General features: G+C 33.4%; 53 protein-coding genes and 1 other RNA gene (1 of these 54 running past the window's edge). 26 read left to right on the forward strand and 28 right to left on the reverse strand.

Going from position 1 to position 57,671, the window contains the following annotated elements; genetic code table 11:
* The coding region (locus AABL85_RS09610; RefSeq protein ID WP_341309933.1) for a hypothetical protein at positions 1 to 2,231 on the forward strand (2,231 nt) is incomplete at its 5' end.
* A 103-nt stretch (positions 2,232 to 2,334) separates the two neighbouring features.
* On the opposite strand, the gene AABL85_RS09615 is transcribed toward AABL85_RS09610, so the two are convergent.
* Complete coding sequence (locus AABL85_RS09615; protein ID WP_341309934.1) at positions 2,335 to 2,757, reverse strand: hypothetical protein; 423 nt, start codon at positions 2,755 to 2,757, stop codon at positions 2,335 to 2,337.
* Positions 2,758 to 2,819: 62 nt separating this feature from the next.
* On the reverse strand, positions 2,820 to 3,512 hold the full coding sequence (locus AABL85_RS09620; RefSeq protein WP_341309935.1) for an NAD-dependent deacylase: 693 nt from the start codon (positions 3,510 to 3,512) through the stop codon (positions 2,820 to 2,822).
* A 41-nt stretch (positions 3,513 to 3,553) separates the two neighbouring features.
* Between AABL85_RS09620 and AABL85_RS09625 the strand changes: the two genes are divergently transcribed.
* Positions 3,554 to 4,234, forward strand: a complete 681-nt coding sequence (locus AABL85_RS09625; RefSeq protein ID WP_286395844.1) for a TrmH family RNA methyltransferase — start codon at positions 3,554 to 3,556, stop codon at positions 4,232 to 4,234.
* A gap of 58 nt (positions 4,235 to 4,292) precedes the next feature.
* On the opposite strand, the gene AABL85_RS09630 is transcribed toward AABL85_RS09625, so the two are convergent.
* From AABL85_RS09630 to murQ, 4 genes are read right to left on the reverse strand one after another with little or no spacing between them, the layout of a single operon-like run.
* Positions 4,293 to 5,090: a TerC family protein gene (locus AABL85_RS09630; protein WP_286395846.1), complete on the reverse strand. Its 798-nt coding sequence runs from the start codon at positions 5,088 to 5,090 to the stop codon at positions 4,293 to 4,295.
* A 21-nt stretch (positions 5,091 to 5,111) separates the two neighbouring features.
* The gene (locus tag AABL85_RS09635) at positions 5,112 to 5,495 is read right to left on the reverse strand and encodes a DNA topoisomerase IV (RefSeq protein ID WP_286395848.1); all 384 of its coding nucleotides are present in this window, start codon (positions 5,493 to 5,495) and stop codon (positions 5,112 to 5,114) included.
* Positions 5,496 to 5,499: 4 nt separating this feature from the next.
* A complete protein-coding gene (locus AABL85_RS09640; RefSeq protein ID WP_286395850.1) occupies positions 5,500 to 5,730 on the reverse strand; it encodes a DUF6095 family protein in 231 nt (76 codons plus the stop codon).
* Positions 5,730 to 6,548 (reverse strand): N-acetylmuramic acid 6-phosphate etherase, encoded by an 819-nt coding sequence (gene murQ / locus AABL85_RS09645; RefSeq protein ID WP_341309936.1) that lies wholly within the window; start codon positions 6,546 to 6,548, stop codon positions 5,730 to 5,732. The genes AABL85_RS09640 and murQ overlap by 1 nt, the downstream gene beginning before the upstream one ends.
* A gap of 275 nt (positions 6,549 to 6,823) precedes the next feature.
* On the opposite strand from murQ, the gene rnpB reads away from it, so the two are divergent.
* Positions 6,824 to 7,138: RNase P RNA component class A (gene rnpB / locus AABL85_RS09650), an RNA gene on the forward strand.
* A gap of 76 nt (positions 7,139 to 7,214) precedes the next feature.
* Here the strand turns inward: rnpB and AABL85_RS09655 are convergent.
* The gene (locus AABL85_RS09655; protein ID WP_006258489.1) at positions 7,215 to 7,787 is read right to left on the reverse strand and encodes an RsmD family RNA methyltransferase; all 573 of its coding nucleotides are present in this window, start codon (positions 7,785 to 7,787) and stop codon (positions 7,215 to 7,217) included.
* Positions 7,784 to 8,575, reverse strand: coding sequence for a DUF3822 family protein (locus AABL85_RS09660; RefSeq protein ID WP_341309937.1), 792 nt, complete (start codon positions 8,573 to 8,575; stop codon positions 7,784 to 7,786). Before AABL85_RS09660 ends, AABL85_RS09655 begins: the two co-directional genes overlap by 4 nt.
* Before the next feature lie 123 nt (positions 8,576 to 8,698).
* Between AABL85_RS09660 and AABL85_RS09665 the strand changes: the two genes are divergently transcribed.
* Positions 8,699 to 10,132, forward strand: coding sequence for an ATP-dependent DNA helicase (locus tag AABL85_RS09665; RefSeq protein WP_303261470.1), 1,434 nt, complete (start codon positions 8,699 to 8,701; stop codon positions 10,130 to 10,132).
* Positions 10,133 to 10,578: 446 nt separating this feature from the next.
* On the forward strand, positions 10,579 to 11,325 hold the full coding sequence (gene kdsB / locus AABL85_RS09670) for a 3-deoxy-manno-octulosonate cytidylyltransferase (protein ID WP_303261469.1): 747 nt from the start codon (positions 10,579 to 10,581) through the stop codon (positions 11,323 to 11,325).
* A gap of 43 nt (positions 11,326 to 11,368) precedes the next feature.
* Here the strand turns inward: kdsB and AABL85_RS09675 are convergent, their stop codons facing one another.
* The 3 genes from AABL85_RS09675 to AABL85_RS09685 form a co-directional block, all read right to left on the reverse strand.
* The gene (locus tag AABL85_RS09675; protein WP_341309938.1) at positions 11,369 to 12,454 is read right to left on the reverse strand and encodes a hypothetical protein; all 1,086 of its coding nucleotides are present in this window, start codon (positions 12,452 to 12,454) and stop codon (positions 11,369 to 11,371) included.
* A gap of 22 nt (positions 12,455 to 12,476) precedes the next feature.
* The gene (locus AABL85_RS09680; RefSeq protein WP_225600370.1) at positions 12,477 to 12,662 is read right to left on the reverse strand and encodes a hypothetical protein; all 186 of its coding nucleotides are present in this window, start codon (positions 12,660 to 12,662) and stop codon (positions 12,477 to 12,479) included.
* Positions 12,663 to 12,760: 98 nt separating this feature from the next.
* Entirely contained in the window at positions 12,761 to 13,834 is a 1,074-nt protein-coding gene (locus tag AABL85_RS09685; RefSeq protein WP_286395863.1) for a branched-chain amino acid aminotransferase, read from the reverse strand.
* 259 nt (positions 13,835 to 14,093) lie between these two features.
* Between AABL85_RS09685 and AABL85_RS09690 the strand changes: the two genes are divergently transcribed.
* The 6 genes from AABL85_RS09690 (at position 14,094) to AABL85_RS09715 (ending at position 17,289) form a co-directional block, all read left to right on the forward strand.
* Complete coding sequence (locus AABL85_RS09690; RefSeq protein WP_425355292.1) at positions 14,094 to 14,603, forward strand: DUF4920 domain-containing protein; 510 nt, start codon at positions 14,094 to 14,096, stop codon at positions 14,601 to 14,603.
* Between the two features lie 6 nt (positions 14,604 to 14,609).
* Positions 14,610 to 15,071, forward strand: coding sequence for a hypothetical protein (locus AABL85_RS09695; protein WP_303261464.1), 462 nt, complete (start codon positions 14,610 to 14,612; stop codon positions 15,069 to 15,071).
* On the forward strand, positions 15,068 to 15,733 hold the full coding sequence (gene mnmD, locus AABL85_RS09700) for a tRNA (5-methylaminomethyl-2-thiouridine)(34)-methyltransferase MnmD (RefSeq protein ID WP_341309939.1): 666 nt from the start codon (positions 15,068 to 15,070) through the stop codon (positions 15,731 to 15,733). The genes AABL85_RS09695 and mnmD overlap by 4 nt, the downstream gene beginning before the upstream one ends.
* 257 nt (positions 15,734 to 15,990) lie before the next feature.
* Positions 15,991 to 16,218 carry a hypothetical protein gene (locus AABL85_RS09705; RefSeq protein ID WP_341309940.1) on the forward strand — a complete coding sequence of 76 codons (228 nt, stop codon included), beginning with the start codon at positions 15,991 to 15,993 and terminating at the stop codon, positions 16,216 to 16,218.
* A 95-nt stretch (positions 16,219 to 16,313) separates the two neighbouring features.
* Positions 16,314 to 16,706 (forward strand): DUF4377 domain-containing protein, encoded by a 393-nt coding sequence (locus AABL85_RS09710; RefSeq protein WP_341309941.1) that lies wholly within the window; start codon positions 16,314 to 16,316, stop codon positions 16,704 to 16,706.
* Positions 16,707 to 16,710: 4 nt separating this feature from the next.
* A complete protein-coding gene (locus AABL85_RS09715) occupies positions 16,711 to 17,289 on the forward strand; it encodes a GNAT family protein (RefSeq protein WP_341309942.1) in 579 nt (192 codons plus the stop codon).
* A 39-nt stretch (positions 17,290 to 17,328) separates the two neighbouring features.
* Here AABL85_RS09715 and AABL85_RS09720 read toward each other — a convergent pair whose 3' ends face one another.
* The gene (locus tag AABL85_RS09720) at positions 17,329 to 17,889 is read right to left on the reverse strand and encodes a helix-turn-helix domain-containing protein (protein WP_303261458.1); all 561 of its coding nucleotides are present in this window, start codon (positions 17,887 to 17,889) and stop codon (positions 17,329 to 17,331) included.
* A gap of 289 nt (positions 17,890 to 18,178) precedes the next feature.
* Between AABL85_RS09720 and AABL85_RS09725 the strand changes: the two genes are divergently transcribed.
* Positions 18,179 to 19,690: an NAD(P)H-hydrate dehydratase gene (locus tag AABL85_RS09725; RefSeq protein ID WP_341309943.1), complete on the forward strand. Its 1,512-nt coding sequence runs from the start codon at positions 18,179 to 18,181 to the stop codon at positions 19,688 to 19,690.
* A gap of 42 nt (positions 19,691 to 19,732) precedes the next feature.
* On the opposite strand, the gene AABL85_RS09730 is transcribed toward AABL85_RS09725, so the two are convergent.
* The 5 genes from AABL85_RS09730 to AABL85_RS09750 all read right to left on the reverse strand — a co-directional run bounded on the left by AABL85_RS09730 (position 19,733) and on the right by AABL85_RS09750 (position 27,641).
* The gene (locus tag AABL85_RS09730; protein WP_341309944.1) at positions 19,733 to 20,281 is read right to left on the reverse strand and encodes a GNAT family N-acetyltransferase; all 549 of its coding nucleotides are present in this window, start codon (positions 20,279 to 20,281) and stop codon (positions 19,733 to 19,735) included.
* Between the two features lie 90 nt (positions 20,282 to 20,371).
* Positions 20,372 to 23,197 carry an FAD-binding and (Fe-S)-binding domain-containing protein gene (locus tag AABL85_RS09735; protein WP_341309945.1) on the reverse strand — a complete coding sequence of 942 codons (2,826 nt, stop codon included), beginning with the start codon at positions 23,195 to 23,197 and terminating at the stop codon, positions 20,372 to 20,374.
* Positions 23,198 to 23,888: 691 nt separating this feature from the next.
* The gene (locus AABL85_RS09740) at positions 23,889 to 25,472 is read right to left on the reverse strand and encodes a hypothetical protein (RefSeq protein WP_341309946.1); all 1,584 of its coding nucleotides are present in this window, start codon (positions 25,470 to 25,472) and stop codon (positions 23,889 to 23,891) included.
* Between the two features lie 156 nt (positions 25,473 to 25,628).
* Positions 25,629 to 27,215 (reverse strand): hypothetical protein, encoded by a 1,587-nt coding sequence (locus tag AABL85_RS09745; RefSeq protein ID WP_341309947.1) that lies wholly within the window; start codon positions 27,213 to 27,215, stop codon positions 25,629 to 25,631.
* 60 nt (positions 27,216 to 27,275) lie between these two features.
* Positions 27,276 to 27,641, reverse strand: coding sequence for a hypothetical protein (locus tag AABL85_RS09750; RefSeq protein WP_286395884.1), 366 nt, complete (start codon positions 27,639 to 27,641; stop codon positions 27,276 to 27,278).
* Between the two features lie 448 nt (positions 27,642 to 28,089).
* Here AABL85_RS09750 and AABL85_RS09755 point away from each other — a divergent pair, with 448 nt between their 5' ends.
* The 4 genes from AABL85_RS09755 (at position 28,090) to guaB (ending at position 32,302) form a co-directional block, all read left to right on the forward strand.
* Complete coding sequence (locus tag AABL85_RS09755) at positions 28,090 to 29,109, forward strand: quinone-dependent dihydroorotate dehydrogenase (protein WP_341309948.1); 1,020 nt, start codon at positions 28,090 to 28,092, stop codon at positions 29,107 to 29,109.
* An 8-nt stretch (positions 29,110 to 29,117) separates the two neighbouring features.
* Positions 29,118 to 29,744 carry a LysE family translocator gene (locus tag AABL85_RS09760; protein WP_006261704.1) on the forward strand — a complete coding sequence of 209 codons (627 nt, stop codon included), beginning with the start codon at positions 29,118 to 29,120 and terminating at the stop codon, positions 29,742 to 29,744.
* 162 nt (positions 29,745 to 29,906) lie between these two features.
* Entirely contained in the window at positions 29,907 to 30,773 is an 867-nt protein-coding gene (locus AABL85_RS09765; protein WP_341309949.1) for a hydroxymethylglutaryl-CoA lyase, read from the forward strand.
* 56 nt (positions 30,774 to 30,829) lie between these two features.
* Positions 30,830 to 32,302, forward strand: coding sequence for an IMP dehydrogenase (gene guaB, locus AABL85_RS09770; protein WP_006258466.1), 1,473 nt, complete (start codon positions 30,830 to 30,832; stop codon positions 32,300 to 32,302).
* Positions 32,303 to 32,450: 148 nt separating this feature from the next.
* Here guaB and nhaC read toward each other — a convergent pair whose 3' ends face one another.
* From nhaC to AABL85_RS09805, 7 genes are all read right to left on the reverse strand, one after another.
* On the reverse strand, positions 32,451 to 33,950 hold the full coding sequence (gene nhaC, locus AABL85_RS09775) for a Na+/H+ antiporter NhaC (RefSeq protein WP_341309950.1): 1,500 nt from the start codon (positions 33,948 to 33,950) through the stop codon (positions 32,451 to 32,453).
* A 179-nt stretch (positions 33,951 to 34,129) separates the two neighbouring features.
* Positions 34,130 to 34,579: a hypothetical protein gene (locus tag AABL85_RS09780; RefSeq protein ID WP_303261442.1), complete on the reverse strand. Its 450-nt coding sequence runs from the start codon at positions 34,577 to 34,579 to the stop codon at positions 34,130 to 34,132.
* Positions 34,580 to 34,607: 28 nt separating this feature from the next.
* Complete coding sequence (locus AABL85_RS09785; RefSeq protein ID WP_341309951.1) at positions 34,608 to 35,429, reverse strand: 5'-nucleotidase, lipoprotein e(P4) family; 822 nt, start codon at positions 35,427 to 35,429, stop codon at positions 34,608 to 34,610.
* 177 nt (positions 35,430 to 35,606) lie between these two features.
* Positions 35,607 to 36,542 carry a cysteine synthase A gene (gene cysK, locus AABL85_RS09790; protein ID WP_341309952.1) on the reverse strand — a complete coding sequence of 312 codons (936 nt, stop codon included), beginning with the start codon at positions 36,540 to 36,542 and terminating at the stop codon, positions 35,607 to 35,609.
* A 22-nt stretch (positions 36,543 to 36,564) separates the two neighbouring features.
* Positions 36,565 to 37,392, reverse strand: coding sequence for a serine O-acetyltransferase (locus tag AABL85_RS09795; RefSeq protein ID WP_303261439.1), 828 nt, complete (start codon positions 37,390 to 37,392; stop codon positions 36,565 to 36,567).
* 487 nt (positions 37,393 to 37,879) lie between these two features.
* Complete coding sequence (locus tag AABL85_RS09800; RefSeq protein ID WP_341309953.1) at positions 37,880 to 39,694, reverse strand: chloride channel protein; 1,815 nt, start codon at positions 39,692 to 39,694, stop codon at positions 37,880 to 37,882.
* An 88-nt stretch (positions 39,695 to 39,782) separates the two neighbouring features.
* Entirely contained in the window at positions 39,783 to 40,382 is a 600-nt protein-coding gene (locus AABL85_RS09805; protein ID WP_341310020.1) for an acyl carrier protein phosphodiesterase, read from the reverse strand.
* Between the two features lie 96 nt (positions 40,383 to 40,478).
* Here AABL85_RS09805 and glmM point away from each other — a divergent pair, with 96 nt between their 5' ends.
* Entirely contained in the window at positions 40,479 to 41,867 is a 1,389-nt protein-coding gene (gene glmM / locus AABL85_RS09810) for a phosphoglucosamine mutase (protein WP_341309954.1), read from the forward strand.
* A gap of 180 nt (positions 41,868 to 42,047) precedes the next feature.
* Here glmM and AABL85_RS09815 read toward each other — a convergent pair whose 3' ends face one another.
* Positions 42,048 to 42,734, reverse strand: coding sequence for a TIGR02117 family protein (locus tag AABL85_RS09815; RefSeq protein ID WP_341309955.1), 687 nt, complete (start codon positions 42,732 to 42,734; stop codon positions 42,048 to 42,050).
* A gap of 121 nt (positions 42,735 to 42,855) precedes the next feature.
* Positions 42,856 to 43,755, reverse strand: a complete 900-nt coding sequence (locus tag AABL85_RS09820; protein ID WP_341309956.1) for a lipid A biosynthesis acyltransferase — start codon at positions 43,753 to 43,755, stop codon at positions 42,856 to 42,858.
* 100 nt (positions 43,756 to 43,855) lie between these two features.
* Between AABL85_RS09820 and AABL85_RS09825 the strand changes: the two genes are divergently transcribed.
* Together AABL85_RS09825 and AABL85_RS09830 are read left to right on the forward strand one after the other, a co-directional pair.
* Complete coding sequence (locus tag AABL85_RS09825; RefSeq protein WP_341309957.1) at positions 43,856 to 44,506, forward strand: rhomboid family intramembrane serine protease; 651 nt, start codon at positions 43,856 to 43,858, stop codon at positions 44,504 to 44,506.
* Between the two features lie 93 nt (positions 44,507 to 44,599).
* Complete coding sequence (locus AABL85_RS09830) at positions 44,600 to 45,292, forward strand: SIMPL domain-containing protein (protein ID WP_225600350.1); 693 nt, start codon at positions 44,600 to 44,602, stop codon at positions 45,290 to 45,292.
* A gap of 61 nt (positions 45,293 to 45,353) precedes the next feature.
* On the opposite strand, the gene AABL85_RS09835 is transcribed toward AABL85_RS09830, so the two are convergent.
* Together AABL85_RS09835 and AABL85_RS09840 are read right to left on the reverse strand one after the other, a co-directional pair.
* Positions 45,354 to 47,045 carry an acyl-CoA synthetase gene (locus tag AABL85_RS09835; RefSeq protein WP_341309958.1) on the reverse strand — a complete coding sequence of 564 codons (1,692 nt, stop codon included), beginning with the start codon at positions 47,043 to 47,045 and terminating at the stop codon, positions 45,354 to 45,356.
* 269 nt (positions 47,046 to 47,314) lie between these two features.
* Positions 47,315 to 48,283 carry an aminodeoxychorismate synthase component I gene (locus AABL85_RS09840; protein ID WP_341309959.1) on the reverse strand — a complete coding sequence of 323 codons (969 nt, stop codon included), beginning with the start codon at positions 48,281 to 48,283 and terminating at the stop codon, positions 47,315 to 47,317.
* A gap of 40 nt (positions 48,284 to 48,323) precedes the next feature.
* Between AABL85_RS09840 and AABL85_RS09845 the strand changes: the two genes are divergently transcribed.
* The 7 genes from AABL85_RS09845 to AABL85_RS09875 form a co-directional block, all read left to right on the forward strand.
* Positions 48,324 to 48,908, forward strand: a complete 585-nt coding sequence (locus tag AABL85_RS09845; RefSeq protein ID WP_341309960.1) for an aminodeoxychorismate/anthranilate synthase component II — start codon at positions 48,324 to 48,326, stop codon at positions 48,906 to 48,908.
* Between the two features lie 309 nt (positions 48,909 to 49,217).
* Complete coding sequence (gene mdtD, locus AABL85_RS09850) at positions 49,218 to 50,639, forward strand: multidrug transporter subunit MdtD (protein WP_341309961.1); 1,422 nt, start codon at positions 49,218 to 49,220, stop codon at positions 50,637 to 50,639.
* A gap of 1,811 nt (positions 50,640 to 52,450) precedes the next feature.
* Positions 52,451 to 53,110, forward strand: a complete 660-nt coding sequence (locus AABL85_RS09855; protein WP_006258447.1) for a succinate dehydrogenase cytochrome b subunit — start codon at positions 52,451 to 52,453, stop codon at positions 53,108 to 53,110.
* Positions 53,111 to 53,112: 2 nt separating this feature from the next.
* Positions 53,113 to 55,032 carry a fumarate reductase/succinate dehydrogenase flavoprotein subunit gene (locus AABL85_RS09860; protein ID WP_341309962.1) on the forward strand — a complete coding sequence of 640 codons (1,920 nt, stop codon included), beginning with the start codon at positions 53,113 to 53,115 and terminating at the stop codon, positions 55,030 to 55,032.
* 12 nt (positions 55,033 to 55,044) lie between these two features.
* On the forward strand, positions 55,045 to 55,797 hold the full coding sequence (locus AABL85_RS09865; protein ID WP_041893038.1) for a succinate dehydrogenase/fumarate reductase iron-sulfur subunit: 753 nt from the start codon (positions 55,045 to 55,047) through the stop codon (positions 55,795 to 55,797).
* A gap of 18 nt (positions 55,798 to 55,815) precedes the next feature.
* Entirely contained in the window at positions 55,816 to 57,018 is a 1,203-nt protein-coding gene (locus AABL85_RS09870; RefSeq protein WP_341309963.1) for a porin, read from the forward strand.
* Between the two features lie 24 nt (positions 57,019 to 57,042).
* On the forward strand, positions 57,043 to 57,671 hold the start of the coding sequence (locus AABL85_RS09875; RefSeq protein ID WP_341309964.1) for an anion permease. 802 nt of this gene lie beyond the right edge of the window; only the first 629 of its 1,431 coding nucleotides appear in the window; the start codon lies at positions 57,043 to 57,045; its stop codon lies beyond the right edge, outside the window.

Consider the following 57,671-nt stretch of genomic DNA (forward strand, 5'->3'; position numbering starts at 1 on the left):
TAGGTTCTGATAATCAGCCTCATATTCTTGATTTAAGTTCTCAAGAGGTTGATACCTTTGTATTAGAAAATATTGATCCAGTTAGTAAGAATATAATTAATTATGTTTACTTCGGAGAAGCAGCTATTACTGAGTGGCAGAAAGCAAATCCTAAATTCGCTGATGAACCTAAGAAGTATATGAAGGCTACTGATGCTGGTGGTGTTGTTATCGATGTAGTAGGTGCTGTATCTCAAAATTTCGAAGAGATTATTAAGCATGGGGATAACATTAAAAACTTGACAGAAGTTATTCAAAAAACTGAAGGTAACGTAACTGTTAAGGAAGTAGATGGAAAAATGGTAATTGAGTATATAGGTTCTGATAATCAGCCTCATATTCTTGATTTAAGTTCTCAAGAGGTTGATACGTTTATCCAAGAAGTAAAAGATACTACTGGAAAAGTAACAAACTATATCTATTATGGTGAGGCAGCTATTGCAACTTGGAAAAAAGCAAATCCTAAAAAAGCAGAAGATTATAAAGAGTTAATGAAACTTGCTGACGGAGGTGTTCTTATTGATGTAGTAGGTACAGTGGCTAACAACTTTGAAGAAATTATCAACCAAGGAGATAATGTTAAAAATTTAACAAATATTATTAATAAAGAAGGCGGTAATGTATTTGTTGAAGTAGACGGTAATGGTAAAACATATTTAGTTTATAAGGATAAAAATGGTGATAACCAGAAAGTCGATCTTTCAACTGTTGAAACACTTACTTTCATTAGAGATGTTAAGAAAAAACAAATCGTTAACAATGTAGAGATTGAGAAAGTTGTTGGTTATGTTTATTTCAGCGAAGAGGCTATAGCAACTTGGCAAAAAGCAAATCCTAAAAAAGCTGAGGATTACCAAACTGAGATGAAAGATACTGATGGTAAGGTAATCGATGTAATCGGAGCTGTATCTCAAAACTTTGAAGAGATTATTAATCAAGGAGACAATATCTCTTATATTACTCAAGCTAAAGGCAATGTTACTGTTAAAGTTGAGGGAGATAAAACGTTCTTAGTTTATAAAGACGATAAAGATATAGAACAAAAAGTTGATTTAAGTTCTAATGAAACATTGACATTTATTAGAGATGTTAAGAAAACAGTAAAAGTTGATGGTAAGGATGTAGAGAAGGTTGTAGGTTATGTTTATTTCAGCGAAGAAGCTATAGCAATTTGGAAAAAAGATAATGCAGGCTTAGTTGATGTTAATAAGTATAAAGAGCTTATGAAAGATAGTGATGGTAAGGTGATCGATGTTGTAGGTGCTGTATCTCAAAACTTTGAAGAAATTATCAACCAAGGAGATAACATTACGCATTTAACTAAAGTAATTGAGAAAACTAAAGGAAGTGTTTCTGTAGAAGATAGAAAAGGTAAATTAGTTCTAGTTTATGTTGATGAGAATGGAAACAAAGAAGAGTTTGATTTAAGTACTCAAGAAACAGAGACTTTTGTGAGAGTTGTACCAGGAAAAGATAGTAAAGGAAATGCTATTAATCTTAAGTATGTTTATTTTAACGAAGCTAAGATAGCTGCATGGCTAAAAGCTAATCCAGGCAAGGATTATAAAGCAGATATGCCTGAATCAGAAGGTACTGTAATCGATGTATTAACTGATGTTACTAATAACTTAGGGGACATTATACAAAAAAGTGGGGATGTATTCAATAATATTTTGAATGAGCATTTAACTCAAGGTGGTACTGTTTACTACGGTAAAATTGATGGTAAAGCTGATGATGTTCTTTATTCAATTGTGAAAGATGCAAATGGAAAAGAAGAGAAGAAGTTGATTGATTTAAGTAAAACTATCAAAGAGATTCTTAGTACAGAGAATAATGAATTAATTACAGAACTTAAAGAAGCTGTTAGTTATGATATTACAAATGCTATAGCTGAAACAAATATTAAGTTTGGTGGTAAAGTCGTAAGCACTTTCTCTAGTATTGCTCAGGTTAAACTAAATGATGCTGAAATTCTTGGAGTTGAAGCTCCAGAAGGATTAGGTAGAGCAGATATTAATGTTTTTGACATTAAATTGTATACTAATGCAGGTAAATTAGTTACTGTAGGAATTACTGATATTAAGTATGATAACAGAAGTGGATTACTTGGTTTTACTTTAGGTAGTGGAGATATTTATACTCCAATAGCTGCAGGAGATTATAAAGTTGTAGTTTACTTTACTAAGTAATAACTTATAATAAAGAGTAGTAAAAAGCCTCTAGACAATGTCTAGAGGCTTTCTCTTTGAAAAGATAAAGGTCTTAAGAATGTTTCTTAAGACCTTTATTGTATTATTTAACTTGGTAAGTACCTATCGGAGTTGTGTAGTCTTTATAAATGAAATCTACTCTACCACTACCTGCATCTTTAGGAATTTCAAAGTGTACTTCTGTTGGTGTTACTTTAAAAATATAGGCTGGAGTAGGAGTGTCTGATGCTCCAGGTTGTAATGCACGAGTTCCTTTTTCAGCATTTGTTTTTTTACTTGGTAATTTTTTAGTAAAATTGATTGTGTATTCTCCAGTTTTACTTTCATCAAAACCTTTTCCTGTTAAAATAGCTGTACCGCCAGGTAGTTTATTAGAAAAGTCTACATTGTTTAGTTGCTCAGGGTATCCTGTAGGTTTTGGGTCATTCTTACTATTGTCATCACTAGAACAGCTTACAACGCTCAAAGAGATTGAGGTAATAAGGAATAAAAAAAGTTTTTTCATAAAATTGATTAGTTAATTGTTTAGTACTCTAAAGTAGTACCTTTTTTAATTCTAACAAATTATTATATATTTTTTATTAGTTCATTTAGGATTGAATTTAATCCTTCTGAAGCAGTGTTTTTAAGAACTGTTAGTTCACAAGGTGTATGTTGTACTAATGCAGGGTTAGTGTCTATATAATAAGCGTGAGCATCTGATCTAGCGTAAGATATTAGCGAGGCTGCAGGGTATACTTGCATGGAGGTGCCTATGATGATGATGATGTCTGCTTCTGCTACTAAAGGAATAGCTCTTTCTAACTCAGGAACCATTTCTCCAAACCAAACTATATGAGGCCTTAAGGAGTGGCCTAATTCGTTAGAATCATCTGCTAGGAGATCTTTTGTCCAAGGGTATATTAGCGTTTCGTCTTGTTCGCTACGCACTTTCAATAGCTCTCCATGTAAATGAATAATATTAGTAGATCCTGCACGTTCGTGAAGATCGTCTACATTCTGAGTGATGATACTTACATTATAGTATTGTTCTAATTGACTTAAAATATAGTGAGCTTTATTCGGTTGACAACTTAAGAGTTGGCGTCTTCTATCGTTATAGAATTGTAAGACGAGTTCTTTGTTTTGTTGCCACCCTTGTGGTGAGGCTACTTCCATGACATCATGTCCTTCCCATAAGCCATCCGCATCTCTGAATGTTTTAATACCACTCTCAGCACTCATTCCTGCGCCTGAAAGGATGACTAACTTTTTTTCCATAATATTCTTACCTTTGCAATTGTCTAAAAAATAAATATATAATGAATATTTCAAATAAGCTATTTCAGGACGTTGATTATTTAGAATACTTAGAGACTTTCTTGACAGAAAATAGAGTGGAACGTTTTAAAGAAGTTTTAAAGAATCGTACCAATCATTTTACGGTTGTAGCTGAAGATGTGTATCAATTACATAATACGAGTGCTGTAATGCGTAGTTGTGAAGTTTTTGGTATACAAGACTTGCATGTTATAGAACAAAAGTTTGGAAAGCGTATAGATAAAGAAATAGCGTTAGGTGCTGAGAAATGGGTAGATATTCACCGTTATGCTTCTATACCTACAGCCATTGAAGATATTAGAAAAAAAGGGTATCAGATTGTTGCAACTACTCCCCATGTAGAAGCAAATCATTTAGAGGACTTTGATATTAGTAAACCTTCTGCTATATTCTTTGGAACTGAAAAAAATGGATTGTCTCCTGAGATTATAGAACAAGCAGATGCTTATATTAAAATACCGATGGTCGGCTTTACTGAAAGTTTAAATATATCTGTATCAGCTGCGATTATTATTCAGAATTTGACAACTAGAGTGAGAAAATCTGATATAGATTGGAGATTAACTGAAGACGAAATTTTAGCAAAGAGAATAGATTGGGCTAGAAAATCTATAAAGGATATTGATTTTGTAACAGAACGTTATTTAGAATCTAAGCAATAATATAAAACAAAAAACTCCTTCAATTGAAGGAGTTTATGTTTTATACAAGTGATATTATTTAAGTACTAGGATTGCTCTTTTTGCGCAGCTTCATATTAATAAACTCTACAGCTAGCGAGAAAGCAATAGCAAAATATAAATAACCTTTCGGTACAGCTCCTATTTCTTGACCAGCTAGTACGGCATGTGAAATATGCATACTTTCTGTAGTAAGCATGAATCCAATAAGTATTAAGAATGAAAGAGCAAGAATCTGAATAGAAGGGTTCTTATTCACAAAGTTACCTACAGGTATAGCAAATAACATCATCACTCCAACAGAAACGATAACTGCAGCAATCATAATGTATAGCGCACCTTGTAAGCCATTAGTCATACCTACAGCTGTTAGAATACTATCAACAGAGAATATAATATCAATCATTAAGATTTGCATGATAATATTGCTAAATGATTTAGTAGCTATTTTTTTTGCACTAGGAGCCTCATCTATAGGGTGATGATCATGAACGTGAGCCACCTTTTCGTGTATCTCTTTGGTCGATTTATAAATCAAGAAGATTCCTCCTCCTAATAATATTAAAGCTTGCCCATTGAAGTCTGCGCTAAACCAACTCCAATTGATACTGAATAAAGGTTTTTTCATAGCGATAAGCCATGTAACACCAAATAGTAATGCAATACGCATAAACATGGCTAAAAACAGCCCTATTTTTGTTGCTTTTTTTCGTTGTTCTTCAGGTAATTTTCCTGTGACAATAGAAATGAAGATGACATTGTCTATTCCTAATACAATTTCTAAGAATGTCAATGTAATAAATGCTACTATAGCATCTGCAGTTAAAAATACTTCCATAGTATTTAGTTGTGGATTAGATTATAAATCAGCTATTTTTTTAATAGTTCCTCTTTCTCTTCTAGCATCTCCTACATATCCGTATTCGAAAGTACATAGATCTCCATCTGTAGTAATTATCTTAATACTAACAGGTTTTTTATCAGCCATGGTTTTAGGATTGAGCTTCTCTAAGATAAATTCACAATCGTTTACCCAGCGGATAGCTGCACTATCTGTTTTACCTTCGAATGTTTCTATCTCTAGTTCTTCTGTTCTTACGAAAGTAGAAACTTTCTTTTCACCATTAATTTCGGCAGTAAATTCAAATTTACCTGTTTTAAATTTAGCACAGTTTCTTTCTTGATTATAACAAGAGGCTAATAAAAATAAAAAAGGTAAAAAGTAAAGTAGTTTAGTTTTCATGATTTTAATTTCCAAAAAGTGATTTTATAATAGTTTTTAATCCTTTAAAAAACAATAGCATAGAGCTTAAGCATATCAAGCATCCTAATATAAGTATAGGATAGAACAAGGGATGGGCTTGATTTTTTAAAGAACTATGAATAACAATAGGTCCTAAAAACATAAGGGGTAAAGTAATCATTAAATATTTTACACCTTTGCTTAATAGTTTTCGATCAGTTTGTTGTTCTTCCATTATTTATTTGATTTAAAGCTTTCTATCGCTAGGCGTACATTCTGATGTTTGTCTAAAAGTTCTTTAGCGATAGTGTAGTCTATATTTAATTCATTTATAATCATTTGTATTCCTCTTTCTTGTAATTTAGCATTGGTCATTTTCATATCGACCATTTTATTGCCTTTTACTCGACCAATTTGTATCATGCTACTGGTTGAGATCATATTTAGAACTAGTTTTTGGGCAGTACCTGCTTTCATGCGTGAACTACCTGTTACAAATTCTGGACCTACGATTACCTCTATGGGATAATCAGCTACTTTAGAAAGAGGACTTAGAGGATTACAAGTTATACAGCTTGTAGTAATATTATTTTTTTGACATTGTTCTAATGCTTTAATTACATAGGGAGTAGTACCTGATGCAGCGATACCAATGACAATATCTTTTGGATTGACATTGTATTGTTGTAAATCTACCCAACCTTGTAAAGGATTGTCTTCTGCATTTTCTACAGCATGTCTAATGGCGTGATCTCCACCAGCTATGATTCCTATAACTAAATCAGGTGATACTCCATAAGTAGGGGGGCATTCTGAGGCATCCAAGATTCCTAACCGTCCTGAAGTACCAGCTCCAATATAAAATAACCTTCCTCCACTTTGTAATTTAGAAACAACTGCTGTAACTGTAACTTCTATTTGAGGGATTGCTTTTTCAACAGCTAAGGGAACAGAAATGTCTTCTTGATTGATATTAGACAATAATTCATGAATAGACATTTTGTCTAGGTTATCATAATTAGAAGATTGTTCTGTAATTTTTATAAAACTCACTTTGAATAGTTTTTAAAAAAAGTATGAACACAAAAGTAAACAAAATAGTTTACTAACCCTTATTTATGTAGTTGTACAACGGTATAATTTTATGCCAAAAAAGTAGATAATTAGAGAGGAATGATTTCTATAAAATTATATTTATGTTTTTATTAAGCTAGGTAAGTGTTTCTTTACTAAAGAATAAGGGATATTTTTATATTATTAGTTTTAAAATGATAAAAGAATACTGGTGAATAATTTTTTGTGTTGTAAGAAATGAATTACTTTTGCAGAGAGTAAACTGCCTTATCGCTACTTTCAGTAATGAAAATAGAGGAAAGTCTGGACACCATAGGGAGGCATAATGGGTAACGCCCATCCTTGGCTTGCCAAGAGGACAAGTGCAACAGAAAGTATGTACAGGTAATGCTGTAGTGAAACCAGGTAAACTCTATGCGGTGAAATGTCATGTATATTTAGCGTTTGAGGGTTCCCGCCCGATGCTTTAGGGGTAGGCAGATAGAGCTATCGAGTAATTGATAGCCGGGATAAATGATAAGGGGGTACTTCGGTACTTACAGAATCCGGCTTATAGGTTTACTCTTTATTTTTAGTATCTAATAGGTACTAAAAAAGGACTATTATCTTAGATAATAGTCCTTTTTTTATATGTTAGTATGATATTTATTCATCATCGTCTTCTTCATCCTCATCTTCTAGTTCGTATTCAAAGAAGGTAAATACAGATCCACCATAGTTTTTTTCGAAAGAGAAATGTTCTAAGTGATCCATTTTGGTGAACTTAGAGTGTTCTATAACAACCATACCTTGTTCATCTACAAGCCCTTTCTCAAAAATATCCTTAAGTATTTTCTCAAATTGTTCTTGGGTAAAATCATAAGGAGGATCAGCAAACACAATATCATAAGAAGCTTGATGCTTCTCTATAAATTTAAATACGTCTGACTTTAGTGGGATAATATTAAGGTCTAATTCTTTTGCAGTTTTTTTAATAAAGTTAACGCACCCCATATCACCATCTACACTTACGATAGATTCTGCTCCTCTAGAAGCAAATTCGTAACTGATATTTCCTGTACCTGCGAACAGGTCTAATATGGTTAGTTCACTAAAATTAAAGTGATTATTTAGAATGTTAAATAGAGATTCTTTACTCATATCCGTTGTAGGGCGGACAGGTAGATTTTTAGGGGGCGAAATACGTCTTCCTTTTAGTTTTCCTGATATAATTCTCATGAATGGAATAAAATGTAATATTGTTTAGGTACTTGATGATGTAATAATAAATCATCGCTAATAAAAAAATTATTATCTACTACATTGACTTCTCGAATGTAGGTATATGCTTGTTTGTAATAAGAGTCATCCGTATCTATTCTTCCCATCAAGTAGAGTGGAGTTGACTCTGTATTTAATTCTAATTGTTCATAAGTAAACAAGATGTAATAAATAAAATCTTGTGCTGTCTGATATTGAAATGAATTAAAGAATATCAATTCACCATTGCAAACGATTACTAATTCAAAATGATCTTTTTGTAAAAAAGCATAGACTTCTTTTTGAGTATTTTTACTTGACTTTTTAAGTAAAATCTCTACTAGTAATGTATTAATGTTGTGATAGGTAAAACTACCAAATTTATCAATTAAATAATTATTGATATTGACATAAGGAACATATACATTGTTAATAGGACTATTCTCTAATTCATCAAAAGCAAAGAAGTCTGTTGAGAATACCTTGGTTGAATATTGAAGGTAATGTCCCATAGAATCTTCATTAAAAAAATCTCTTGGAATAAATGTATTAAGTGTATTATCATGTAGTACAATTACTTCATTGTATTTTTCTGTTAATTCTATATGCTTTTGAAAAATTTTATCTAATTGTTCCTCTATAGATTTAGTTTGAGAGATAGCTTCAGATGCAAAGTGAGTAATCTCATGTGCTAATTTGTCTTTAATAGCAAAAGAGAATTTATTTAAAGAAACTTGTATTAAAAGTTTATGGTAATTCTTTGACATCGTGAGTTTAAAATATTATTTTATAATACATACAAAATTACACTTTTTTATTGCATTCTTCTAGTCAAGGGGTAAAAAGCTTAGTATCTTTGGAGCTAATATTAAAATTAAGGTTTCATAATTATGATAGACCAACAGTTTTACAAACTACTACGTCAAAAATTCCCATACGAATTAACATTAAAACAAGATGTTTTTCTTCAGAAGATTGCAGATTTTGTAACTAATGATCACCAAGATGAACTATTTGTGTTAAAGGGATATGCAGGTACAGGTAAAACTACTTTGTTGTCAACTGTGGTGAATGAATTAAGATGTGTTAACAAATTTTCTGTGATGCTTGCTCCTACAGGGCGTGCTGCTAAGGTGATTAGTAATTATTCCAATCGTTCTGCATTTACTATTCATAAAAATATATATTATCCAAAGCCAAGTAAAGCAGGAGGTACTTTTCAGTATACTATGCGACACAATAGAAATCGAAATACGATATTTATAGTAGATGAGGCTTCTATGATTGGAGATGCAAGTGCAGGGGATACCTCTATGTATCCACATGGTTCTTTATTAGATGATTTAGTTTATTACGTGTATTCTGGTTTTAATTGTAAGTTGATATTGATAGGAGATACCGCTCAGTTACCTCCAGTAGGAATGAGTATTAGCCCAGCATTAGACATAGAGCAATTACGATTTAATTACGATATGGATATCCAACATATAGAATTAGACGAAGTAATGCGACAAGAGGTCGATTCAGGTATTTTATATAATGCAACAGAGTTGCGCTTGGCTATAGGATCTTATTTTGCTGATACTTTTCAGTTTCAATTACAAGGATTTAAAGATATTATTCGTCTAGTAGATGGTTATGATATTCAAGATGCCATCTATTCATCATATTCAAATAGTGGACCGGAGGAGACTACTTTTATTGTTCGATCAAATAAGAGAGCAAATGCATATAATCAACAGATTAGAGCTCGTATTTTAGATAAGGATAGTGAGATATCTGCCGGTGATTTACTAATGGTAGTTAAGAATAATTACTTCTGGCTTAAAGATTCTACTGTTACTGATTTTATAGCCAATGGTGATATTATTGAAGTTTTACAGATCTATAGAACCATAGAGTTATATGGGTTTAGATTTGCTTCCGTACGAATTAGAATGATTGACTATCCTGATATGGCTCCTTTTGATACCATGATTTTTTTAGATACTCTAACTAGTGAATCTCCTGCTCTAACATATGATCAGATGAACAAACTGTATAATGAAGTACTATTAGATTATGAGGATGAGATAACTAAGTATCGAAAAATGCAAAAATTAAAAGAAAATGAGTATTTCAATGCTTTACAGGTTAAGTTTGCATATGCTATTACTTGTCATAAGTCTCAAGGTGGGCAATGGGAAACAGTGTTTATTGAACAACCCTACTTACCTGATGGAATAACTGAAGATTACGTAAAATGGTTATATACAGCGATAACGCGTGCTAAAGATAGATTGTATTTAATAGGTTTTCAAGATGAATATTTTCTTCAAGATTAATAGACAAGATGGTGTAGCGTAACACAATTATTATTAACTTTATTTCGATTAAAAAAAAATATACATTAGTTTAGAAAATCTTTACTTTAAAGAAATATAAGTAGGGGAATATAGGTTGTGTACAACAGGTATTAAAATCTTTAAAACTAATATATGAGTTTTGATTTTGTTTATATTTATGAATGAGATAATAGTGTTCTGCTTGCACTTCTTAGCGGATTACTAGGAGAATTCTAGGGCTTTCCTCGCCCAGACGGTGTCTTTCTCGAAGAAATGTGCAAGAAACCCTCTAGCAATCCTCTAGCTAATCAGTACATAACTGTCTTTAGTCACTTAATACATACTGATTAGAAAGAATTTTCTTATGTAATTGTAAAAAACTAATTGTTAATCGAACTCAGGTTATTAACAACAACATAGTATATTTGAATATTAAAAATATTAGAATGAAAGTTATAGCAGTAATACCAGCTCGATACGCGTCAACACGTTTTCCAGCAAAGTTAATGAAGGATTTGGCAGGGAAAACTATTATCCGTCGTACTTATGAAGCAACATTAGCAACAGGGCTTTTTGACAATGTATTTGTAGCTACAGACTCAGAATTGATTTACAATGAAATTATTAATCATGGAGGAAAAGCGGTGATGAGTGTTAAAGAGCACGAGAGTGGAAGTGATCGTATAGCTGAAGCTGTAAAAGATATAGAAGCAGATATCGTTATTAACGTACAAGGGGATGAACCTTTCGTAAGTAAAGAGAATTTAGTGAAGTTAATTGATATATTTCAAAAGGATCAGGACAAACAAGTAGACTTAGCTTCTTTAATGACACCAATTGATGAATGGAGTACGATAGAGAACCCTAATAATGTAAAAGTAGTTGTAGATGATACTAATACAGCATTATATTTTTCTCGTTCTGTAATTCCTTATCCTAGAGATAAAGAGGTGAAAGTACAGTACTATCAACATATAGGAGTATATGCTTTTAGAAAAGAAGCTTTGCTTGAGTTTACAACTTTGCCAATGAAGTTTTTAGAGGCTTCTGAGAAGTTAGAACAGTTGAGATACTTAGAGTATGGAAAACGTATTAAAATGGCAGAAACAAAACATCTAGGTATAGGAATAGATACGCCAGATGATCTAGAAAGAGCTAAGCAAATCATAGCGGATAACCCGGAATTGAGATAAAAGAAAGAGGCTTGAAAGTAATTTTATTTTCAAGCCTATTTTTTTATATGGTAGAATCGATTATTTCTTCTTTGTTTTTTGTTTCAGTATTTACTTCCTGAGTATGATTGCTGTTTACATTGTTTTGATAAACAGGAGCTGGGATAGTAACTTCTTTTTTCACAATAGGAACTTTGATTATAGTTTCCCATTCTGCTGCTAATCTAGAGTCAATAACAGACTTCTTTAACAGTAAGATAATAGGTTCTTCTGGTATAATGTTTAATTCCTTATCACTAATTTCTGTTCTTGTTTTACGCATTGCTTCTGGTAAGAATGTGTAATAACCGATTAGTGTTGATTCAAAATAACTTTGTTTATCGAGTTTGTCTATTTTATATTTTTCTTCTTCGTTTAAGTATATATTTCCTTTGATAGGTAAGGCAAATCGGTAAGTAAGTGTATTTTGTGCTTTCGAATTATTTAATATCAGATATGGGTCTCCTGCTATATCTATTTGATTAGTAGAGCAGAAATTAGTTAGATCATTATTTAGGGAAAGCAAGTCTTCGTTTAATGTACCTATAGAAGAAGAAGCTTCTAAATATAGATACTCAATGCTAGGAGTTGATTTGATAGTGTCTAATATTACTTCATATTCTTTATATTGTTTGATAAAATAAACAATGAATGCATCTATATTTTTGTTAATGCTATTAGTAGCCACTTGATTTGGTGTTCCTTTAAAAAAGGAAGTAAACTTAGTTTGTAAATCTAAGGTACCATTAAGCGTAAATGTGATTTGGGTCTTATTTTGTTGACCTTTTAATCTCCAGACAATATTTGAAATTTTGTTGTCATTTAAAATATCTTGAGACAAACTATCGTATGGGTGGCTATATTCAGCTCTTATATGATATGACCCTAAATTTTCTAACTCTATTTGATAAGTACCATTATTGGACTTTTGAGATTTCATCCAATCAGTCCAATTGTCTAAATCATTGATATAATTATAGACTATCTCCTTTGGAGCATCCACAGTGAAAGTTCTTTCTACTTTATATTCAGGACTTTGAGTAAGTATGAATACGAAAAGAGAAACCAGTGCTAATAGTAGTAAAAGAGAGAAATACTTTAGAATTTTCATAACAATTTAGAGCTATAATGATTTACTTCAAAAAGTTTTTTAAAATAAATAAAGAACCTATAAATGATAAAAAGGCAACTAGTACCCACAATCTATTTTTGTAATAGATACGATGTAGTTTTATATCTTTTCTGTACATAATAATCATTACAATGGTAAAAGTAATAATAAAGAATATAGCAAACTTAAGTTGTCCAGGTGTAAACATAATTAATTTTTAGCAAAAATAGTCAAAAGAGTTAGATTGTAGATAAAAAAAACGGCAGAATTACTGCCGTTTTTTAATAAGGTAAAAGAACTTTTAGATTAGATTTTTTCTGTCCATCCAAAAGTATCTTCAATATTCTTTTGTTGAATTCCTTGAAGAGCTGTTTTTAATTGGATTGCAAAAGAATTTTCATCTGATACTTCTGGTAATCCATAGTAGTTATCTTGGAAAGCAAATCCTTCGATTTGTCCTACTGTAACAGCAGTTCCTGCTCCGAAGATTTCTTTTAATTCTCCTTTAGCATGTGCATCTAATAAATCTTGAACAACGATAGATTTTACCTCTACGTTAATTCCTTTGCTTTTAGCGATGTCTAACAAACTTTTTCTAGTAACACCATCCAAGATTCTTTCACTAGTAGGAGCAGTGATTAAAGTATCTCCAATTCTGAAGAATACATTCATAGTACCCGCTTCTTCTAGTTTAGTATGAGTAGCATCATCTGTCCAGATTACTTGTTGGTATCCTGCTTCTTGAGCTAATTTAGTTGGGTAGAATTGTCCAGCATAGTTACCAGAACATTTAGTGTAACCAACACCACCATTAGCAGCACGGCTATAGTGTTCAGCGATTTGAACTTTTACTTTTCCTGAGTAGTAAGTACGTGCAGGAGAACAAATGATGCAGAACATAAATTCGCTAGATGGTCCAGCTACTACACCTTCATGAGTTCCGATCATAAAAGGACGAATGTATAACGCATTTCCTTGTCCTTGTTTAACCCAATCTCTATCTAGGTTGATTAGAGCTTTTAAGCCATCTACGAATCTTTCTTCGTCTATATGTGGCATAGCCATACGCTCTGCTGATTTGTTGAAACGAGCCCAGTTCTCACGTGGACGGAATAACCATACATCTTCATTTGCATCTTTGTATGCTTTCATTCCTTCAAAGATAGCTTGTCCATAGTGGAACACATTTGTTGAAGGTGCAAAAGACATTGGCCCATAAGGTTTGATTTCTACTTGTCCCCATTTACCATCTTTGTAGTGGCAAACTAGCATATGGTCAGTAAATACAGAACCGAACTTCAGATTTTCGAAGTCAACTGATGCTATTTTTGATTTTTCTACTTTCTCAATAGAAAAAAGGTTGTTTGTTTGTAAACTCATTTCTTATAATGTTTTTTTAATTGTCTGTTTGAACTTATGCTTGCAATGTAACAAAAAAGCAATACATTACAAAATTATCAAAAAAAGTCCATTAAAATAGTTCGTTGTTGAACTTTATCTAAAATGATGTGATAAATATTGTTTAATCGAAATTTTTTACTGAATTTATCATAATCGATATAAGATGTTTAAATAAAGTATTTGTTTTTGGTGTTTTTTTTTGACTTATTTTTGATGTAATATATAATCTTAGTTTATCATGAATAGAATAATTGCTTGTTTAAGTTTAGTGGCCTTGGTTTTTATGGGATGTAAAAAACAAGAGAATAAAGAAGGAACTTCTCTAGTAGAAGTTAAGAAAAACTATGAATATTTTGGAGATAGTATCGTGATGAAAGAGGTACTGTCCAAAGAAACAATGTTAGAGAAGTATCAAAATCTTAAAGAAGGAGATACTATCAAAGTACAATTTGAAACAACAATTAATGATGTATGTCAGAAGAAAGGTTGTTGGATGAATGTAGAGTTACCGGGAGAAAAGAAAGGTTTTGTTCGTTTTACAGATTATGGGTTCTTTGCTCCTATGAATGCGGCTGGGCATGAAGTTATAGTAGATGGTAAGGCTTTTGTTTCTGTAGTTTCTGTAGATGAGCTAAAACATTATGCTAAAGATGCTGGTAAATCTGAAGAAGAAATAGCAGCTATTACAGAACCTAAGATTACTTATGCATTTACAGCAGATGGTATTGCTATTAATAAAGATAAGTAATAGAAAGTGAGAAGTAAATCAATATTGTGTCTTATTTTATTAGGATTCACGGTTTTGTTATCTTGTAAAAATGAGATTAAACAAATAGAAGAGACTAAAGAATTGATGGTGAAAGACACACTCGCATTTAAAATGTATAATATGGCTCCAATGGCTTCTCTTATGGAAGAAATGTATGCTCAAGGAGTGTTTTTGAAGGCTGAGATAGAACAAGGAAACAAAGAATTGGGATCTTTGCCTGAGAAACATAAGGATATACTTACAGCTAAGATGACAGATCCTAGTGATAGAGATATGTTTTTCACTGAGCAAGCAGAGCAGTATTTAAAGTTAGAGCAGACCCTCTATCAAGAGAATCAAGGAGATAAGATCCAGCAGTTTAATGATATGATAAACTCATGTTTAGCATGTCATCAGAAGAAATGTGGTGGGCCTATTCCTCGAATTAAAAAATTATTGATACAGTGAAAAGAAAAATAGTGACAACCTCAGATGGTTCTACATCTATTGAAATAGAGGAATGGGGAGAAACGTATCATTCTATTCATGGCGCGATTCAGGAAGCAAGACATGTCTATATAGAAAGAGGTTTTGATAAGATAGAGAAACCTACTATTAAGGTATTAGAAATGGGGTTTGGTACAGGACTAAATGCTTTTTTAACACTAGTAGAGGCTAGAAGAAAGGGGAAAATAGTAGAGTATCACAGTATAGAAGCTTTTCCAGTGACAGAACTAGAAAGCGCGGCATTAGATTTTAGTGCTTTATATGACAGAGATGGAGATGATATGTTGTTTAAACAAATGCATCACTGTATTTGGGATGTATCACATGAGGTTACAGTAGAGTTTACGTTGCATAAGATCCATAGTACCTTTGAAGAAGCAGTAGTCAATCAGTCTTATTTTGACGTTGTTTATTTTGATGTCTTTGGATATCAGTTTCAGCCTGACTTATGGTCAGTAGAGATATTTAAGAAGGTTTATGCTGCATTAGGAGATACAGGTGTTTTAGCTACTTATGCTTGTAGAGGACCAATTAAAAGAGCGATGAAAGAAGTTGGTTTTACAATAGAGAAGGCGTCTGGACCTCCTGGTAAAAGAGAGATGTTAATAGGATATAAACGTTAATCTACTTCCATAAAATGACAAAAAAGAAAAATGTACTGTCAGTTGGAGATTTATTTAATCCTGAAAAATAGTGGTTATTTATTTGAATTTAGATTAACACTAATGTATTTTTTTAGTTTTTTTGTGGTTATTTTTTTGTTATTCTAGTATTAATTTTGTGTAATTAAATGTCTTTTAAGGTTAAGGCTTGTGTTATGTTTTTTATTTTAACATAAAGTGTGTAAGTTTGTTCGTAGAAAAAGAAAAAAATAATAGTTATGAACAAACGAATGATGTTTGAGTACACTACTCATGTACTTAAAAATGTCAGTTTTGATTCCGCCTTGTTTTCTAAAGAATTAGAAAAAGCAATGCATACATTATTACCTTATGATTTAGGACAATTAATGATTTGGGTTAATGAATTTTTAAAAGGACAACCTAATCTTAGAGCTGAATTAGCTTTATTAAACAGTGAAATAATAGAAGAGCTTGCCTACGCATAAGGCAAGCTTTTTTTGTTAATATGATAATTTGGTTCTTAAAAACGACTCATTGAGTTTTTAATTTATATTTTTACCAAACTAGAAAAGTATAAAGAATGAAAAAAATAGTTTTATTAGCTATAATATCTTTAGGAATATTAGCTTCCTGTAAGGATAAAAATATAGAGCAAGGAGAGAATAGTGTCTTAGAACACCATGATGTACCTGAAGTTACGGAAATAGATGCCTCTGAAGAGGTGAAGGTATTATATGTAGCTTCTAAACTGGATGAGTGTGCAGGTATTGCTCCTAAAAAATGTATGATGGTCAAAGAAGAAGAGGACGCGCCTTGGGAGCTAATGTATCAGGAGATAGAAGGATTTAATTATGAAGAGGGGTATGAGTATAAAATAGAGGTGAAGCGAGTGGATATAGCTAACCCTCCTGCTGATGCGCCATCGTTTAGATATGTTTTAGTGACTGAAATCTCAAAAGAGAAAAAAGCGTAGTATCATGGAGGATATCGTTTTAATGGATGATCGAGTAATTCTTAAGCCACTAGAAGCTTATAATTACAATGATTTAGTAGGATTCGCAATTAAAGAACCTGAAATATGGAAATATGCTACTGTGGGTGTTGAAGGAGCTGAAGGTATGAAGAAGTATATTAGCCAAGCATTGGAAGATAGAAGTAATAGTAAAGCGTATCCTTTTATCGTTTTTGATAAAAAAACAGAAGAGTATGTTGGCTCTACTCGTTTTTATAATATTGATCACAAGAATAAATCCCTATTAATAGGGTATACATGGTATAGTAAGCTTGCTCAAGGGACAGGAGTGAATAAGCACTGTAAGTATATGATGCTTAAATATGCTTTTGAAGTTATGGGGATGGAAAGAGTAGAGTTTAGAGTTGATAATACGAATGAGAGAAGTAAAGTTGCTGTTCAGAGTATTGGTTGTAAGCTAGAAGGAGTATTGAGAAGTGAAATTATTATTAATAGCGGTAGACGTAGAGATACTGCTATATTTAGCATGCTAAAAGACGAATGGTTTAGTTACGCTAAAGAGTCTTTAGAAGCAAAACTATAGTATAAAAAAAGACGATTTTTAAAATCGTCTTTTTTTATACTATAGTTTGTCAATAACTTTTCGTCTTTCAGCTCCAGTGGTTTTAAAATGTGTTGGAGTCAATCCTGTTACTTTTTTAAATTGTTTGCTTAAGTGCGCTACGCTACTATAGTTTAATTGATAAGTAATTTCTTTTAAACTCAATTCATCATAGACCAAAAGTTCTTTGACTCTCTCTATTTTTAGTTGGATAAAATATTGCTCTATAGTAGTAGATTCTAATTGAGAGAACAGCAAGCTTAGAGCGTGATAATCCATTTGCATTTTATCAGTTATATAAGCAGATAGTGGTACTTGTAGATTAGCATTGTGTTTTTGTACTAATTCTATTAGGACAGTTTTTACTCTGTCTACAGTCTTACTTTTTTGATTGTCTAAGAGTTCAAAACCAATTTTTTGTAATTTAGTTTCTACTTCTTTTAGCTGAGAAGAGTTCAAGTCTTCTTGTATTTCTACTTCTCCTAATTCTATTTTAGTTGGTGTATATTTTGATTCAGTGAGTAGACTATCTACAGCCATTTTACACCTTTCGCACACCATGTTTTTTATATATAACTTCATCTGAAAATCCTTTTAGAAACTCAAAGATACTAAATCACATTTGAACATAAATATAGAGAGAGGATATAGTTTTACATCAAAAGTAGTATTTTTAACTTTTACTATTTAGTTGATTTTATAGTAAATAATCATTGTTTTACTATTTTTTTGATATAATTAGTATTACTCAAAGTGAGAATCAATACGTTTGTTCACACTTAGATAATTCGGTGGTATAGTAGTGTATAGCTCTGTTTTCAATAGTTGTATTTGTTACCTTTACTTGTGATGATTAACTATAAGTAGTAATATGAAAATTTTTAATACAGCACAAATGCAAGCATTGGATAAAGAGACAGTGTCCAATCAATATATATCTTCATTTAAATTGATGGAGAGAGCAACTACAAAGGTTTTTGAGAAGTTACAAACTAGATATAAGTTGTACCAAACATCTTTTGTAGTTTTTTGTGGAACAGGAAATAACGGTGGAGATGGACTAACATTAGCTAGGCTCTTAAAAGAAGGAGGTGCAATGGTAAAGGTGTTTTTAGTTCAAACTAAAAAATACAGTCCAGATAATGCTCAGAATCAAGACCTATTAGAAGATAGGGATATCAATATAGAAAAGTTTACTCCTAAGAGTAAATTGAAAGTTAAGAAAGATGATGTGATCATCGATGCCTTATTTGGTATCGGATTACATAGTCCACTAGATGAAGAATGGAGAGCTGTATTTGATTTTCTAAATGAAACCCCTTGTCTAGAGCGAGTATCCATAGATATGCCGTCAGGGTTACTGGCTGATGTAAGTACACCTAAAGATGCTATTGTATTTAAAGCTGATGTCGTATATACGTTTCAACTTCCTAAGCTAGCATTGCTCTTATCAGAGGCTAAGGAATATGTAAAAGAATTAGAGCTTTTAGATATAGGCTCAGATCTGGACTATTTAGAAAATACGAAGTCTGATTACTTTTTTGTAAAACAAGAGAAGGTTAGAAAATTAGTCAAAACAGGTACTAAGTTTAGTACGAAAGATGATTTTGGTAGAGTGTTAATAATAGGGGGGAGTAAAGGAAAAATCGGAGCAGTGACACTTGCAGCAAAATCTGCTTTGCTTACAGGAAGTGGTATTGTGACTGCTTATGTTCCTAGTTGTGGATATACTATTTTACAGACAGTATTGCCAGAAGTGATGTGTGATACTTGTGATCATACAGATTATATAAAAGCATTTCCTTCTATAGAATACTATGGTGCAATAGGCATAGGATGTGGTTTAGGAACACATGAAGATACAGCCAAAGCATTAGTAGCTTATTTAGATGCACATAAAGATAAAAAATTCGTTATAGATGCTGATGCTTTAAATATTATAAGTGAACAAAAGTGTTTAGATAAATTACCTATAGAGAGTATTTTAACTCCGCATGAAAAAGAACTAAAAAGACTTATCGGCGAGTGGAATGATGACTTTGATAAGATCGATAAAGTGAAGCAATTGGCTAAAAAGCACAATGTGATTTTTGTAGTAAAAGGAGCACATACTATAACGATAGCACCAGACGAAACTGTTTACTTCAATTCTTCAGGCAATTGGGGAATGGCTACAGCAGGGGCAGGAGATACTTTGACAGGAATGATCACTTCTCTTTTAGGGCAAGGGTACACCAGTAAGGAAGCTGCTATACTAGGGGTATATCTACACGGATTAGCAGGGGATATAACTGTAGAGAATATTCATCCTCATAGCCTTATCGCTAGTGATATTAGTAAAAATATAAGTGCTGCTTATAATCGATTAAACGACAAAATATAAAAATGAGTAAAAGGCTATCTAATTATGAAGATAGCCTTTTATTTATTTGTTTAATTTAGAATAAACGAGAGAATCTAAAAATAGACCATTGAAGAACCAGTTTTCTTTAAAGTGAGCTTCTTTCTCAAAGCCACATTTCTCTAACACTTTCTGTGAACCAATATTGTTAGGATCTATTACAGCTTCTAAAGAATGAAATTGCAATGAGTGAAAAGCGTATTCTATAACAGCCTTAAGAGCCTCTGTAATGTAACCTCTGCCATTAAAATCAGGTAGAGACATATAACCAACTTCTGTTCTGTGATGTTCTAATTTCATGCGATATAAACCGATTGTTCCGATCATTATTTTCTCTTCTTTTAGTTCTATCGCCCAGCTAATACATTCTTTGTCTTCCATTCTTTTATCTAGTGAGGAGATATATTGTTTAGCTTCTTCAGTTGTTTGGGCAGGTGGTGCAGGTATGTATTTCATTACCTCTGAGTTAGACAATAGTGAGAATACAGTATCTATGTCATTCGGTTCTGTATGTCTTAGGTAAATTCTTTCTGTTTCTATAGTTGGAAATATGGTTAAATCTATATTTAGCATGTTTTTTGAATTGGTTTAAAAACAAATCTAATTAAAAAATGGCATAGACAACAAGTCTATGCCATGTTATATCATTTTTAATAAGTAGATCTATTTAGTTACTTCATCTAGTAGATAGAATATAGACTTAAAGTTTACTCCTCCATATTCTGTTAAACCTATTTCGCATGTACGACTAGTAGAGAAGGCATCTTTAGTACCACAAGGTATTTGCTCTTTCAGATGTCTATTGCCATGCGCATTGAGTTCAGGAATAGTAAATCCTCTATCTCCGGCAAACCCACAACAATTACTATCGATATAGTTTACATTTTCAGCACATAGTTTAGTTAACTCTAATAATTTGCCCTCTAATCCTACTTTTTTGACTGAACATACAGGAAATACAGTAATCTCTTTTCTAGGATTTTTGACAGGTAGTATTGGCATGACATGGTCAAGCATAAATTCTATCGGATCGTACATTTTTAGTTTACCTCCTTGATGTGCTTCGTGGAAAGTATAGAAACAAGGGCTCATATCGAATAGTACAGGATACTTGCCGTCTTCTGTTGCTTTGAGTAAAGCCAGTTCTAATTCAGAAGATTTTGTATGTCCTTCTTCTTTCATTCCTTTGCTACTAAATGGCATACCACAGCACATATTATTTACATTTTCTGGATAAATAATAGTATAGCCAGCGCGTTTTAATAGTTCTTCTGTTTTTGCAGTTAGATCTACATCGGATTTAGGATAATCCTGAGATTTTCCCATTGTTCTGTTGATACAAGATGGGAAGTAAACAACTTTTCGGTCTTGTCCTGGATTGATTATAGATTCTGTTATTTTGTGTTTATTGCCTTTAGGCATAGCCACATTCCATTGCGGAATTTTGTTTGCAGATATTTTGCGCATTCCACTGGATACGCTTGTCATGATCTTGTTACCTAAGATATTCTGGAACACGCCAACCGTGTTTAGTGCTTTTCTACCCATAGCAGTTACGCGATCCATATTTTCTACAAAATACTCCGCATTCTTTCTATCTTTTTCAGTGATTTCGCTATGACGAATATCTTTAATATACTTTCCTGTATCAATTTTTACGGGGCAAGCTAAGGCACACAATCCGTCTGTCGCACAAGTTTCATCAGCATAGTAATGTGCACTATTCACTAAATGCTCAAGTTCATCTGTATTTTTACCCAAATTTTTTAATCTGGCAATCTCTCTACCAACTACGATACGTTGTCTTGGAGACAGAGTCAAGCCTTCAGATACACAGTGTGATTCACAGAATCCACATTCGATACACTTGTCCACAATCTCATTCGTAGCAGGAGAAGCTTTAAAGTTCTCTAAGTGTACATGAGGGTTTGCGTTGATAATAACACCAGGATTGACTAAGCTGTGTGGGTCAAAGATAGCTTTGACTTTTAGCATAATGTCATACGCCTGCTCACCCCATTCCTTTTCTACGAATGGCGCCATATTACGACCAGTACCATGCTCTGCTTTTAGAGACCCATCGAAGCGGTCTACGACTATCTCTACCAAGTCGTCCATTAGCTTCGCATAGCGATCTATTTCTTCTTGTGTAGAAAAGTCCTGAGAAAACACTAAGTGTAAATTTCCTTCTAAGGCATGACCAAATAAGACAGCATCGTCGTATTTTAACTCCGCGAACAAATTCTTCATAGCGATACAGGCATCTGCCAATTTCTCTACAGGGAATGCTACGTCTTCGATGATACAAGTAGTACCTGTTTCTCTCAAAGCTCCAGTTGTTGGTAATAGACCATTTCTGGCTTTCCAATTAAAGGCATATTGTTGAGGTTCTGAAGTGAACTCAAAAGGTTTATAAGTAGGAGTAGGCGTGATGGCCTCTCTAATTTGTTGTTGTTTGATAGCCATGTCTTCTGCACTCTCAGCTTGTGCTTCTACAAGTAGGATACAGGCTGTATCTGGCAGTGTTTTAAAGTATTCAGGAGCCAATGGCTCGTCTTCTATAGACTTGATACTGTTTCTGTCTAACAATTCTACGGCGGCTACAGGACTCTTTTTAAGATACGGAACAGCTTGACACGCTTTTTCAATAGTCTCAAATATCATCAGTGTACAAGCCTTGTGCTTGAAGTTTACGACTGTATTATAAGTAATATCAGAGATGAAAGCAAGAGTTCCCTCAGATCCTATCATAATGTGTTTGATGATTTCGTAAGGATCGTGGTAATCAATAAAAGCGTTAAGGCTATAACCTGTAGTGTTTTTGATTTTAAACTTTCGTTCTATTCTTTCGTATAATGTGCGGTCTGTGTGAATAGTATCTCTAAGGCGTTCGATTTCTTGGATAATTTCGGGATGCTTCAATGCAAACTCTTTTTTACTTTCTTCACTGGCAGTATTTAATATAGTACCATCGTATAGTACGATGGTGATATCAGCAATGGTGTTGTAAGAGTTCTGAGACGTACCACAGCACATCCCACTGGCATTATTAGCTGCGATACCTCCGATCATTGCAGCATTGATAGAACCAGGATCTGGTCCGATTTTACGGCCGTAAGGAGCCAAAATAATATTAGCTCTTCCTCCAATAATTCCAGGTTGAAACTTAGCTTGTAAGCCGTTATTTAAAATTTCGTATTTCTTCCACTTATGTGTTGCTACCATCAGTACAGAGTCTGTTACAGCCTGTCCTGATAGACTCGTTCCTGCTGCGCGATAAGTTACTGGAACATTACACGCTGTTGCTGTCTTTAGTGTAGCGACAGCCTCCTCGTGATTGTGAACTTGAACAACTATCTTGGGAACTAATTTGTAAAAACTTGCATCTGTACCATAAGCTAACAATTGTATAGGATTAGTGATAATCCTATCTGCTTCAATGTAGTTAGCTAATTCGTCTTTAAATTTCTGATATTCTAATGGTAACATATTTTGTGATTTTATAAGCGTACAATTTACAAAACATCTAAAAAAGATAAGAGAGAAGAGCTTTGTTTATACTCGGTATAAATAAGTTGGTTGAAGCAATAGAGTTTAATAATGTAACCTGTTTTATAAGATAATTGTATGACTAAAAATCTAACTAAAACTGAATTGACCTTGAATAGGTTTGATCAAGTAATTCTTTTTGGATGCGTTTAGTAGGGGATTGCTAGGGGTATACTTGCACCTTTCTTCGAGAAAAAGGCCTTCTAGGCAAGAAAACTCCAAGGAATCTCCAAGAAAACCCCAAGAAAGTGCAAGGAAAAGACGATATGGTTTGTATAGAGTGCTTATTAAAGTTTAGTGAGGAGAGGAGATATGTAAACTGTTTTATCTTATATGGTTAGGTATGAGAATAACTGTTAGGTTATCTATCCAGATCTAAATTGGGGTAAATCAAAAAATTGAGATTATGAAGATTGATTGAAAGTTTCGATAGTAGTAAATGTAGATTTAGAAAAGTGTTGGCAAGCGGTTTGTATGTTTTATAGATTTAGTTATGCTTTATTGTTGAGGTTTACTATTATACTCAAAATAAACAGCTATAGCGTTACAAGCTATGATTTACTGTATTAAAATAGAAAAGCCTATTTAAATCATTTAAATAGGCTTTTCTATTTTAGAGAAGAGTATTATATTACAGCATAGGTGTAAAGATACCTGCATTTTCAATTAAATCATATTCTACTTGATAAAGAGGTTGTGTATACTTCTCTCGATCTTCTTTCTTAGTTAAGTCGTCTTTTCCTGCATATTTTCTAACATGTACTCCTTTTTTTACAAATGGATCTCTTACCTCCACAGCATCTGGAGATATTTGAGGACGATGGTTATCAAAATAAATTGCCCCTCCTTTAAAGAATCTAAATGTTACTGTTACTCTATTTTGATCATCCTTATTAGCTCTGTATTCTGGCCAATACCAAGAAGCTCTAGTTTGGAATTGAAATTCTCGATTGTTTTTAGAAGTTAATATGTCTTTAGTAAGTGTATTCATATGTAATAAAGCATATTCGGTTCTAGTTGAACCCTTATGAGTTCCAGAACTATATAAGAAAGGAACTTTCTTATTAGGGTCTGCGTTAGTACTGGCTGAACGATAATCTACGTATTCAATATCGTATAATCTCTTTTTTCGATAACCAACAAATTGATCATCTACTTCTTCGTTTCCTGTTCCTCTAAGTTCAGAAGAAATACAAATATGTATGTATGAGTTATTATTCCCACCATTAGGATCACTATCTTCCGCATAAACACTTAATAGGATATAATCAAAATCAGGCAAACGTACAAACTCTGAGTTTTGTCTCACTGTTATGGTACCTGTAAGATTATGGTCATCAACATGGGCCACTGTAATCTGTCCATCTACGTTTCCTTCCTCTTTAGCAGTACCTAATTGGAAGATTAGCTTTCCATCTTCCAATTTCGGTGGTATATCCCAGTTAAAAACATCTTTAGAGTAACTCAATATTTCCCATTTCTCTTGTCCTCCATAAACAGACACAGCGTTCTTAGAGGTAACTAAACCATCCTCTGGACCTACACCAACTTTTAAAAGAGGACTATTAATCACTAACTCAAGGTTGGCTACTTGTAGTTCGGTAGCTCTATCAGGGTTGTTTTTTAAGGTAAAGGTATATGTCTTATTCCCAAAAACTGTATTTGAACGATTAAAGGTCATCGTTGTCGTATTTCCACTCGAGCTTGAGGTCATGGTAGAAGAATCTTCTAAACCAGACACTGTTTCGTCCCATTGAAGTCCTGGTTCACTTGGCGTTATTTCGGCTGTCCCACTAGTTTTGTTTTTAGTTAAATAGACGGTCTTTGGATAGATATTTATGGTGCGAGGAATTAAACCTAAACCACTCCAATTACTACCATTCCAATGATAAACTCCATTACCATCTCCATTAAAGAGATTGTCGTTCGTATTAAATACCATTAGTCCCGAATGGGCAGAATCTAATTCGGTTTTGTTATATCCAGCCGAAAACATAGGATATAGGTTGTTTACATCCGTTAAGAAAACCCTTGGAAGTAACAATCCTTTATTGGCATTTTCTAAATCAGTTTGATTTGTCTCTAAGTTTTGTAATTGTAATATTGATCCTGGTGCAGGTATGCCCGGCTTACCTATGATGACCTGTCCGCTGACAGTATCTATAGATAAGAAAAGGCTTAATAGCGCTAATATTGCAGTATATATTTTTTTCATAGTATTGATTTGTATTTTATACATGCTAGTATAAGAACAGCATGTATGTATGCTTACTAAGTTTAATTCCGTGAATTGGTTACATTAGATTAGAAGCGAAAACTCTATATCAGTGTTTTCGCTTGACTATGGTATGTGCCCAAAGTGAATAGTAATCTAATTTACTCCTTCCATCGGTAAGAATAATCCCGCTTTTTCCACGAAGTCATACTCTATTTCATACAGTGGCTGCGTTAAACGATCTCTAACAGCAGGGTCAGTTACATCCTCTTCACCAGATGCCTTTCGAACGTTTATGTCTTTTTGGGAGAATTGATCTACGAGAATTCCTCCTACAATTTTAGGGATATCTTGATCTTCATCCCAAACTAACCTACCTCCTTTGTAGAATGTGTAACTTACTGTAGCTTTATTTAGTGAGTTGTCATCAGCATTGGTTGTTGGCCAAAACCAAGCAGCTCTACTCTGGAACTTGAATTCTCTATTGTGTTCAGATGTTAAAATTTCGTTAGCCAATAAAGACATGTTTAATACAGCATATTTGGGAAGACTATAACTTTCTCTGTGTCGAGAGGTACTTAAGAACTCCACTTTTTTAGAAGGTTTTTTATTTGTATTTGCGTAGCGTTCCATTATAATAACAGGTTCGTTTAAATCGGGATGTTCTTGTTGGTATCCTACGAATTGATAGTCAACTTCTGGATGTCCTGTGCCGCGAACTTCACTCGTTAAACACAATAAAACATATTGAGGATTCATACCTCCATCTTGAGCATAGAGTTCAGCTACAATATAATCGAAATCCGGAAGTCTTTTGAACTCAGAGTTTTGTCTAACAGTAATTTTTCCAGTTAAGGATTTGTCGTCTATGTGCGCTACTATAATTTCGCCTTCTATGTTTCCTGCCATCTTAGCCTCACCTAGTTGAAAAGTTAACTTTCCATCTTCCAGTTTCGGAGGTATATCCCAGTTAAAAACGTCTTTAGAATAACTAATTACTTCCCATTTTTCTTGTCCTCCATGAGCTGTAACAGCGTTGCTTGATTGTACAATTCCATTTTTATCTCCTACACCAACTTTAAAAAGAGGAGTGTTAATCACTAACTCAAGGTTGGCAACTTGCAGTTCGATAGCTCTATCAGGGTTGTTTTTTAAGGTAAAGGTATATGTCTTATTCCCAAAAACTGTATTTGAGCGATTAAAGGTCATCTTCTTTATATCTCCATTTGAATCAAGAGTCATAGTAGAAGAGTCCTCTATACCAGACACTGTTTCTTCCCATTGAAGACCTGGTATACTTGGAGCTATTTCGGCTGTCCCAGTAAGTTTGTTTTTAGATAAGTATACTATTTTTGGTGAGACATTAATGGAACGAGGAGTTAACCCTATACCATTCCACTTCTTACCACTCCAACTGTAAACACCTTTTCCGTCCCCATTAAAGAGGTCCTCATTAACGTTAAAAACAAGTAAGCCTGCATGAGCAAGATCTTGTTCTGTTTTATCATACCCTGGTGCGAACATAGGGTAAAGATTGTTTATATCGGTAAGCTTAACTCGAGGTAATAGCAATCCTTTGTTTGCGTTGATTAAGCTCGTAGCGTTTGACTCGATATTCTGTAGTTGTAATATAGAGCCTGGCATCGGTACTCCTGATTCTCCCATAGTAACCTGCCCCACAGAAACATCTATTCTGAAGAAAAGAATTAATAGGAGAAAGGAAATCAAGTATTTATTTTTCATAGCAAAAGTTTTCTTTTTTTTAAATGTTATTACAGCAGAATAACATGATACACTTTTTAATTATAGATTAAGATCTAGATTGGTCCACTTAGATCCGTCCCAAACGTAAATTCCGATACCTTTTCCGTTAACTAAGTTTTCATTGACATTAAAAACGAGTAAACCCATATGTATTGGATCTAATACACTTTTGTTATACCCTGTTGAAAACATTGGGTATAGGTTGTTTATGTCTGTCAGATTAACACGTGGTAATAACAGTCCTTTATTGGAATTAGTTAAGTCGTTCGGTTGGTCAGGTAAGTTCTGAATTTGTAATAGAGTACCTTGCTTTGGTAACACTTTTTCTCCAATGACTATTTGTCCAAATGAATTTACTGCTATAAAGGCAGTAATGAGTAATGAGATGAGATAGTTCTTTTTCATATTTTTTCATATTATGCAATTAACAAATGTATGTAATAATGTTATTAATTGTTAATTTAATGTATTTTTTTGTTTAAAATATGTTATTTTGTTTTTTGTTTTGTTGTTATTGTTGTTATTATGTAGTTTTTTTTATAAAGACTTTGTTTTTTAGAACAAATAATTGTGTTTAATGTAAGGGCTTGTTTATGAGCGAAGAAGGTAGGAGGTATAGCAGCTAGCTATATTTTAGTTTATAAGATGTATATGTCTTATTAAATGCTCTACTTTTAGGATTAATAAAAGTAGAGTTTTTAGGAGGTAATTGGTTTATATTTAGTTTGTTACTGTGTGAAAGAATAATGCTTTTTTGATTTTTTTAAATCAAGATTTTACCACTATGAAATCCAATGTTAAAATACTACCTTTGCACCAAATTTAGACACACAACAACACAAAGTCATTTCGTATGTATAAAAGCATTATTAAACCTATTCTTTTTAGGTTTGACCCAGAGAAAGTACACCATTTTACTTTTGGAGCTCTTAAATTCGTAAATAGTATTCCTGGTGTATCCGCACTTATTCGCGCTAATTGTCAAATAAATGATCCTCGTTTAGAGAGAGAGGTTTTTGGACTGAAATTCAAGAATCCAGTAGGACTTGCCGCAGGATTAGATAAAGATGCGAAATTGTATAGTGAGTTAGAGAACTTTGGTTTTGGTTTTATAGAAATAGGGACTCTTACTCCAAAAGGACAACCTGGAAATCCTAAAAAGAGATTATTCCGTCTAAAAGAAGACAATGGTCTTATCAATAGAATGGGATTTAATAACGGTGGAATAGAAGAGGCAATAGAACGTCTAAAGAAGAATAAAGGAACGCTGATAGGAGGAAATATTGGGAAGAATAAAGTGACCCCAAATGAACAGGCAAATGAAGATTATGAGATCTGTTTCGAAGCGTTGTTTCCTTATGTAGATTATTTCGTTGTGAATGTGAGTTCACCTAATACCCCTAACTTACGTGCATTACAGGATAAAGAACCGCTGAAGGCGCTACTTCATGGATTACAAGTTAAAAATAATCAGAAAGAGGCTCCTAAGCCTATTTTATTAAAAATAGCACCAGACTTAACAGATGATCAGTTATTAGACATCATAGAGATTGTCACAGAAACAAAAATAGCTGGAGTAATCGCTACGAATACTACTATCGATCGCAGTAATCTGAAGTCTATTCATCAGCAAGAGACAGGAGGACTAAGTGGAAAACCTCTGACGAAGAGAAGTACTGAGGTTATTCGATTCTTATCTGAGAAGAGTAATAAAGCATTTCCTATCATCGGTGTGGGAGGGATACATTCTGCAGAAGATGCGATAGAAAAATTAGAGGCAGGAGCGAGCTTAATTCAGCTTTATACTGGCTTTATATATGAAGGACCAGGCTTGATTAAAAAGATTAATAAAGCCCTATTATCTAAATACTAGAATTAATTATGTCAACAGAAGTATTATATACTTTTTTTATAACTTGTTTTTTATTGATTATTACTCCAGGGCCAGATATTCTATATGTGGTTTCGCAGAGCATTACCAGAGGGCGTAAGTATGGATATGCAGTAGTGGTAGGACAGGTAGGAGGTTTACTATTCCATTTATCATTATTTGCTTTTGGGATTTCTGCCTTAATTACGCAATCTGAATTACTGTTTAAAGGAGTAAAGTTATTCGGAGCCTTATACCTATTCTGGTTGTCTTATAAAGTATTTCAGGAAGAGAATGTAATCGTTATTGATGAATCTACTTCTGGGCAAAACGATAAGACTTTTATGGGATTTGTCAGAAAAGGGTTGCTGATGAATGTACTAAATCCAAAGGTGATGATGTTCTTTTTGGCTTTATTCCCAGGGTTTATTACAGAAAGTGCGGGGAGTGTACAGAAACAAGTTTTTGTGCTAGGTACAGTGTTTATTACAGAAGCAGTAGTCATTTTCTTTATCATCTGTACTATAGCAGCTAAGCTGACAGATTATATGAGAGATAATAAATATGTCAACTTATTTTTAAAGTGGCTTCAAATCATCGTTTTTAGCGGGTTAGCAGTCTTCCTACTAGTAAGCTAAGAAGAAAATAATAATAAAAAAGGTTCTAAGGATAACGTCTTTAGAACCCTTTTTAGTTCTATGTGTCAGATTATCAGTAGAATGTTGTTATCAGATAATGAGTAAATAAAATAAAGGAAATCACATTGTAAAATTGTGGCTTTTCGTTTATATTTGGATTATATGAAACCAGCAGTAAAAATTATAGAATGTCCTCGTGATGCTATGCAAGGCATCAAGATGTTTATCCCAACAGAAAAAAAGGCGCAGTATATACAGTCTCTTTTAAGAGTGGGGTTTGATACCATAGATTTCGGTAGTTTTGTTTCTCCTAAGGCTATTCCTCAGATGCAGGATACAGCTCAGTTATTAGCTCAGTTAGATTTGAGTAAGACAGAGAGTAAACTATTAGCTATTATCGCAAACACAAGAGGTGCTGAACAAGCTGCTGAGCATAAAGAAATCCAGTACTTAGGATTTCCTTTTTCTATATCTGAGAACTTTCAGATGCGTAATACACATAAGACTATTGCAGAATCTATCGTTACCTTAGATGAGATATTGAATATCGCTACTAAGGCAGATAAAGAGGTTGTTGCTTATCTATCTATGGGGTTTGGTAATCCTTATGGAGATCCGTGGGATGTAGATATCGTAGGGGATTGGACTGAAAAGTTGTCAAAGATGGGAATAAAGATTTTATCATTATCAGATACTGTGGGAAGTTCTACGCCAGAAGTGATAGATTATTTGTTTAGTAATTTGATAAAAGCATATCCTGATATTGAATTTGGAGCTCACTTACACACCACACCAGATAGCTGGTTTGAGAAGATTGATGCGGCGTATAAGGCTGGATGTTTACGTTATGACGGAGCAATCAAAGGGTATGGGGGATGTCCTATGGCAAAAGATGATTTGACTGGAAATATGCCAACAGAGAAGATGTTGAGTTATTTTACAGCAAATAAAGTAGATACAAATTTGAGTGCTATGTCATTTGAAAGCTCATACAATGAAGCTTTAAAAATATTTAATTTTTTTCATTAAAGTTTTTTATTACATAGAAAAAGAGTAAATTTGCGTGCAATTCAACGACATTGCACATGAAAGCACACACAACTAAAATCATCGGTCAAGGACTTACTTACGATGATGTCTTATTAGTTCCGAACTATTCGGAAATACTTCCAAGAGAAGTTAGTTTAAAATCAAAATTTTCAAGAAACATTACTTTAAACGTTCCTGTAGTATCTGCTGCGATGGATACTGTAACGGAAAGTGAAATGGCTATTGCTATGGCTCGTGAAGGAGGAATAGGAGTGATTCACAAGAACATGACTGCTGAAGAGCAAGCAAAAGAAGTAAGAAAGGTAAAAAGAGCTGAGTCAGGTATGATTATAGACCCAGTAACTCTTCCTCTTACAGCTACTGTAGGTGATGCGAAAAAGGCAATGGCTGAATTCGGAATCGGAGGTATTCCAATTGTTGATGACAATGGGCTTCTTAAAGGGATCATTACAAATAGAGATATGCGCTTCGAGAAACAAAACGACCGTGCTATCACTGAGGTAATGACTAAAGATAATCTAGTAACTGCTGCTGAGGGTACTACTTTAGATCAAGCAGAAGAAATTCTTCAAGAGAAAAAAATCGAAAAATTACCAGTAGTTAATGCTGATAATAAACTAGTAGGTTTAATCACTTTTAGAGATATCACTAAACTTACTTTAAAACCAAATGCTAATAAGGATAAGTTCGGTAGACTACGTGTTGCAGCTGCTTTAGGAGTGACTGCTGATGCTGTAGATAGAGCTAAATTATTAGTACAAGCTGGTGTAGATGCATTAATTATAGATACTGCTCATGGACACTCTCAAGGAGTGGTAGGGGTATTAAAAGCGGTAAAAACTGCTTTCCCTGAAATCGATGTAGTAGTAGGTAATATCGCTACTCCAGAAGCTGCTTTATTCTTAGTAGAAAATGGTGCTGACGCTGTTAAAGTAGGAATCGGACCTGGGTCTATCTGTACTACACGTGTAGTAGCAGGTGTAGGGTTTCCACAGTTCTCAGCTATTATGGAAGTAGCAGCTGCTTTAAAAGGAACAGGTGTACCTGTGATTGGCGATGGAGGTCTTCGTTATACAGGAGATATCCCTAAAGCATTAGGAGCAGGAGCAGACTGTGTAATGCTAGGATCAATGCTAGCAGGTACTAAGGAATCTCCAGGTGAAACTATTATCTTCGAAGGAAGAAAGTTCAAAGCCTACCGCGGAATGGGATCTGTAGCTGCTATGAAACAAGGTTCTAAAGATCGTTATTTCCAAGATGTGGAAGATGATGTAAAAAAACTTGTACCTGAAGGAATCGAAGGTAGAGTGCCTTATAAAGGAGAACTTAGTGAGAGTATGTTACAGTTCATAGGAGGTCTTAGAGCAGGTATGGGATACTGTGGTGCTAAAGATATTCCTACATTACAAGAAGTGGCTAGATTTGTTCAGTTAACAGCTTCTGGTATTGGAGAGAGTCACCCTCACAATATTACGATTACTAAATCTGCACCTAACTATTCTAGATAATAATTACTTTACAGTTGATGGTTTACTGTTAACAGTAGAAATAATAAAATAACAAAAGGCTATTTCTCTCGAAATAGCCTTTTGTTATTTTATCTAAGTTCTGTTTACCTCATGACGTAAGCTCAGATTCATAATTCTTAATTAAAAATTATGCTTTTACAGCATCAACTAAACGTCTGATTTTAATATTTAATACAACATAAGTAAGAGATACAAATGGAGAAATGATATTAAAGAATGCATAAGGCGCATAAGTCATTGTATCAATACCTAATACCCCTGAGTGATAAGCTCCACAGGTATTCCATGGAATTAGCACCGATGTCACTGTCCCTGAATCTTCTAGAGTTCTACTTAAGTTTTCAGGTGCAAGTCCTTTATCTTTATAAGCTTTAGAGAACATTTTTCCAGGGATTACTAATGATAGGTATTGCTCAGAAGCAGTTAAGTTTACCACTACACAGCTTGCCATTGTACTTGCGAATAGCCCAAAAACTGACTTTGCTATACTTAATAATGTTTGTGTTATTTTCTTTAAAGCTCCGATAGCTTCCATTGCTCCACCAAAGAACATTGCACAGATAATTAACCATACTGTATTTAACATACTTTTCATTCCTCCTGCTTCAAATAAGCTATTTAAGCTTTCCATGGGAGATAAAATAGCAATATCTGTAGTAATGGCATTCATAATCCCTTTATAAGCTGTAACTGGTGTTAATGTAGTTCCTTCTCCTACAAAGGCTACTATATCTGGCTGGAAGAATAGAGCAAAAACAGCTCCTAGTAAGGTTCCTAGAAGTAAAGCAAGGATTGGTTTCATCTTTTTTAATATTGCTCCAATTACAATCACAGGAACTAAGAATAACCAAGGTGTGATATTGAATGTTTGATCAATGGCTTGCAATGAAGCAGACATATCTATTGTATCAGGTACATCAAGATTAAAACTGATGATGATAAATATAATTAGTGTTACTACATAGGTAGGAATAGTGGTGAACATCATGTACCTTATGTGAGTAAATAAATCTGTGCCAGCCATAGCAGATGCTAAATTAGTAGTGTCCGATAGGGGAGATAATTTGTCTCCAAAGTATGCTCCTGATATTACAGCACCTCCAATTAGTGCAAGGTCTATTCCCATTGCATTACCTATACCTACTAGTGCAATACCTACAGTGGCAGATGTGGTCCAAGAGCTACCAGTTGCTAAGGCAATAATGGAACAGATAATCACTGTTGCAGGTAAGAATATATGAGGTTCTAAAATCTGTAAACCATAGTAAATCATCGTAGGTATAATACCACTTAACAACCAGGTTCCTGAAAGGGCTCCTACTAATAAAAGAATATAGATAGCTCTAGTAGTTTCTCTAACGTTTTTAGTAATTTTTTTAATGATATCTTCGTAATCGACTTTATTGTATAAACCTATTCCAATGGCAATAAGTCCGCCTATTAATAGAACGAATTGGTTAGAACCAGCTAAAGCAGCACTACCATAAACGAATACATTGGTACCTAATAGAGCGATTAAGACGATCATAGGTATTAAGGATTGTAATAAGGTTATTTTTTTGGATTTGACTTTAGTTTCAATATTCATGATTGTTTTATGTTGTTTGTAAAGAGCTTGAAGATACATAAAAATCAATAGAATTTAATATCTGTGTAATATTATTTAGAATAAAACTACATATTGCTGTTTTATTGCTAATCTTTCAAAGTATGCCTTTTGTGTGAGAAGTGTTTATAATGAATATGTTGTAATAAAAAAGCCTCATAAATTTAATTATGAGGCTTAGTGTATTAACTAATATTAGTTTAATTTTTATTATAAGAAGTTGTTAGAATTCCTTCCATTTTTCCGATATACATTTTGTAACTAAGAATTAATCTTGGCGTTGTAGCTTTGATCTCTCTTTCTTCTTTTTTATTACCTTCAAACTTTATGATATCATCTTTTAGAGTACCTTTTGTACTAATCTTTTTACCAGATTTAGTTAATTCTGTTAAAGTTACATCAGTTCCTTTAATTTCGAATACTTCTTCTGTTACTGGATCTTTACCAAAAGGAATTTGCTCTAAGTTATAATTTTCTCCACTATGTACTTCATTTCCTGACTCATCATAAGCAACATAAGCAACTTTGTGAGAAATCCAAGTACCATCTGCAGGAGTTGTATTTCTAACAGGAGCATTGTCATCGCTAGAACATGCTGTGAAAGATAGAGTAGCACTTACGAAAAGTACTAAAGCCATTAATTTTTTCATTGATATTAAGTTGTTAGTTTTTTTGTTATTATTTAAAGCCTTTTACGCTTTTGTCGTAGATTTTATCTTTGTCTTCTTTAGAAAGGTCTTTTCTGTATTGGAATAATGCCGCTTCCCAATCTCCATAACTTGTATTCGGTAAAACAATAAATTTTTTACCAAATTGCTCTCTATTGTTTTTTACATTTTCGATTCTCTCTTCTTGAGTCTTTTTGTCCCAAAGTGTAGAGAAATCAGATAAGTTATCTCCTAAAAGCATTACGATTTCATGAGTTTCGCTTAGTTTTTGGCGTCTTGTTTCTTTACTAGACTCAGCAGTTCTAACGATAACGTGTGTATCATCTGCATAAGGATAGTTATACTTTACTAAGTTTTTCATAGTACCAGGTTTGTCATTCTGGTTTCTATTTGTGATATAGAATACTTCTACACCTTTAGACTTAGCATAGTTAAAGAACTCTAAACTTCCTAATAGAGGTAGAGCTTCTCCTTTAGAAGTCCATTCTGTCCAAGTTGCTTGGTCATAAGATTTACCTTCTCTAGCCATTTGTACAGCATAAGGAGAGTTGTCTAAGAATGTCTCATCGATGTCAGTAACAATAGCAAGAGGCTTATTGTATTGTTCTGTAAGAATACGATCTAGTTGTAATGTAGCAATATTGAAAGCTTGAGCAGCTAAAGCTTGATATTCAGCAGCATTTTGTTGGAATACAGCTGAGTATAATTTCCCATTTACTTCAATATTGTTTAAGGCGTTTTCTGAAGATGTAGTTGTTCCTTGTGGTACTGACTTACATGCAGTTAAAGCTGTAAAAGCTAAAGCTGTTATTAGAAAAGATCTTTTAAGCATGTGATTTATTATTTTCTGTTACGAGTACAAAAGTACAATAATAATCTGGAAGAGTGCTACAGTTACTACAATACAGCTTAGTCAGGGATATTTAAAAAATGTTAAAAACAGAAGGCATAAAAAATAAAAAAGGGAGTTTATGATTAAACTCCCTTCGTATATAGTGTATTATAAATGTTATTTTATTTCAGCTGCTTTTTCATCAAACAATTCAGAAACAGACCAATATCTTTCGCCTGTATCATAGTTGAATGTTAGGACAGTAGCTCCTTTTTCTATTGTTGGTAATTTTTTAGCAATAGCAGCTAATGATGTACCTGTAGATATACCTGCTAAAATACCTTCTTGACTAGCAATTTTATTGGTATAAGCATAAGCCTCTTCTTTGCCAATCGTGATAATACCATCAAAGATATCTGTATTTACTACCTTAGGTACAAATCCTGCACCAATACCTTGTAATGGGTGTGGACCAGGTTTTCCTCCACTTAGTACTGGAGAATTCTCAGGTTCTACAGCAAATACTTTTAAGTTAGGAAATACTTTTTTTAACTCTTCTGCTACTCCAGTGATATGCCCACCTGTTCCTACTCCAGTGACTAGATAATCAATACCTTCAGGGAAGTCATTGATGATTTCTTGAGCAGTAGTTTTACGGTGTATTTCAGGGTTAGCTAAGTTGTTAAATTGTTGAGGAACCCACGCATTCTCCATTTCTTCTGCTAATTCAGTTGCTTTAGATACAGAGCCTGATGTTCCAAGTTCTTTAGGAGTAAGTACAAATTTAGCTCCATAAGCAGCCATAAGTTTTCTGCGTTCAATACTCATTGACTCAGGCATCACTAAGATTAGCTTATATCCTTTTACAGCACAAGCCATTGCTAAACCAACTCCAGTATTACCAGAAGTAGGTTCTATAATAGTAGTATCTTTGTTTATTATTCCTTTTGCTTCAGCATCCTCGATCATTGCTAAAGCAATACGATCTTTTAAACTTCCACCTGGGTTTTGTTTTTCTAGTTTGATCCAAACGTTAATATCATTTGGAAACAATTTGTTTATTTTAATATGAGGAGTATTTCCAATTGCCTCAAGTACATTATTTATTTTCATGATTCTTAGATTTTTTGTTTAATTAAATTATGAAATTTATTGGTTCAGGATAATTTTCTTGATCTTTAGAATAACTTTTACTTTTGCTATACATAATAGAGTTGGGTTTCACACTTTTGGTTAACCATACATTACCACCTATTACAGTATCATGACCTATTATAGTATCTCCTCCTAATATAGTCGCACCAGAATAAATAATAACATTATCTTCAATATATGGATGTCTTCTAGTATTGGCTTTATCTTTAGATACAGAAATAGCTCCTAAAGTAACACCTTGATATATTTTTACGTTCTGACCTATAACACACGTTTCTCCTATTACAATACCAGTTCCGTGATCTATGCAGAAATGAGATCCGATAGTAGCAGCAGGATGGATGTCTATACCTGTTTTACTATGAGCGTGTTCAGTCCATATTCTTGGTAATAAAACTACTTTTTGTTGATGTAATTGATGTGCAAAGCGATAAATTGCAATCGCATAGAACCCTGGGTATGCTATGTAAACTTCTTGTAAACAAGTAGCAGCAGGATCATTTTCTAAAATGGCTTGTGCATCTGTTTTAAGTATAAAGAAAATATGTGGTAAAGCTTCGAAGAAATCGTTAGCTATCTTTTGAGATTTATCTACATCATTATTAATTTTAAAAACAATAGAAAGTAATTCTAATCTTAACGTAGATAAACGAATATTGATAGCTTCTTCTGATAAGTATTTTTTATCTTCTAGTTGGAATAGAAAATGAAATAGAGTATCAGTGAATTTTTCAATTCTTTGTTTGTCTAAGAATGATTGTGAACTTTCATTTTGTGTCAGTATTTCTCTAACGAAATCATTTTGCATGAATAAACGTAATTTGAATTAAAATAATTAGAGTCTATGTATAAGGAGAATACCTTTTGTATACACATGGCTAATAGTAATATTTGATAATAAATATATACATTATTATGTAAATGTAAGAATTGTAAAACGAAGGTTGAAGAGTGTTTAACAAAACTTTCGATTTATTTATGAAATGTATTTATGGTAGTTTATCTAGAGCCATATAGTGACAAAGTATCTATTTGGGATAATAGTTGTTAAAAACAAATATTATCCCTTTTTACTATACAATATTATTTTATCTTTGTTATAGAATTACAAAGGCGAAGTAATTCAATCAGTTATGTGTTTTGTTTCTGAAATAGATTTTTTATTTTAATTTCTTTTGAGCTGGCTACTTAAAAAGGGATTTGGTTTTGTTGTTTTGTTGTTCTATTTCAAAATTTGTGAAACAAAAAAAAATACATACTTAAATAAAAAGGGTTCCTTATAAAGGAACCCTTTTTTATTCTAATAATAGTGACTTTAGGTTGATGCGATATGCTTTAAGTAATTCAGCTTTAACGAGGTAACCTAAGTACTTTTTGTTTTCTTGTACTAATACAAACTCTAAATTATTAGTTTCTAAAGTTTGCATAATGATTTTAGATGAATCGTTCTTAGATACTATTATCGGTGTTTCTATTAGATCCTTGATAGGTGTGAATTTGGTTTGAAATTCACTGAATATAATAGGTCTTACACTATCTAGATTAATAATACCTATGATTTTTTGCTCATTATCTAGTATAGGAATAAATGTTTGTTTCGTATTTGCAAAAATATCAACAACAGCAGCAGTAGTATGTTGTAGGGTTAATGTCTTGATATCATTCTTAATATAATCACTTGCTATAATAGTTGATAAGATATTAGAGTCTTTGTCAGAAGTAAATACCATTCCCGTTGTAGCTATAGACTTAATATCCATAGAATATTTTTCCATATGTTTAGAAATAGCGAAGCTAATTGAAGATACAATTAATAGAGGTACCATTAATCCATATCCTCCTGTTATTTCTGCAATTAAGAATATACCTGTTAAAGGGGCGTGAAACAGCCCACTGATTACAGCTGCCATTCCTACTACAGTAAAGTTCTGAACAGGAATTTCTTTTATTCCTAATAGTTGTAACAGTTTGGCTAGTGTAAAACCAAGATAAGAACCTACGAATAGAGAAGGAGCGAAGTTTCCTCCATTTCCCCCACTTCCCATTGTTAATCCTACGGCATAAGTTTTTACTAAGGCAGCCCCTCCTACGAAAAGTAATAATACCCATTGTTTGTTAGAGAAATCAGCTAATAATGTATTATTAAGGATAGATTGAGGTGTGTCACTAGTTAGTACTTTGATGCTTTCGTATCCTTCTCCGAAAAGTGTTGGAAACAAAAAGATTAAGACAGCTAACATAGAAGCACCTATTAAAGCTTTTTTATAAGCTCCAAATTTCATACTTGATATATAGTGTTCTGTCTTTCGGAACATTCTAGCATGGTATACACAAAAGAAACCTGATAGAATACCTAATAAGATATAATAAGCCGTGTTACCTGTATCAAAAACCAATTGATTTTTAAAAGAAAGTAATATGTCTTCTTTGATAATTAAGTTCGTTACAATAGTACCTGTAGCAGCAGAAATCATAATAGGTATAAAAGCAGATACAGAAACATCAACTAAGATAATTTCTATAGCAAAAAGAACACCAGCTATCGGTGCATTAAAAGCTGCGGATACTCCTGCAGCAACACCGCATCCTAATAATAGTATACGATCTTTATAATTAAGCTTATAGTTCTGAGCATAATTAGAACCAAAAGCTGCTCCTGTAATAGCAATTGGAGATTCAAGACCTAACGAACCTCCCATACCTACAGTCAAGGAACTTGTGATAATCTGTGAGTACATCTGCTTACGTGGCATAATACCAGACTTCTTAGCAACAGCAATCATAATTTGATAAGTACCCTTTTCGATAGAACCATTTAGAAATTTCCTAACTACAAATACTGTTAATAGTATTCCTATGATAGGTAAAATACTATTCATATAAGGTAGGTGAGAGATGTTATCTATATATGTAGCAAGTTTAAATACATTATGAGCAAAGTATTTAAGAATGGTAACAGCTATAGCAGATGAAGCTCCTACTAAGACACAAGAGAAATATAAAAACTGTCTATTACTTAAGATAGATTTCAGGAAGAATAGTATTCCTTCAGCATACTTAAATACTTGACCAGCGTAGTACTTTATTTTCTGTGGATTTATAATTTTCATATTGCAAAAATAATGTAAAAGAAAACCCTTTTGGTAATAATTATCTAGTTTTGTTATTTGTAATAATAGAAAGTTATAAGATAAGATATTATTTTAATAAGTAACGCTCTGTTTTTCTAAAATCAATTAAATGTTCTTGTAACTCTGTAAAGAAAGTAGAGAAATGCTCTTCGAATACTTCATAGTGTTCTACTAGTTCAGTTGTTGCAAAGGACATTTTAGAGATTCCTTTTGTTCTACGGTCCATTTGGGTTAATATATACTTTAATCCTTCTATAGAACGATATTTTACAAGCCAATTCTCTTCAAGCATAATGTGTAAAAAGTTTTGAACTTTGATAGGTAAGATATCATAGTTTTCTTGTAGTTCGGCATAGAAATGATTAGCATATTCTTCTAATGAGATGGAGCTGTATTGATTCCAATTTTTAGCTAAAAAGTGATCATAATACATATCTATTAGAACCGCAGCATAATGATTATATTGTGGGACGATGAGTTTTTTACTTTTTCTCCAAATTTCATGCGCATCTGTATAGGTATCTATTTCGCGATGCAAGATGACTCCTTGCTGAATTTTAGTAGGATAATTGAGGTAATCTTTTCCTCGAATACTATCGGCTACAAAGTTTCCTATTTTAAGTAAAGTATCATCTCCAGAGAGGTATATATGGGCCAAGAAGTTCATAATCTCATTTTGACTATAAAAATACGGTATTTTACAAAATTGTTCAGGTTGTCCCATCTATAATTCTATATCTTTGTGTTATAAAAAATAGTAATTATGACATTGATTAAATCTATATCTGGTATACGTGGTACAATAGGAGGAAAAGTAGGAGATAATCTTACTCCCATTGATGCCGTAAAATTTGCATCAGCTTATGGAACTTTTCTTAAGAACAATTCAAATAAAGAAAACTTAAAAGTGGTTATTGGTAGAGATGCTCGTATCTCAGGACCTATGATACATAATTTAGTAGTTAATACTTTAGTTGGACTAGGTATTCATGTAATCGACTTAGGTTTATCTACTACACCTACGGTAGAGATAGCTGTTCCTTTGGAACAAGCAGATGGAGGTATTATTTTAACTGCTTCTCATAACCCAAAACAGTGGAATGCCTTAAAGTTACTGAACAATAAAGGAGAATTTCTAAGCAGTGCTGAAGGACAAATTATTTTAGAAATTGCTGAGAAAGATGCATTTGATTTTGCAGACGTAGATAGTTTAGGGATTATAGAACATAAGGATAACTATATGGACATCCATATAGAAGAGATATTAAAACTAAAATTAGTAGATGTAGAAGCTATTAAAAAACGTAAGTTTAAAGTAGTAGTAGACGCTGTTAACTCATCTGGAGGGATTATTATACCTGCTTTATTGAGAAGGTTAGGGGTAGAAGTAGTAGAGCTTTACTGTGATCCAACAGGACACTTCCCTCATAACCCAGAACCACTAAAAGAACACTTAGGTGATATCTGTGCCTTAGTGAAAAAAGAGAATGCTGATTTTGGTGTAGTAGTAGATCCAGATGTAGATCGCCTTGCTTTTATATCTAATGATGGAGAAATGTTTGGAGAAGAGTATACTTTAGTAGCTGTAGCAGATTATGTACTAAGTAAAACCCCAGGAAATACAGTCTCTAATTTATCTTCTTCACGTGCATTAAGGGATATTACTCAAAAACATGGAGGTACTTATAATGCATCAGCTGTAGGAGAAGTAAATGTAGTGGAAATGATGAAGGCTACTAATGCAGTAATCGGGGGAGAAGGTAATGGAGGTATTATCTATCCAGAGACACACTACGGACGTGATTCTATCGTTGGTGTAGCTTTATTTTTGACACATTTATCTAATTTAGATATGACTGTAGCAGAATTAAGAGCTTCATATCCTCAGTATTATATGAGTAAGAATAAGATTGAACTTACACCTAAATTAAATGTAGATATGATCTTAGAACAGATTGCTGAGAATTATAAAAATCAAGAAGTATCTACAGTAGATGGTGTGAAGATAGACTTCCCTTCGTCATGGGTACATTTAAGAAAGTCTAATACAGAGCCGATTATTCGTATATATACAGAAGCTGGGACGCAAGAAGATGCGGACGGTTTAGCTTTGCGTATGATAGACGAGTTAAAAGTGATTGCTGGAATATAAATATAGCATTATAGCAAATAATAAAGGGAACCAAATCGGTTCCCTTTATTTGTATAATAAGTATTCATCGAATTCTGCATAGTAATGTTAATGCAGAATCACTTACCTAGCGCATGAACAAAAGTATCTTACTTCTATGGTGTAATGATACGGAAATCATCATTCCGAAATAAAAGATATTTACAAATCATATTTTCTAAAGATACCTTCTTGAAAGGGAGTCCATAAACAAGCTTTCATCTTAGCTTTTTTTAGACCAGAATTAGCCCAAGTGTTACAAGTATATAAAAAGCTGTACTTTCCTTCTCCTTCATAAAAAGAATCATTTAACCCGTATGCCTTATCTGTTTTGATATTGATTACATTGTTATCTGTATCTCGTTTAAATGAAGATAAAATATAGTCGATGAGTATCTGGTACTGTTGTTTGGATAATTTTACCTCTCTTGTATTTTCATCTAGATCTATATTAGATAAGTAAGTAGAGTGTATAGCAGTAGTTCCTAACCCTAACGCAGCATTTAAAGCTATACTTGGTTTTACGCTATCCCAATCTTCTACATCTAAAAAGAACCCTTTATCTCCCCAACCTAACGCAATATAAGCGAAGTTTCGACCTTGTCCTTTTGTATGCTCGAATTTTAGTTCTTTACTCCAGTCTATTAAATCTGATTTGACCGGAAATACAAAGTCTGTATGCATACCATTAGTGGTAAGGTACATGGTGAATTCTTGAGGTTCTTCTTGTATTTCATTTACAGTAATATTAGAAAGACCTCTTGCGGCTAAAAAGTAAATAATAACACATATCCCTAAAGTAGATATTGAAATTAAGATTATTTTGATTAATAGTTTTATATATTTCATAAAAAAAAACTGGATACTTATAGTTTGTTAATGTACTAACTTACAATGATACAAACGATGTGGACTTACTTTTATTGTAAATAAAAAATCCTTTCTAATCAGAAAGGATTTGATGATATTATTATTTGATATTAGCAGGTTTTTTGCCTCTGTGTTTCCATCGTTTATGTGTCCAGAAGTAGTATGCAGGCGCTTCTATAATTTGCTTTTCTAATTCACCTAAGAATCGATGAGTCAATTCATAATTAGGAACATCCTCTAGTGCTTCTCCTTCTTTTAATAAAGGAACAAAAGTTGTCTTATAATGTCCTCTTTTAATATACTCTACTTTAAGATACATAGGTACCATATCGAATTTCTTACACAGTGCTTCTCCTCCTGTAAATACGGGAACTTCTATTCCCATAAAGTCTTGCCAACAATTGGCTTTACTCACCATAGGAGATTGGTCACTAATAAAAGCATAGACTCCATGATTTTTGTTCACTTCATTTTGTCTAATTACTTTTATGGTTTCCTTCATCTCAACAAGTACAGTATTAAAGCGTGAACGAATCTTTTTGATTAATTTATCGAAATAAGGATTACCTATTTTTTTATACACAGCATAACCTTGGGATTGGATAAAGCGGTCTAATATGATAATCCATTCCCAGTTAGCATAATGCGCACAGAATAGCATCACGCTTTTACCTTGTTTCTCTACTTCTAAGACAGTGTCTAGGTTAGTAAAGGTAAATCTCTTTTTAAGTTCTTCTTCAGAGATAGTAAACGTTTTGATCATTTCTAAGAAAATATCACATAAATGTCTAAAAGATTCTTTCTCTACTTTTTTAAGCTCCTTTTCAGAGAGGTGTGGCATAGTCATTCTGATATTCTCTCTCACTGTTTTTTTTCTGTATCCGACGATTCTATATAATAATACATAGAAGATGTCAGAGATAAAGTAAAATATAGGGAAAGGCATCTTAGAGATGAGCCATATTATAGGGTAAACAATTATATATATAAGGAAATTCATTCTGTTTGATTTTGTACAAAGATAGTTTAATACCATAATCTAACACAAATTTAATAGGCGAGTAGAGAACAATTCTTTATTTTTAACCAAATATTTTTATATGGATATATCTACGATTACCTTAATTCTTTTGGGATTAAATGGACTTGTTACTTACAAGGGGTTAAATGATTTTAGCTTTTTTAATAAGTATTGCTTTGATATTAATCAAATTAATAGAGGAGAGCGCTATCGCTTTATAACATCAGGCTTCTTACATGTTGATTGGATGCACTTCGCATTTAATATGTTGACCTTGTATTTTTTTGCAGATATTATTATCCATGTTTCAGGAGTACTATACTTTTTGATAATTTATATTGCAAGTTTATTAGTGGGAAATATATTGACTTATCAGTTTTATAAAAACCAACCTCATTATAGAGCAGTAGGGGCATCAGGAGCTATTATGGGAGTATTATATGCTTCTATTATGCTTAATCCTTCTATGAGTTTGTATATGTTTTTTATACCGATTCCTATTCCTGCTTATATGTTTGCAGTGGGGTATTTACTGTATTCACTTTATGGAATGAAAAAGAATAATGATGGCATTGGACATACAGCACATATTGGAGGTGCACTAGCAGGATTAATCTTGATTGTTTTAAAATATCCTATCTTGATCCAAACACAATTTAAACTAATAGCCATACTGTTGATACCTGTACTGATTTTAGTAGGAATGTATAGAAGCAAAAGGATTCAATAGACTTTTTTTGGCAATTATTTATGACTTGGGTACTATTTACAGTGTGTTTTTTAGATACATTTGTAATATAACAAAGCAAAAAGAAAGTCACAAATGAAAAAAATGTCAATTATGTTTGCGTCATTATTAATGACAACAACGGCTATCGTAGCTCAAAATAACAACGGTGTAGTTGTACCTCAGATTCAAGTAAATGGAGTAGGAAAGGTAAATGTAACACCAGATAAAGTAGTCATCAGAGTAGGAGTAGAGAATAAAGCGGAAGTTGCAGCAGATGCTAAAAAAGCAAATGATAAAGCTATCGCAACTATCATTAAGTACATAAAATCAATGAAAATAGAGGATAAAGACATGCAAACAGAACGCGTAAGTCTTTATAAATCTAGAGACTATGAAGAGAAGAAAGATTACTTTTCAGCATCTCAGACTTTATCTATTACATTGACAGATATTTCTAAGTATGAGAAGTTAATGGTAGGACTTACAGAGTCTGGAGTGAATAGAATCGATGGAGTAGACTTCCAGTCTTCTAAGACAGCAATGTATGAAGCAGAAGCTCGTACACTAGCAGTAAAAGAAGCAAAACAAAAAGCTACTGATTATGCAAATGCATTAGGTCAAAAGGTAGGTAAAGCTATTTTAGTATCTGATAGCAGTGCATCTACACCTATTATTGTTAGACCGATGGCAATGATGAAAGCATCAGCAGATTTCGGAGAGCAAACTATCGCATTAGGAGAGTTAGAAGTTGTGTCTAATGTGTCTATTAGTTTTACGTTAGAATAGTAAGTTTTTTATTCATAATTAGGAAGGGCTGTCAGATATCTGACAGCCCTTTTCTCTTCTCTTATTTTACGTAGTCAAACTCTAGTTCAACTTCTTGTTTTTTTGCAATTCTTTCAGCTTGTAGCGCTCTTAGTTCTACGCGCTTTATTTTACCACTAATAGTCTTTGGTAGTTCTGTCACAAACTCTATTTTACGTGGCATCTTATAAGGTGCTAGATGTTCACGAGAGTATTTAAACAATTCGTTAGCTAGCTCAACAGATGCTTTAGTATGATCATTTAAGATAATAAATGCTTTTACTTCAAATCCTTTTACTGGATGAGGACTTGCTACTACTGCTGATTCTACTACATCATGATGTTCTAATAATACACTTTCTACTTCAAAAGGGCCAATGCGGTAATCAGAAGCCTTTATTACATCATCATCTCTACCAATAAACCAGATATAACCATCTTCATCTTTATACGCCTTGTCACCAGTGTAGTATAATCCATGTTTAAATACTTCACTTTGTTTTACTTTGTCATATAAGTATTCTTTGAATATTCCGTTTAGCTGTCCTGTACCAGTTCTTACACAGATATTCCCTTCTTCATTAATCGCTACTTCTTTTCCATCATCATCTGCAATGACAATGTCGTATAAGAAGGTAGGCTTACCCATAGAACCATACTTTAGCTTAGCATTAGGGTAGTTAGCGATCATACATGTACTTTCTGTTTGACCAAAACCATCTCTAACGATTAAACCAGTTCCTTCTTTCCACTCTTCAATGATCTCAGGATTTAGAGGTTCACCAGCCGCTACACATTTTTTTAGGCTAAAGTTATATTTCTTTAAATCCTCTTGTATAAAGAAACGAAGTACAGTAGGAGGAGCACATAGTGATGTTACCTCATGTTTTTCTATCATCTCTAATGTTTTGGCCGCATTGAAGCGTTCTTTTGTTGCAAAAGCAAATATAGTAGCTCCCACATTCCACGGTGCGAATAAACTACTCCAAGCAAATTTAGCCCAACCAGGTTGTGAGATATTATAGTGAATATCATTGCGAGTAAGTCCTATCCATGAGGTAGTAGTAAGATGCCCTAAAGGTTGGCTTAACTGAGTATGACATACGATCTTAGGCATTCCTGTAGTACCAGAAGTAAAGAACATAAATAGGGTGTCATCAGGCTTAGTCATTTCACCTTTTGCCTCTTTGCTTTGTTCATCTAGTACAGTAAGTGGGTACCATCCCTCTCTTTGTCCATCTACAATAATCTTTACAGGAATTACTATACCAGACTCTTTTTCAGCCTGATCTATCTTTTCTACATTATCACTATCTGCTAATATTACTTTAGGAGTTATCTTTTGAAACCTGTATACTAGATCTTTTACCCCTAATATGCTTGCAGCAGGTGATAATCGATATCCCGCTTTTATTGTTGCTAAATGCGTTACCCAGTTTATGCGTTGTAGCATCATCTGTGTGAGAATCACATCATCTTTTTGAATCCCTTTAGAACGCAAAAAGTTAATCAATTGATTATACCTATCATGTAAAGTCTGAAAGGTGTAGTGATGAGTCACCTCTCCATCTGTCCATAATAGGGCTGTCTTTTCAGGTGTCTCTTTTACGTGTATATCTTCATACACTTCTTGTACCCAGTTAAAGTACTCTGGCTTTTCGATTTTTAGATCATGTAAGGCATCGTAGTCCTGATCGATGAGTAATTCACCGATTTGTTTATACAAATCTTTCATTCTTTATTAAATTAGTTTTTGGTAGTGGTAATTTACAGAATTAAGATGTATATAAAAATAAAATAATCAATTATGAATAGATAAAGTGCTTGTTTTTAGTGATTTTAATTAATTAAAATGTAATAAAAAGCATTCTAATGTGATAATCAGATAATTTAAGTTCTGTCAGGAGAGTTGTTTTTTAACTATTATTAATAAGATCTGTTTATCTCTTTAAAAATGATAAAAATGAATTTATACTAGTTAATTTGTATTTTAATTGAAATTAATCAGCTAGGTATGTATATTTTTTGAAGTAATTCTTCGTATTCCTTTTCTACTTTACTAGAAGAAGTAATTCCTCCGCCACTTTTGTACACCAGTTGATTAGCTTGTTGCTCTACAAAACGAATCATCACAGCACTATCAATACTCTCGCCATCATAGATACCACATACTCCTGTATAATAATTTCGATCGTATTGCTCTGCTTTGGCTATTATATTTACTGTACTCTCTTTTGGAGATCCAGTGATAGAGCCCGCAGGTAGTATTTTGCTAAATATACTTCCTATCTCGTTGTGCCAATCAGGTGATAGCTCACCTGTTATCTCAGAACTCATCTGTAAGATAGCACCTTTAGAAGTCTCTAGTTTATCTAGGTATTTAAAGCGGTTTACTCTCACTTTTTTAGAAACGATATTTAGATCATTTCGGATTAAATCAACAATAGTGTAATGTTCCGCAGTCTCTTTCTCATCATTTAAGAGTAACTCACTAGCATTGGGAATATCAGCTTTAATAGTTCCTTTCATAGGATATGAGTATATCGCATTATCCTTGATTTGAACGAATATCTCAGGAGAGAAACAAGTGAATTTATCTTTTACCAGTAGTTTATACTTTGCCTTAGTGGTATGATAGATATCTTCTAAGGTATGTGCAGAAGCTAGAGGTGTAGCTACAGTTAGATTAATAAGGTATGTGTTTCCTAACTGTAATTCTTTTTTGACGATATCAAACTTCTGTTGATATTGCTCAAAGCTGAGAGGGTTTACTTCTATTGTTAAATCATTGCTACGCTTTTTTGGATGTGTATTGCTTACCCCATTAAAGTTGTATTTGATTTGTTCTTGATCGATATCTTTTAGTGGTTGGATGATACAGTCCTTTCCATCATAGCTAATAATAAAGAGGAAAGGAATTCTCTGTGATCCCAATGAGTTCATTAAAGAGATAGTTGTATCTTTGAGCACCATATTTAATCAAGTTTAAAGGTTCAAAAGTACAAAATAGTTTATGAGTGAAATCAAACAAATTGTTATAATAGATAATCATGACTCGTTTACTTATAATTTGGTTCAACTCTTTGATGAGAACGAACATTGTGATATAACAGTGATTCCTCACGATGAGGTTGTGTTAGAATCTTTGGATAAGTTTGATATGTTTGTTTTATCTCCAGGGCCAGATGTACCCCGTAGTTACCCTATCTTGTTTCAAATATTAGATAGATATAAAGCTGATAAACCTATCTTAGGGGTTTGTCTAGGTCATCAGACTATTGGAGAGTACTTTGGAGCTACTTTAGAGAATCTGCCTTATGTCTATCACGGGCAGTCTACTACCTTACATTATAGGGTAGAGGATACATTGTTTGCGACTATAAAGGATACCATATCAGTAGGGTTATATCATTCGTGGGCTTTATCAACTATTGATTTTCCAAAAGAATTAGAGATAGTAGCGCTTAGTGATGAGGGAGTTATCATGTCTATCCGCCATAGAGATTACAATATTAAGGGAGTACAGTTTCATCCCGAATCGTATATTACCTCTCATGGTAGAGAAATCATAAATAATTGGGTGTTATCGCTGCGATGATTAAATTATTTACTGCATTTTGCTTGTAATAGCAATTTTTTATCAATCATTATAGAGATTGTCTATCAAATTTTGTTATACGTATTCTATAATAATTATCTATCTAATAATAGTAGAGCTATAAAAATTCTATATTAATAAAGAAAGAGATAGGGAAATGTATAATTGATATTACTACTGTTTTTTCATCATTTTAAAGCCTGTTTAGGATAAAAAATATCTATCTAATTCATTAAATAAATGAGAATAGATACTCTAATTTTGCACTGTGAAAAAGAAATTATTAATTACTAAATGATTTAGAATACAATGCAAGCAGGAGTAATAAAAGATGAAAGAACACGCAAATATTTGCCATGGTTAGGAGCTCTAGCCATCTTTATGCAAGCACTAGATGCTACAATTTTAAATACAGGACTACCTTCTATAGCGAAGAGCTTAGGAGAATCCCCTTTAGGAATGCAAAGCGTTATTGTTTCCTATACATTGACAGTCGCATTACTAATTCCTTTGAGTGGATGGTTAGCTGACCGTTTTGGTACGAAGAGAATATTTATTCTAGCCGTAGGACTATTTACTCTAGGTTCTGTATTCTGTTCTATATCGGCTACCTTAGATCAGCTAGTTTTAGCACGTATATTTCAGGCAGTGGGAGGTGCGATGATGGTACCAGTGGCTCGGTTGACCTTAATTTATGCGTATCCTAAAAATCAATTATTAAAGGTGATTAATTTTATCACCATCCCAGGATTAATAGGACCTATGCTAGGGCCTGCTGTAGGAGGTTTTTTAGTAGAGAAGTTATCTTGGCATTGGATATTCCTTATTAACGTACCAGTAGGTGTGATAGCAGTACTTTTTGCTAGAAAGATTATCCCTAATTTTACTAATACAGTAGGCCGTTTTGACCTTCTAGGATGGGTGTTGTTTAGTGGTGGACTGACTACCTTGACTTTAGTGATAGAGAAATGGAATAGTCCTACAATATCATCAGTACAATTGATTACCCTATTTATTGTAGCGATGCTGATGGGAGTAGCTTATGTATTCTATGCTAGAATGACAAAAGAACCTTTGATTAAATTGAGCTTATTTAAGATTACCACACTTCGTTTAGGTTTAATAGGTAACTTAATTACGCGCTTCGGAATAGGGGGGATGCCACTGATGATCCCTTTATTACTACAGGTAGGATATGGATATTCGGCAATGTACGCAGGGATGATGATGATTCCACAAGCCTTGTCTAATTTAATCTCTCGTAACTTTGTAGTCCCTATTGTGAGACGTTTTGGATACAGAAGTACGTTGATTACGAACACGGTATTGACAGGGTTGTTAATCAGCTGTTTCTTCTTTATAACGCCTACTACACCTTATTGGGTAATTATTTTACTAATGATTGGTAACGGTGCTTTTAACGCTATACAGTTTACCTCAATGAATACCATTTCTTTAGCCGATTTAGATCAAGATACGTCTAGTGAAGGAAACAGTCTGCTATCCGTGACACAGCAGTTAGCAGTAAGTCTAGGGATATCTTTATCAGCGATGGTGTTGATGTTGTTTCAGAACAGTCAGATTGCAGAATCAGGTGATAAGATAGGTGTGTTTAGATATACTTTCTTAGTTATGGGATTGATTACGATACTGTCTAGTTTAGTATTTACTAATCTGAGTAAAGATGCAGGATCAAGTATGTCTGGAGTGCGCTCGTATAAAAAAGAATAAAAACATTGTCTCTGTTTTTTAAAATAGCAAGAGATTGAGATATCAGAAGGATGGAAGTCAATGATAATGCTATAGTAGTTAGTATTTTAGAACAGATAGGATGTCCCAAGACCTTAAGTTTTATACCCATAGAATATCAGAAATGAATAATTGTGAACGAGAGTTACTCTTAGAGATAATATCTCTTTCATTAGTTCTAAAACCGTACTATAGTATGCTTTACTCACTAATTCAGAGCTATTTTGTATAATTACTTTTCGTTTATATGCCTATCGCGAATCTAGGTTAAAGTAGAATTTCAGTCTTAGAGAGATAAGACAGAAGATATATATTATGAAGCAGTAGTAGACTTTGGTTTACTACTGTTTTTTTATACACTCTAGTTTTGTATTCTTAGAAAATTACTTCTCATTTTTTTCTTTTTGAATAGAAAATAGCCTCTTAAAACATCGTTTTTATAGTTTCTAAACTCCGTTTTTTTCATTTTAAGGTTGAAATCAGGAAGATATCTATGTTTTTTATAAAAAAATAGTAGTGTTTTTTTATAATGTGTTTTTAATTAATTTACTGATAATTAGTGTTTTATTTGGTTTTTACTATTGTTGCTATATATGTAGAGTAGCTTCTAGTCCTAGTATTTTAGGGTATTATAAGAAAGTCCTTGGACAATACATGGACAATAGCTCGATAATGGTGGAGCAGAGCATGCATTTGCCCAATAAATATCCTTCTATACTCCACTTATTATTCTTGTATTCGGTGTTGTGATGAAATCTAAATTAGATGGGAATGGAAGCCCCATTAGTACGCTTATTTTGTTTATTCTAGTTTAGATACACTTCTTAATAGGGACTTTTAAAAGAAAGAGAAGGGTCGAAGTGTAAAAATGAGGATTTTGCAATCTTCTTTTTTAGTGTTTGAATGGCAAAAAGAATAATCTTCAGGAGATGAAGAGCTCTTTTTTAGACTATATTCTCAATATGAACTAGTAATAAGGAAACATGGTTTTGTGTATAAAAGATGAGGAAATGAAACTTATTTAGGTTTATTACAACTTTTGTAAAGAGTTATTTTATTCAGTTTAGACTGTTTTTTAAATATGTATAATTAATACTTGAAGCTAGCAAATGAGAGGTTTTTGCGGTTTTATATGTTTATATATTATGAATAATATAATAGATTCTTTTTTTAATGATATGAAATGAATATAATGATATTTACTGCTGTTTGATTGTATTTCTTTAAAAGAATACATAGAGAATATGGTGTATTGCTATCTGTTGTGGTAATTATAATTGTTAAAAAGAGTATTGTGGTATAGAATTTGATTTTTTGTTAAAAGAATAGAAAGTTCTTTAGAAGTTATAGTACTATTTATAATGATTATATACTTTATTATAATTAATTATTTTTTTGAGGAACGTTATTTATGTTAAAAATATTTGATAATTTTAAATACATGTTCACATTGATTGTAATATTATATTGATGTACGTTAATGTATGTAGCTAGTGAACAAAATCAAATGAGGGCTGATATATGTCATCTTTGAAATAACACTAAAATTATACTTTTAACATATAAATAAAGAAAACGATTAGAGTCTGTTTGAAATTAGAATATAAAATTGTTTATAGGATATTTTTGAGTGTATCTAGACATTTTTCTCTTATAGAGTCGATATATCTAAAAGAAGTAAAAATGAAGAAATACTCTATAATAAATAGAAGTAAAATATAGTACTGATTTTCTAAACAGGCTTTTAGTAACAATAATAAGGATTCATTAATTATTAAAAACAAAGTACAAAGATGAACACACTCTCACGCAAGATTGTAATGGCCGCGACAGGATTATTTCTTTGCTTTTTCCTATTAATTCACTTTTTAGGAAATACACAGTTATTTTTAGAGCCAGAACACGCAAGACTTAGCTTTAATGCGTACTCGCATTTTCTAACCGGAAATCCATTGGTAAAAATGGTTTCTTATGTTTTATATGCTTCTATTATAGGACATGCCATCTATGCTTTAATTATTACTTCTAAGAACAAGGCTTCTGGAGGTACGTATAAAAAAGATAATAGAGGTAGAGCTAGTAAATGGTACAGCAGAAATATGGGAGTACTAGGGACAATAGTTTTAATCTTTATTGTTCTGCATTTTCAAAACTTTTGGTATGTGTATAAGTTTGGAGAAATAGGCATCGATGCTAATGGAAACAAAGATTTATACGCAGTAGTAGTTACAGCATTCCAAGAGCTGTGGTTAGTAGTGGTTTATGTTATCGCGATGGTAGCATTGTGTTATCACTTGATTCACGGAATTACGAGTGGAGTAAGAACGTTAGGATTATTTCACCCAAAGTTTGTACGCTGGGTTAATATCTTCGGAGTTGCTTATTCAGTAATTATCTGTGTTGGATTTGCTGCAATGCCAATTTTTATTTACATCACTAATCTTAAAAACTAGCTATGAAATTAGATGCAAAAATACCTCAGGGACCATTAGAAGAAAAATGGTTTAACTATAAAAAAACTGCTCGTCTGGTAAACCCTGCGAATAGAAAAAAACTTGATGTAATCGTTATCGGAACAGGATTAGCAGGAAGTTCATTAGCTGCTTCTCTAGGAGAGATGGGCTATAATGTAAAAGCTTTTTGTTTTCAAGATACACCTCGTCGTGCGCACTCTGTAGCGGCACAAGGAGGGGTGAATGCTGCAAAAAATTATAAAAACGACGGTGACAGTGTGTACCGTATGTTCGTAGATACACTAAAAGGAGGAGACTTTAGAGCGCGTGAGGCTAACGTGTATCGTCTAGCAGAGTGCTCTCTTAACTTGATCGACCAAGCGGTAGCTCAGGGGGTTCCTTTCGGTAGAGAATATGGAGGATATTTAAACAATAGATCATTCGGAGGTGTTCAGGTAAGTAGAACCTTCTACGCAAGAGGTCAAACGGGACAACAGTTATTATTAGGTACTTATCAAGCGCTAATGCGTCAAGTGGATAAGAAAACAGTACAACTATACTCTTCTCATGAGATGCTAGATATCGTGGTAATCGATGGTAAAGCGAGAGGGGTAGTAGTGCGAAACTTAGAGACTGGAGAGATAGAGAAACACTCAGCACATGCTGTAGTGTTAGCGACAGGAGGTTTTGGTAAGATTTATTACCTATCTACTTTAGCGATGGGATGTAATGGATCTGCTATCTGGAGAGCACATAAAAAAGGAGCATATTTCGCTTCTCCTAGCTGGACTCAGATTCACCCAACTTCATTACCACAGTCTGGAGACTACCAATCTAAACTAACATTAATGTCAGAATCACTGCGTAATGATGGACGTATATGGGTACCTAAAAAAGCAGATGATACAAGAGAAGCTAATGATATCCCAGAAGAAGAAAGAGATTACTACTTAGAGCGTCGTTATCCTGCATTCGGAAACTTAGCACCTCGTGATATCTCATCTCGTGCAGCTAAGGAGCGTATCGATGCTGGACATGGTGTAGGACCTTTAAAGAATGCAGTGTACTTAGATTTCTCTAAAGCAATCAAAGAACAAGGACAACCAAAAATCGCTGAGAAGTATGGAAACTTATTCCGTATGTATGAGAAGATTACGGGTATTAATGCCTATAAAGAGCCGATGAAGATATCTCCTGCTGCTCACTTCTCTATGGGAGGATTATGGGTAGATTATGAGTTAATGACTACTATTCCTGGATTATTTGCATTAGGAGAAGCAAACTTCGCAGATCACGGAGCAAATAGATTAGGAGCAAACTCATTACTTCAGGCTTCTGTAGATGGATACTTTATCGCGCCTTATACGATCGCTAACTATTTAGCAGATCAGATTAGAGTAGGTAAGATCTCTACAGATCATCCAGAGTTCGATAAAGTGGTGGCAGAAAATAAAGAAAAAATAGACCAATTATTAAATATAAAAGGGGATAAGTCAGTGGACTACTACCACAAAAAATTAGGTAAGTTATTATATGATTACTGTGGTCTAGCTAGAACAGCTGAAGGGTTAACTTATGCAATCGAAGAGATTAAGAAGTTAAGAGATGAATTTTATAAAAATGTTCATGTTCCAGGAGAGAATGATACAATGAATGCTGAATTAGAAAAAGCAGGGCGTGTAGCAGATTATCTAGAGATCGGTGTGTTGATGTGTTATGATGCATTGACTAGAAACGAGTCTTGTGGAGCACACTTTAGAGAAGAGTACCAGACAGAGGAAGGGGAGGCTGCACGTAATGATGCTGAGTTCCAATATATCTCTGCATGGGAGTGGCCAGGGTCATTAGATAAAGAGCCTATCTTGAATAAAGAGGAGTTAAAATTCGAATTCGTACAACCAACTATCCGTAGTTATAAATAATTAAAAAAGTCTATGAAACTGCATTTAAAAATTTGGAGACAAAAAAATCGTAAAACACAAGGAAAACTTGTTGATTATACGTTAGAAAATGTAAATCCGCATATGTCTTTCTTGGAGATGTTGGATACATTAAACGAACAATTAATTGTAAATAAAGAAGAACCAGTAGAGTTTGACCACGACTGTAGAGAAGGTATCTGTGGACAATGTGGTGTAGTAATCAATGGTAATCCTCATGGACCATTAGAGAATACAACTACATGCCAGCTACACATGCGTGAGTTCAGAGATGGTGAGACGGTATTAATAGAACCTTTTAGAGCAAAGGGATTCCCTGTGAAGAAGGATTTAAAAGTGGACAGAAGTGCCTTTGACCGTATTATCTCTGCTGGAGGATATGTGTCTGTAAATACAGGACAGGCTCCAGAGGCGAATACAATCCCTGTGTCACATGAGACAGCAGAAGCAGCTTTTGACTCTGCGGCGTGTATCGGGTGTGGAGCATGTGTAGCTACTTGTAAGAATGGTAGTGCGGCTCTATTCACATCAGCTAAGATTACTCAATTAGCCTTGTTACCTCAATCTCAGGAGGAGCGCAAAGAAAGAGCATTGAGAATGATCTCGCAGATGGATGCAGAAGATTTTGGACACTGTTCTAATACAGAAGCATGTGAAGTAGAATGCCCACAAGGTATTTCTGTACTAAACATTGCACGTATGAACTATGAGTACAATCGTGCTAGCTTTTTAAAGTTTAAGAAATAACAAATAAAAAATAAGCCTATGAGCACTCTCACACTCTATAATAGCTTAAAATTTAGAATAATAGTAGGAGCAGGATTATTCTGCTCCGCTATTTCATTCGCACAAGAGGTCAAGACAGATACAATCAAAGTCTTCGAAGAGAAGGTTATTATCAATCCTGAACCGCAGAAATATCCTAAGTTTAAGGTAGGAGGGGTATTCCAGACCCGATACTTAGATAACTTTAAAAAAGGTGTGGATATAGATGGACTGCATCACTCAGAAACGCCAGAAAAGACAAGTTATGCTAACAATTCTTTTGATATCAAGAGAATGCGTGTTTCTATGAATGCGAAGATTACTGAAAACTTAGAAGTAACAGCTCTTGTTAATTTTGCAGACTTTAAAAATAAAGATGTAAGTACACGAGTTTTAGAAAATGCTTATGCTAAGTATACGGTTAACCGTTACTTCCAGATTACAGTAGGACAGTTTAGACCTCTATTTGGATTAGAAGAAACCTATGCAGTAGATATTGTTAAGTCAATAGATTACTCTAATTCTTATTATCTATTCGGAAGTAATGGATGGATGAGTTTCCAAGTAGGTGCTGCTATTACAGGTAGTGTGGATTTGGGCAAAGTGCCAATGAGTTATGGATTCTCTGTGACGAATGGTAATGGAAAGAATAAGACAGATAGTGATGATGGTAAGCACTACTCAAGTAGACTTTTATTTAACCTGAATAAGAAGCATGATTTTAATGTAGGTATTAGTGGAGGTATAGGTGAGGTGCAAAAAGAAAATGTATATGCAGTAGGAATAGAGGCAGCAGCTAAGTTTCCTATTGGAGATCGTTGGTGTTTTGATTTTCAAACAGAGGCCAAGCAAGGAACTAATCATGATGCATTCTTTAAATTGGCAGCGGACAAGCGCTTAGGTAAATTAGATGATTATGTGATGAAGAGTTTTTATGTGCTACCAAATATTCGTTATGAAGTAGGTAAAAAACACTTCCAAGCTATAGAATTCGCATGTCGTTATGAATATCTAGATGCGGAGTCACAGTTAAACTCTAATGCACGTCAGACATTGACACCTATGTTTAGTTTGGAGTTCCTTAAAAATTACGGAGCGAGAATCCAACTAGGGATGCAAATAGACAACTTTAAAGAGAATATAAAAGATTCGAAAACTTATAATTCTAATCTAGCATTTATCCAATTACAATGTAGATTCTAATTGTACCACAAAGACGTATAAGTGATGAAAGAAGTAAATCTTAAGAATCTTGTGATTACAACTGTAATCGGGATTGCATTATGGTTTTGTCCAATTCCAGAAGGAGTGACACCAGATGCCTGGCATTTATTTGCCATATTTGTAAGTACCATTTTAGGTATTATCTTAAAAGCTGCACCGATGGGAACGATGTGTATGTTAGCAGTAGGTCTAACAGCATTCTTTCAATTGTTAGCACCTGGAGATCCAGGTAAATCAATAGCACTGAGTTTGAGTGGTTTTGGAGATAAAGTAATCTGGTTAATCGGTATCTCTTTCTTTATTGCAAGAGGTTTTATCAAAACAGGATTAGGGAATAGAATTGCGTTTTTATTTATTCGTGCCTTTGGAAAAAGTACATTAGGGTTGGCTTATGGATTAGGGTTAGCAGACTTAGTACTAGCACCTGCTATTCCTAGTAATACAGCTCGTGGAGGAGGAATTATCTATCCTATTATGAAGTCTATGGCTATGAACTTCGGTTCTGATGCTACTAAACCAGAAACGCATAAGAAATTAGGTTCTTTCTTGACATTGAATTGTTATTATATGAACTTGATTGCTTCATCAATGTTCTTAACAGGTACAGCAAGTAACCCAATGTGTCAGAAGTT

It is taken from the genome of Myroides odoratimimus (assembly GCF_038039805.1).
GTDB classification, from domain to species: domain Bacteria; phylum Bacteroidota; class Bacteroidia; order Flavobacteriales; family Flavobacteriaceae; genus Flavobacterium; species Flavobacterium odoratimimum_B.

Bases quoted from the DNA above. Each gene is read 5' to 3' on its own strand.
- AABL85_RS09615 (WP_341309934.1), bottom strand. From the start codon at position 2,757: ATGAAAAAACTTTTTTTATTCCTTATTACCTCAATCTCTTTGAGCGTT.
- AABL85_RS09620 (WP_341309935.1), bottom strand. From the start codon at position 3,512: ATGGAAAAAAAGTTAGTCATCCTTTCAGGCGCAGGAATGAGTGCTGAG.
- AABL85_RS09625 (WP_286395844.1), top strand. From the start codon at position 3,554: ATGAATATTTCAAATAAGCTATTTCAGGACGTTGATTATTTAGAATAC.
- AABL85_RS09630 (WP_286395846.1), bottom strand. From the start codon at position 5,090: ATGGAAGTATTTTTAACTGCAGATGCTATAGTAGCATTTATTACATTG.
- AABL85_RS09635 (WP_286395848.1), bottom strand. From the start codon at position 5,495: ATGAAAACTAAACTACTTTACTTTTTACCTTTTTTATTTTTATTAGCC.
- AABL85_RS09640 (WP_286395850.1), bottom strand. From the start codon at position 5,730: ATGGAAGAACAACAAACTGATCGAAAACTATTAAGCAAAGGTGTAAAA.
- AABL85_RS09655 (WP_006258489.1), bottom strand. From the start codon at position 7,787: ATGAGAATTATATCAGGAAAACTAAAAGGAAGACGTATTTCGCCCCCT.
- AABL85_RS09660 (WP_341309937.1), bottom strand. From the start codon at position 8,575: ATGTCAAAGAATTACCATAAACTTTTAATACAAGTTTCTTTAAATAAA.
- AABL85_RS09665 (WP_303261470.1), top strand. From the start codon at position 8,699: ATGATAGACCAACAGTTTTACAAACTACTACGTCAAAAATTCCCATAC.
- kdsB (WP_303261469.1), top strand. From the start codon at position 10,579: ATGAAAGTTATAGCAGTAATACCAGCTCGATACGCGTCAACACGTTTT.
- AABL85_RS09675 (WP_341309938.1), bottom strand. From the start codon at position 12,454: ATGAAAATTCTAAAGTATTTCTCTCTTTTACTACTATTAGCACTGGTT.
- AABL85_RS09680 (WP_225600370.1), bottom strand. From the start codon at position 12,662: ATGTTTACACCTGGACAACTTAAGTTTGCTATATTCTTTATTATTACT.
- AABL85_RS09685 (WP_286395863.1), bottom strand. From the start codon at position 13,834: ATGAGTTTACAAACAAACAACCTTTTTTCTATTGAGAAAGTAGAAAAA.
- AABL85_RS09690 (WP_425355292.1), top strand. From the start codon at position 14,094: ATGAATAGAATAATTGCTTGTTTAAGTTTAGTGGCCTTGGTTTTTATG.
- AABL85_RS09705 (WP_341309940.1), top strand. From the start codon at position 15,991: ATGAACAAACGAATGATGTTTGAGTACACTACTCATGTACTTAAAAAT.
- AABL85_RS09710 (WP_341309941.1), top strand. From the start codon at position 16,314: ATGAAAAAAATAGTTTTATTAGCTATAATATCTTTAGGAATATTAGCT.
- AABL85_RS09715 (WP_341309942.1), top strand. From the start codon at position 16,711: ATGGAGGATATCGTTTTAATGGATGATCGAGTAATTCTTAAGCCACTA.
- AABL85_RS09720 (WP_303261458.1), bottom strand. From the start codon at position 17,889: ATGAAGTTATATATAAAAAACATGGTGTGCGAAAGGTGTAAAATGGCT.
- AABL85_RS09725 (WP_341309943.1), top strand. From the start codon at position 18,179: ATGAAAATTTTTAATACAGCACAAATGCAAGCATTGGATAAAGAGACA.
- AABL85_RS09730 (WP_341309944.1), bottom strand. From the start codon at position 20,281: ATGCTAAATATAGATTTAACCATATTTCCAACTATAGAAACAGAAAGA.
- AABL85_RS09735 (WP_341309945.1), bottom strand. From the start codon at position 23,197: ATGTTACCATTAGAATATCAGAAATTTAAAGACGAATTAGCTAACTAC.
- AABL85_RS09740 (WP_341309946.1), bottom strand. From the start codon at position 25,472: ATGAAAAAAATATATACTGCAATATTAGCGCTATTAAGCCTTTTCTTA.
- AABL85_RS09745 (WP_341309947.1), bottom strand. From the start codon at position 27,215: ATGAAAAATAAATACTTGATTTCCTTTCTCCTATTAATTCTTTTCTTC.
- AABL85_RS09750 (WP_286395884.1), bottom strand. From the start codon at position 27,641: ATGAAAAAGAACTATCTCATCTCATTACTCATTACTGCCTTTATAGCA.
- AABL85_RS09755 (WP_341309948.1), top strand. From the start codon at position 28,090: ATGTATAAAAGCATTATTAAACCTATTCTTTTTAGGTTTGACCCAGAG.
- AABL85_RS09760 (WP_006261704.1), top strand. From the start codon at position 29,118: ATGTCAACAGAAGTATTATATACTTTTTTTATAACTTGTTTTTTATTG.
- AABL85_RS09765 (WP_341309949.1), top strand. From the start codon at position 29,907: ATGAAACCAGCAGTAAAAATTATAGAATGTCCTCGTGATGCTATGCAA.
- guaB (WP_006258466.1), top strand. From the start codon at position 30,830: ATGAAAGCACACACAACTAAAATCATCGGTCAAGGACTTACTTACGAT.
- nhaC (WP_341309950.1), bottom strand. From the start codon at position 33,950: ATGTATCTTCAAGCTCTTTACAAACAACATAAAACAATCATGAATATT.
- AABL85_RS09780 (WP_303261442.1), bottom strand. From the start codon at position 34,579: ATGAAAAAATTAATGGCTTTAGTACTTTTCGTAAGTGCTACTCTATCT.
- AABL85_RS09785 (WP_341309951.1), bottom strand. From the start codon at position 35,429: ATGCTTAAAAGATCTTTTCTAATAACAGCTTTAGCTTTTACAGCTTTA.
- cysK (WP_341309952.1), bottom strand. From the start codon at position 36,542: ATGAAAATAAATAATGTACTTGAGGCAATTGGAAATACTCCTCATATT.
- AABL85_RS09795 (WP_303261439.1), bottom strand. From the start codon at position 37,392: ATGCAAAATGATTTCGTTAGAGAAATACTGACACAAAATGAAAGTTCA.
- AABL85_RS09800 (WP_341309953.1), bottom strand. From the start codon at position 39,694: ATGAAAATTATAAATCCACAGAAAATAAAGTACTACGCTGGTCAAGTA.
- AABL85_RS09805 (WP_341310020.1), bottom strand. From the start codon at position 40,382: ATGAACTTCTTGGCCCATATATACCTCTCTGGAGATGATACTTTACTT.
- glmM (WP_341309954.1), top strand. From the start codon at position 40,479: ATGACATTGATTAAATCTATATCTGGTATACGTGGTACAATAGGAGGA.
- AABL85_RS09815 (WP_341309955.1), bottom strand. From the start codon at position 42,734: ATGAAATATATAAAACTATTAATCAAAATAATCTTAATTTCAATATCT.
- AABL85_RS09820 (WP_341309956.1), bottom strand. From the start codon at position 43,755: ATGAATTTCCTTATATATATAATTGTTTACCCTATAATATGGCTCATC.
- AABL85_RS09825 (WP_341309957.1), top strand. From the start codon at position 43,856: ATGGATATATCTACGATTACCTTAATTCTTTTGGGATTAAATGGACTT.
- AABL85_RS09830 (WP_225600350.1), top strand. From the start codon at position 44,600: ATGAAAAAAATGTCAATTATGTTTGCGTCATTATTAATGACAACAACG.
- AABL85_RS09835 (WP_341309958.1), bottom strand. From the start codon at position 47,045: ATGAAAGATTTGTATAAACAAATCGGTGAATTACTCATCGATCAGGAC.
- AABL85_RS09840 (WP_341309959.1), bottom strand. From the start codon at position 48,283: ATGGTGCTCAAAGATACAACTATCTCTTTAATGAACTCATTGGGATCA.
- AABL85_RS09845 (WP_341309960.1), top strand. From the start codon at position 48,324: ATGAGTGAAATCAAACAAATTGTTATAATAGATAATCATGACTCGTTT.
- mdtD (WP_341309961.1), top strand. From the start codon at position 49,218: ATGCAAGCAGGAGTAATAAAAGATGAAAGAACACGCAAATATTTGCCA.
- AABL85_RS09855 (WP_006258447.1), top strand. From the start codon at position 52,451: ATGAACACACTCTCACGCAAGATTGTAATGGCCGCGACAGGATTATTT.
- AABL85_RS09860 (WP_341309962.1), top strand. From the start codon at position 53,113: ATGAAATTAGATGCAAAAATACCTCAGGGACCATTAGAAGAAAAATGG.
- AABL85_RS09865 (WP_041893038.1), top strand. From the start codon at position 55,045: ATGAAACTGCATTTAAAAATTTGGAGACAAAAAAATCGTAAAACACAA.
- AABL85_RS09870 (WP_341309963.1), top strand. From the start codon at position 55,816: ATGAGCACTCTCACACTCTATAATAGCTTAAAATTTAGAATAATAGTA.